This is a genomic window from Enterobacter dykesii (assembly GCF_008364625.2).
Classification (GTDB): Bacteria; Pseudomonadota; Gammaproteobacteria; order Enterobacterales; family Enterobacteriaceae; genus Enterobacter; species Enterobacter dykesii.
In genome coordinates, this window is the sequence record NZ_CP126604.1 from 1,664,197 (window position 1) to 1,721,867 (window position 57,671).

Sequence of the window (57,671 nt, forward strand, 5' to 3'; positions counted from 1 at the left end):
TACAGCCGAGAAGAAACAGCGCCAGCGCCGCGCTTTTGATCAAAATTAACGTCCTGCGGTCGTGGCGATCGCCGAGCGGGAGCAGGAACAGGATCCCCAGGGCATAACCCGCCTGGGTGAGCGTTGGGACCAACCCCATTCCTTCGATGCTCAGGTGAAGGTCTGCGCCCATCAGCGGCAGCAGAGGCTGGGCATAATAGATAGATGCCACGCTGAAACCTGCACCGATCGCCAGCATTAAGATTACCCAGCGGCTCACGGCATGGGCGGCGGTTGTTGTGTTCATAAGATGTTCCTCATTCGTCGTGTGAGGCTATTTTTTATCAGTACGCCTTGCGACGGTAGCGGGCCCGGTGGTAAAACGCTTATACGTTGAACGTATAAATGAAAATGCGATGAAAAGAGTTGAGCGTATAGACAGGGTGGAGTTAATGCGGACGTTTGTTCGCATTGTGGAGGCGGGCTCCCTCTCAGCGGCGGCACGGCAACTGGCCACCACACAGGCCACGGTGAGCAGACGGTTACAGTCGCTGGAGACCATGCTGGGCGTGCGCCTGATATTGCGCACCACCCACACGACGCGGCTGACGGATGACGGCGAGCGCTGCTATCAGCACGCCCGTCGGGTGATCGACAGCTGGCTGGCGTTGGAAGATGAGGTGGGGCAGACGGAAGATGAGCCCGTAGGCGTGCTGCGGGTGCGAGCTCCCCACGCGTTTGGTCAGGACCAGCTTCTGAAACCCGTAACCGAATTTTTGCAACGCTATCCCCAGCTTTCGATTGAGTGGATGCTCAACGATCGGTCGGCAGATTTTCTCGGCGACAATCTTGACTGCGCTATTCGGGTGGGTGTGGAGGTCGATCCGGCGACCGTATCCGTGCTGCTGGCGGAAGTGCCTCGCTCGGTGGTGGCCGCGCCAGCGCTGCTGGCCCGCTTCCCGGCGGTGAATACGCCGGAGGATTTGCAGCAGTTTCCCTGGATAGCCATCAGCTCTTTCTACCAGCGCCACGTGGAGCTTTTTCACGATGCCTCGCCTGCTACCGCGCGGATTGCTATTACGCCACGCCTAAGCACCGACAGCCTGTATGTCGCACGCAATACGGCGCTCACCGGCCTTGGCGTGGCGGTGGTCTCCAGCTGGACGGTACAGGATGATATTCGGGAAGGGCGGCTGGTGCATTTGCTGCCGGAGTGGCAGCCAGCGGCGTTACCGGTGCATCTTGTTTACCCCTGGTCCCGCTATTATCCGGCACGCTTGCGGCGTTTTCTGGAGCTGATGCGGCAGGTCATGCCGGAAGTCACCGGAATGAGAAAGCCCGTGCAGCAGCCATAAAAAAAGCCGACCCGAAGGTCGGCTTTTTACTTTCAGCGTCGTTATTCGACAGACTGCGGACGCGTTGCCGGTGCAGTCGCCTGATGCGTTGCACTATGGCCGCCTGCAGCGCCTTTACCTTCGAAGTTGAATTCCGGGCGTACCCAGTCGCTGTGACGCGGGGCTTCAGGCACGTAATCCGGCGCCGGGGCGCGCGTCATTGGTGCTGTCGCCACGTGGGCTGCGGCTGGTGCAGAAACAACCGGCTCAGGTTTCACCTCAGGCGCTTTCGGTTCTTCAACAACCGGTTCAACCTCAATCTCAACGTCCTGAACGACTTCTTCAGTGGTGGTTTCAACCAGGGTTTCAGCGGTGTCTTCCACTGCGGCTACAGGTTCAGCCACTTCAGCGATTTCCTCAGCCACCACGGCATCTTCTTCAGCAATAAGCTGCGGTGCGGCATCAACCGGCGCGGCAATCACTTCCGGATGAGTGGTTTCGACTTCAACTGCCTGAGGTGCTTCCGTTTCAACAATCTGAGGTTCAACCACGGTTGCCGCTTCAGTCACAACGTCTTCTACCGCTGCCACAGGTGCAATCACCTCTTCGGTTACAGGCTGTTCTTCAACAACCTGCTCCGGGCGAGCAACCGGGTAGCGGATCCAGACTTTGCCGGACGCCATTTCTGGCGAAGCACAGGCAATGGTCAGCGGCATTGGCGACTGAGTCGGGTAACGCTCGTCACGATAGCGACGACGGCGCTGGCCGCTGACGCGCAGATGACGTGGAGAACGGCGTGAACGGCGCGGCATACCGGCGTTATCACGGTTTTCGCCGTTATCATCCTGCTCAACGTTGTTTTCAACGACCGCTGGCAGATCAACTTTCGCCAACTGCGTACCGGTTGTGCTCTCGCTGGTTTCAACTGCGACAACGGCTGACTCTTCTGTTACTTCTGAGGCGAAGCGAACTTTCTGAGAAAGCTGGCGCTGCTTACGACGCGGCATTACCTGAGTGCGCTCTTCCTGCTCGCCGTCCTGCTGTTCAACAGGCTCTTCGCGGTTCAGGTTTTTGACTTCCTGCTGTGCCTGACGCTTCTCGTCGTTACGGCGACGGCTGCGTTCACGGCGCGGCTGCTGGTCGTCACGCTGTTTGCTCTTCTCAGTCTCATCGCCCGCCTGCTGGCGAATTTCACGATCTTCAACATTCGACTGCTGTTTCTCGCGACGGTTGCGACGGTTGTCTTCGCGTTGCTCACGGCCTTCGCTATTCTCAGAGCGGTTGTCACGGTTGTCACGACGCTCGCTACGGTCATTACGGTCATTACGGTCGTTGCGGTCATTACGATCGCGGCGGTTGTTCTGACGCTTGCGGCGGTCTTGCTGCCGCTCTGGCTTGGCTGCTTTAGGCTCTTCTTTCGGCTGCTCTGGCTGAACTTCTTCTTCAGCAAACATCTTCTTCAGCGCGCCAAAGAAGCGGCTCAGCAGACCCGGCTGTGCCGGCTGGGCTTTCGCTACCGCGGCTTCTGGTTTCTGCGCTGCAGGTTTGGCCGCAGGTTTTTCCAGGGCTGCTTCCGGTGGTGCTTCAGGCATGATGAAGGTCGCTAACGCAGGCTGCTCTGGCAGTTTGCGCTCGGCTGGCTCTTCATCGGAAGGCAGGGACATCTCTTCTTCATGCAGCTTCGGCAGCAGGTAGCTGAGGGTGGTCGTCTCTTCGCCCTTACGCACGCGCAGTACGTGATAGTGCGGGGTCTGCATCTGGTCGTTTGGCACGATGATGCAGCGAACGCCGCCCTGACGCGCTTCAATTGCACTTACCGCTGCACGTTTTTCGTTAAGCAGGTAAGAGGCAACGGGAACCGGCACAATGGCGTGAACCTCTTTGGTGTTCTCTTTCAGCGCTTCTTCTTCAATCAGACGCAGAATGGAGAGAGACAGAGATTCGTTATCACGTACGGTACCGGTGCCGGAGCAGCGCGGACAAACGTGATGGCTGGACTCGCCGAGAGACGGGCTCAGACGCTGACGGGACATCTCCAGCAGGCCAAAGCGTGAGATATGGCTAATCTGGATACGCGCTCGGTCCTGACGCACCGCTTCGCGCAGACGGTTTTCAACCGCACGCTGGTGGCGAACAGGGGTCATGTCGATGAAGTCGATAACGATCAGACCACCCAGGTCGCGCAGGCGGAGCTGGCGGGCGATTTCATCAGCGGCTTCGAGGTTCGTGTTATAGGCGGTCTCTTCGATATCGCCACCGCGCGTTGCACGCGCGGAGTTGATGTCGATAGCGGTCAGCGCTTCAGTGGTATCGATAACGATAGAACCGCCGGATGGCAGACGCACTTCACGCTGGAAGGCGGACTCAATCTGGGATTCGATCTGATAGTGGCTGAACAGCGGGATTTCACCGGTGTACAGTTTAATTTTGCTGGTGAAATCCGGACGACCCAGCGCGGCGATGTGCTGGCGCGCCAGCTCAAGCACTTTTGGGTTATCGATCAGAATCTCACCGATGTCCTGACGCAGATAATCACGGAAGGCACGCACGATAACGTTGCTTTCCTGGTGGATCAGGAACGGAGCAGGGCGGCTTTCCGCTGCTTTCTGTATGGCTTCCCAGTGCTTCAGACGGAAGCTCAGGTCCCACTGCAGCGCTTCGGCTGATTTGCCAACGCCTGCGGTACGCACGATAAGCCCCATGCCATCAGGCAGTTCGAGGCTTGCCAGCGCTTCTTTCAGCTCGGTACGGTCATCACCTTCGATACGGCGAGAGATGCCACCCGCACGCGGGTTGTTAGGCATCAGAACCAGATAGCTCCCTGCGAGGCTGATAAAGGTGGTCAGTGCGGCACCTTTGTTGCCGCGCTCTTCTTTATCAATCTGAACGATAACTTCCTGACCTTCACGCAGAACATCTTTGATGTTTGGGCGGCCATGGGCGTTGTAGTTTGCGGGGAAATATTCGCGGGCGATTTCTTTCAGAGGGAGGAAACCATGACGCTCAGCACCGTAATCGACAAATGCAGCTTCAAGGCTTGGTTCAATGCGGGTGATTTTACCTTTGTAAATGTTCGCTTTTTTCTGTTCGTGTCCAGGACTTTCGATATCCAGATCGTACAGGCGCTGCCCATCCACAAGGGCGACACGCAACTCTTCTTGCTGAGTTGCGTTGATTAACATTCTTTTCATCGTAACTTACTCGTTATTCTTACATTGACGACAAAGCTGCGGGCAAGGTGACGCTTTCCGGGGTATGAACCGATGGCCTCGTGTCTGTTCACGTCGCCAACCTCACGGTTGTCGCTCGCTTAAGAGGCGCAGAGTGTCGGTTGCCTGTGTTTCATACGGAAACACAGCGCAATTATCAGGGGAATTGCCTGGGTAGAACTCTCCAGAGAACAATCCTTATACCGGGAAGTACTGCAACCCGCAGCCCGCTAACTGCCTGAAAGATCAATACGTCTTACGCCATTGCTGCGTGGATGATCGGTCAGACAAAATTGGTCATTCCGTCAACATCCTTACTTAACCAGGATTTAACACGGAAAACAGCCTCATTATTCCACTGCTCGCCGGGTTATAGCAAGATGACTTTTACCATTTATCACCCGGTTACTCACAGTTTCTTCACTTCTGAATGGCGATTGGTTTAATAACCACCAAATCGGTTGCGCGAAACGGGGGACAGGCCGGATAAAAGTAAATATAAGCATAGAAAAATGAGTGGCGCTAATGGCTGTCGATATTTAGAATCGCCAACCATGAAAACAGAGACTCCAGCCGTAAAAATGGTTGCCATCGCCGAAGATGACGCGGGGCAACGTATCGATAACTTTTTGCGCACACAGTTGAAAGGTGTGCCAAAGAGCATGATTTACCGCATCCTGCGTAAGGGCGAGGTGCGGGTTAACAAAAAACGCGTGAAGCCTGAGTACAAACTCGAGGCGGGCGATGAAGTGCGTATTCCGCCGGTGCGCGTTGCAGAGCGTGAAGAAGAGACCGTTTCACCGAAGCTACAGAAAGTGGCGGCCCTGAGCGATGTCATCCTTTATGAAGACGACCATATTCTGGTGCTGAATAAACCGTCAGGGACGGCTGTTCATGGCGGTAGCGGTCTGAGCTTCGGCGTGATTGAAGGGTTGCGAGCCCTGCGCCCGGAAGCGCGCTTCCTTGAACTCGTGCACCGTCTTGACCGTGATACCTCTGGCGTACTGCTGGTGGCGAAAAAGCGTTCTGCGCTGCGTTCGCTGCATGAACAGCTGCGTGAGAAAGGGATGCAGAAAGACTATCTGGCGCTGGTGCGTGGTCAATGGCAGTCCCATGTAAAAGTGGTGCAGGCGCCACTGCTCAAGAACATTCTGCAAAGCGGCGAACGTATTGTCCGCGTAAGCCAGGAAGGGAAACCGTCTGAAACGCGCTTTAAAGTTGAAGAGCGCTATGAGTTTGCGACGCTGGTGCGCTGCAGTCCTGTCACCGGTCGTACCCACCAAATCCGCGTCCATACGCAGTTTGCAGGGCACCCAATTGCCTTTGATGACCGCTATGGCGACCGTGAGTTTGATAAGCAGCTGGCTGGGACGGGGCTGTCGCGTCTGTTCCTGCATGCGGCAGCGCTGAAGTTTACCCATCCTAATACGGGTGAAGCCATCCGTATTGAAGCGCCGCTGGATGAGCAGCTGAAACGCTGTCTTAAGGTTCTGCGCGGCTGAGTTTGCTTTCCTCCCTCTCCCTGTGGGAGAGGGCATCAGGCCGCAACGTTTCAGTCACATGGTCAGCGGATTATACTCTTCTCGTCTTAACATCTGACACAAAGCAATCAGCGGTAACCCCACCAGCGTGTTGGGATCGCGACCATCCAGCTTGTCGAACAGCGCAATCCCCAATCCTTCACTCTTAAAGCTTCCCGCACAGTTCAGCGGACGTTCCCGCCGCACATAATCCACGATCTCTTGCTCGCTGAGATGACGGAAGTGTACGTCGAACGGCTCGCACTCCGTTTGCAGATGACCGGAGGCGGAGTTATAGAGCGCCAGGCCGGTATAAAAGGTCACGATCGTGCCTCGCGCACGCAGAAGCTGCTGGCAGGCGTTCTCCTCCGTATGGGGCTTGCCGGTTATTTCCCCGTCCAGCACGCAAACCTGATCGGAGCCTATAATCAAATGTGCGGGGTAACGTGCGGCCAGCGACTGCGCTTTCTCCTTAGCAAGACGCATCACCAGATGACGAGGTGATTCGCCCGGCTGTGGAGTCTCATCAACTTCTGGCGCGGCGCATTCAAACGGGATCCCGAGCTTTTCCAGCAGCATTCGGCGGTAGGGAGATGTGGAAGCAAGGACGAGATTTGGCATATTTTTATCACCAGATATAGCGTATCGATGCCAGCCATTTTAAACTACAGGCCGCAATGTGTGCGAATAATTGGCAAAAGGCAGCTCTGGTTGCCTTTTTCTTTGACTCTATGACGTTACAAAGTTAATATGCGCGCCCTATGCAAAAGGTAAAATTACCCCTGACTCTTGATCCGGTTCGTACGGCTCAAAAACGCCTCGATTACGAAGGTATCTATACTTCCGATCAGGCTGAGCGTATTGCCGAATCCGTAGTCAGTGTGGACAGTGATGTAGAATGCTCCATGTCGTTCGCTATCGACAACCAGCGTCTCGCCGTTTTAACCGGTGATGCAAAGGTGACGGTAACGCTCGAGTGTCAGCGTTGCGGGAAACCGTTTGTACAGCATGTTCACACAACGTATTGTTTCAGTCCGGTTCGTTCTGACGAACAGGCTGAAGCACTCCCGGAAGCGTATGAGCCGATTGAGGTTAACGAATTCGGTGAAATCGATCTTCTGGCTCTGGTTGAAGATGAAATCATCCTCACCTTGCCAGTGGTTCCGGTGCATGATTCTGAACACTGTGAAGTGTCCGAGGCGGACATGGTCTTTGGGGAACTGCCTGATGAAGCGCAAAAACCAAACCCATTTGCCGTATTAGCCAGCTTAAAGCGTAAGTAATTGAGGAGTAAGGTCCATGGCCGTACAACAGAATAAACCAACCCGTTCCAAACGTGGCATGCGTCGTTCCCATGACGCGCTGACTGCAGTTACCAGCCTGTCTGTAGACAAGACTTCTGGTGAGAAACACCTGCGTCACCACATCACCGCTGACGGTTTCTACCGCGGCCGCAAGGTTATCACTAAGTAATCACGCGCAAGCGTGATTAGGCTTAGTGAGGATTTCCCCGTGCAAACGGGGAATTTACCGAACCAGGCTGCGACGATACCTTGACACGTCTAACCCTGGCGTTAGATGTCATGGGGGGAGATTTTGGCCCTTCCGTGACAGTGCCTGCAGCATTGCAGGCACTGAATTCTAATTCGCAACTCACACTTCTTTTAGTCGGCAATCCCGACACAATCACGCCATTACTCGCAAAAGCTGACTTTGAACAACGTTCGCGTCTGCAGATTATTCCTGCGCAGTCAGTTATTGCCAGTGATGCCCGACCCTCGCAGGCCATTCGCAATAGTCGTGGCAGCTCTATGCGGATAGCGCTGGAGCTGGTGAAAGAAGGGCGAGCTCAGGCTTGCGTCAGCGCGGGAAATACCGGCGCGCTGATGGGCCTGTCGAAATTGCTGCTCAAACCTATTGAAGGTATTGAGCGCCCGGCGCTGGTGACGGTATTACCGCATCAGCAGAAGGGCAAGACGGTGGTGCTCGATTTAGGCGCTAACGTCGACTGTGATAGTACTATGCTGGCTCAGTTTGCCGTGATGGGATCGGTGCTGGCAGAAGAAGTTGTCGGGATCAACACTCCCCGTGTTGCGTTACTGAACATTGGTGAAGAAGAGACCAAAGGCCTGGACAGCATTCGCGAAGCGGCTGAATTGCTCAAACAGGTTCCCTCCATCAACTATATTGGTTATCTCGAAGCCAATGAGTTGTTGACGGGTAAAACGGATGTTCTGGTGTGCGATGGCTTCACCGGAAACGTCACGTTGAAGACCATGGAAGGGGTCGTACGCATGTTTCTTTCTCTGCTGAAATCTCAGGGAGAAGGTAAAAAAAGCGCCTGGTGGCTGATTTTATTGAAGCGTTGGTTACAAAAGAGCCTGACGCGGCGATTCAGTCACCTCAACCCCGACCAGTATAATGGCGCCTGTCTGTTAGGATTGCGCGGCATCGTGATTAAGAGTCATGGCGCCGCCAATCAGCGAGCATTTGCTGTCGCGATTGAACAGGCAGTGCAGGCGGTGCAGCGACAAGTCCCTCAGCGGATTGCCGCTCGCCTGGAATCTGTATTAGCTAAAAGTGACTGAGCGTACATGTATACGAAGATTTTAGGTACCGGCAGCTACCTGCCAAAACAAGTGCGAACCAACGCCGATCTGGAAAAAATGGTAGATACGTCTGACGAGTGGATTGTCACGCGCACAGGTATCCGTGAACGTCGTATTGCCGCGCCAGACGAAACCGTGTCGACCATGGGTTACGAAGCCGCACAGCGTGCTATCGAAATGGCCGGCATTGATAAAGAACAGATTGGTTTGATCGTGGTCGCCACGACGTCTGCCACGCATGCTTTCCCAAGCGCGGCGTGCCAGGTGCAGAACATGCTCGGCATTAAAGGCTGTCCGGCGTTTGACGTCGCTGCCGCGTGCGCAGGCTTCACCTATGCGCTGAGCGTCGCCGATCAATACGTGAAATCCGGTGCCGTTAAATATGCGCTGGTGATCGGTGCTGACGTGCTGGCGCGTACCTGCGATCCAACCGATCGTGGAACGATCATTATTTTTGGTGATGGTGCGGGTGCGGTGCTGCTGGGGCAGTCCGAAGAGCCGGGTATCATCTCGACGCATCTGCATGCTGATGGCAGCTACGGCGAACTGTTGACTCTGCCTAACGCCGATCGCGTTAATCCGGACAACTCGATTTACCTGACCATGGCAGGGAACGAGGTGTTCAAGGTGGCGGTAACCGAGCTTGCGCACATCGTTGATGAAACGCTGGAAGCGAATAACCTTGAGCGTTCCGCCCTCGACTGGTTGGTGCCGCATCAGGCGAACCTGCGTATCATCAGCGCGACCGCGAAAAAGCTGGGCATGTCGATGGATAACGTTGTAGTGACGCTGGATCGTCATGGCAACACCTCTGCGGCGTCGGTACCGTGCGCATTTGATGAAGCGGTACGCGATGGACGAATCAAACGGGGCCAGCTGGTCTTGCTTGAAGCCTTCGGTGGCGGGTTCACCTGGGGTTCCGCGCTGGTTCGTTTCTAGTATAAGGAATAAAAAATGACGCAATTTGCTTTTGTGTTCCCGGGCCAGGGCTCTCAAACCGTTGGGATGTTGTCTGAAATGGCAGCAACCTATCCGGTTATTGAAGAGACTTTCCGTGAAGCTTCTGATGCACTGGGTTATGATTTATGGGCGCTGACCCAGCAGGGTCCGGCCGAAGAACTGAACAAAACCTGGCAGACCCAGCCAGCGCTGCTGACCGCGTCCGTTGCGCTGTGGCGCGTCTGGCAGCAGCAGGGCGGTAAAGCTCCAGCGCTGCTCGCGGGTCATAGCCTGGGTGAATACTCTGCGCTGGTGTGTGCTGGCGTGATCGCGTTTGCTGACGCGGTACGTCTGGTTGAACTGCGCGGTAAATTCATGCAGGAAGCGGTGCCTGAAGGCACGGGCGGCATGTCTGCCATCATCGGTCTGGATGACGCTGCAATTGCAAAAGCGTGTGAAGAATCTGCTGAAGGCCAGGTTGTCTCTCCGGTAAACTTCAACTCGCCGGGCCAGGTAGTTATTGCCGGTCATAAAGAAGCGGTTGAACGCGCGGGTGCGGCCTGTAAAGCAGCGGGTGCTAAGCGTGCGCTGCCGCTGCCGGTCAGCGTGCCGTCTCACTGTGCGCTGATGAAGCCTGCTGCTGAGAAACTGGCGGTTGAGCTGGAAAAAATTACGTTTAACGCACCGACGATTTCCGTTGTGAATAACGTCGATGTGAAATGCGAAACCACGCCGGAAGCTATCCGTGACGCACTGGTTCGTCAGCTCTACAGCCCGGTGCAGTGGACCAAAACCGTTGAGTTTATGGCAGCGGAGGGCGTTGAGCATCTGTATGAAGTCGGCCCAGGTAAAGTCCTCACCGGTCTGACAAAACGTATTGTTGACACCCTGACAGCCTCGGCGATTAACGAGCCGGAAGCGATGTCAGCGGCACTCTCGCAATAAAAGAGGAATACCATGAGTTTTGAAGGAAAAATCGCCCTGGTCACTGGCGCAAGCCGTGGTATCGGGCGTGCAATTGCTGAAACACTGGTTGCGCGCGGCGCGAAGGTGATTGGTACAGCAACCAGCGAGAATGGCGCTCAGGCCATCAGCGAGTATCTGGGTGCAAACGGTAAAGGTCTGGTACTGAATGTGACCGAACCTGCATCTATCGAATCTGTTCTGGAAAATATTCGCGCAGAGTTTGGCGAAGTGGATATTCTGGTAAACAATGCCGGGATCACTCGCGATAACCTGTTAATGCGAATGAAAGACGACGAGTGGAACGATATCATCGAAACCAACCTGTCATCTGTATTCCGTCTGTCAAAAGCGGTAATGCGCGCTATGATGAAAAAGCGTCATGGACGTATTATCACTGTCGGTTCTGTGGTTGGTACCATGGGAAATGCTGGTCAGGCTAACTACGCTGCGGCGAAAGCAGGTCTGATTGGTTTCAGTAAGTCGCTGGCGCGTGAAGTCGCGTCCCGCGGTATTACGGTAAACGTTGTTGCTCCGGGCTTTATTGAAACGGACATGACGCGTGCGCTGACTGATGAGCAGCGTGCGGGTACGCTGGCGGCAGTTCCGGCGGGTCGTCTTGGCGACCCTAAAGAAATCGCCAGTGCGGTTGCATTTTTAGCCTCTGACGAAGCGGGTTACATCACTGGTGAGACCCTCCACGTCAACGGCGGGATGTATATGGTTTAACCACGATGAAAAATATTTGCGTTATTAGGGCGAATGGCCTCAAAATAACGTAAAATCGTGGTAAGAACTGCCGGGATTTAGTTGCAAATTTTTCAACATTTTATACACTACGAAAACCATCGCGAAAGCGAGTTTTGATAGGAAATTTAAGAGTATGAGCACTATCGAAGAACGCGTTAAGAAAATTATCGGCGAACAGCTGGGCGTTAAGCAGGAAGAAGTTGTGAACTCCGCTTCCTTCGTTGAAGACCTGGGCGCAGATTCTCTTGACACCGTTGAGCTGGTAATGGCTCTGGAAGAAGAGTTTGATACTGAGATTCCGGACGAAGAAGCTGAGAAGATCACCACCGTTCAGGCTGCCATTGATTACATCAACGGTCACCAGGCGTAAGTGAACATCTCCAGGCGGTCATTCGACCGCCTGAGTTTTATCTTTTTTAGTCCCACGAATCTCTTTTTTTATCCCTCCCTGGAGGACAAACGTGTCTAAGCGTCGTGTAGTTGTGACCGGACTTGGCATGTTGTCTCCTGTCGGCAATACCGTAGAGTCCACCTGGAAAGCTCTCCTTGCCGGTCAGAGCGGCATCAGCCTAATCGACCATTTCGATACTAGCGCCTATGCAACGAAATTTGCTGGCTTAGTAAAGGATTTTAACTGTGAAGAGATCATCTCGCGCAAAGAACAGCGCAAGATGGATGCCTTCATTCAATATGGAATTGTCGCTGGCGTTCAGGCCATGCAGGATTCTGGCCTTGAGATTACGGAAGAGAACGCAACCCGTATCGGCGCCGCTATCGGCTCCGGGATTGGCGGTCTTGGCCTGATCGAGGAAAACCATACATCTCTGATGAATGGCGGCCCGCGTAAAATCAGCCCGTTCTTCGTTCCGTCCACGATTGTTAACATGGTGGCGGGTCACCTGACCATCATGTTCGGCCTGCGTGGGCCAAGCATTTCTATCGCGACCGCCTGTACGTCTGGCGTACATAACATCGGCCAGGCCGCGCGCATTATTGCGTACGGCGATGCAGATGTTATGGTTGCGGGCGGTGCTGAAAAAGCCAGTACCCCACTGGGTGTCGGCGGCTTTGGTGCGGCGCGTGCGCTGTCTACCCGCAATGATAACCCGCAGGCAGCGAGCCGTCCGTGGGATAAAGACCGTGACGGCTTCGTGCTGGGCGACGGGGCGGGCATGATCGTACTGGAAGAGTACGAACACGCGAAAAAACGCGGTGCGAAAATTTATGCTGAAATCGTTGGTTTCGGCATGAGCAGCGATGCTTACCACATGACGTCTCCTCCTGAGAACGGCGCGGGTGCTGCGCTGGCGATGGAAAACGCGATTCGTGATGCGGGTATTACCCCAGCACAAATTGGCTACGTGAACGCGCACGGTACTTCTACACCTGCAGGCGATAAAGCTGAAGCTCAGGCGGTTAAGTCTATCTTCGGCGAATCTGCCAGCCGCGTAATGGTGAGCTCCACCAAGTCCATGACCGGGCACCTGCTGGGTGCGGCGGGTGCGGTAGAGTCAATCTACTCCATCCTTGCGCTGCGCGATCAGGCTGTTCCGCCAACCATCAACCTGGATAATCCGGATGAAGGTTGCGATCTGGACTTCGTTCCTCACGAAGCGCGTCAGGTTAGCGGTATGGAGTACACCCTGTGTAATTCCTTCGGCTTCGGCGGCACCAACGGTTCTCTGATCTTCAAAAAGATCTGATCCTGACGTCCCGATAGCATTTAAAAAGGTCCGCTTGCCGGGCCTTTTTTATTAAGCCTAATCTTCTTGTCGGCTGCATGACATCCTGCCAGACTAAATGCCCACGCATAAGGAGCCACCATGTTTTTAATCAATGGCCTTGAGCAGGACACGCTGCCTGCCAGCGACAGGGCGATACAGTTCGGTGATGGTTGCTTTACGACGGCGCGCATTCTGGACGGCGATGTCTGCCTGCTGGAGGCGCACATTCGACGTCTGCAGCATGGCTGTGAAAAGCTCATGATCCCCTTTACGCACTGGGAAACGTTGCGTCAGGAAATGTGCCAACTGGCTACGGGGAAGGACAGCGGCGTACTCAAAGTGATCATCAGCCGCGGCAGTGGTGGCCGGGGTTACAGCGCCGCATCGTGTATTAACCCTACGCGTATTCTCTCCGTTTCTGCTTATCCCGCGCATTACACTCGCTGGCGAGAAGACGGCGTCACGCTGACGCTGAGCCCGGTACGGCTGGGACGAAACCCGATGCTGGCCGGGCTTAAGCATCTCAACCGCCTCGAGCAGGTGCTCATTCGTACTCATCTTGAACAGACGGACGCCGATGAGGCGCTGGTTCTTGACAGCGAAGGGTTCATTACGGAATGCTGTGCGGCTAATTTACTCTGGCGGCAGGGGGAAGAGGTGTTCACTCCGTCGCTGGAACACGCTGGCGTAAATGGGTTAATGCGCCAGTTTTGTCTGGAACAGCTGGCACGCTCTGGCTTTCGCGTTGTCGAAGTTAGTGCAGGAGAAACCTCGCTACAGACCGCAGATGAAGTCATCATCTGCAATGCGCTGATGCCTGTTGTACCCGTCCGTGCGTATGGCCAACAACGCTGGTCTTCGCGCGAACTGTTTCAGTTTTTAGCCCCGATATGTGAGCAAACCAGATAGTCATGAAAAAAATGTTGCGCTTTGTCCTTATCCTCATCGTTGCGCTGGGCGTCGCTGGCGGAGCTGGCGTATGGAAAGTTCGCCAGCTGGCGAACAGCAAGATCCTGGTTAAAGACGAAACGATCTTTACCCTGAAAGCGGGAACCGGCCGTCAGGCGCTTGGGGAACAGCTCTATGGCGACAAGATTATTAATCGTCCAAGGGTATTCCAGTGGCTATTGCGCGTGGAGCCTGAGCTGTCACATTTCAAAGCCGGCACCTATCGCTTTACGCCGGGAATGACCGTCAGAGAGATGCTGCAGCTGTTGGAAAGCGGCAAAGAAGCCCAGTTCCCCCTGCGGTTTGTGGAAGGGATGCGCCTTAGCGATTACCTCAAACAGCTGCGTGACGCGCCGTATATCAAACATACCTTAAAAGACGATAGCTATCAGACGGTGGCAGAAGCGCTGAAGCTGGAACATCCGGAATGGGTGGAAGGCTGGTTCTGGCCAGACACCTGGATGTACACGGCAGGCACGACCGATGTGGCTATCCTGAAGCGGGCGCATAAAAAAATGGTCGCCGCCGTAGATGCCGCCTGGGAAGGGCGAATGGAAGGATTGCCTTACAGCGATCCGAACCAGTTCGTCACCATGGCCTCGATCGTTGAGAAAGAGACGGCCGTCGCTGCTGAGCGCGATCGGGTGGCGTCGGTATTTATTAACCGTCTGCGCATCGGCATGCGTCTGCAAACCGACCCTACGGTTATCTACGGCATGGGCGAGAGCTACAGTGGCAAGATCTCACGAAAAGATCTGGAGACGCCAACGGCGTATAATACCTACGTGATTAGCGGTTTACCGCCAGGCCCGATTGCCACGCCGAGCGAGGCGTCGCTTAAAGCCGCCGCGCATCCGGCTAAAACACCGTATCTCTATTTTGTGGCTGATGGAAAAGGGGGGCATACCTTTAATACCAACCTTGCCAGCCACAATCGCTCTGTTCAGGACTATCTGAAGGCACTTAAGGAAAAAAATGCGCAGTAAATACATTGTCATTGAGGGACTCGAAGGGGCGGGTAAAACCACTGCCCGCAACGTGGTGGTGGATACGCTCAAAACGCTTGGCGTGGCGGACATGGTATTTACCCGCGAGCCGGGCGGTACGCAGCTGGCTGAAAAGCTGCGCAGCCTGGTGCTGGATATTAAATCCGTCGGCGACGAAGTTATCACTGACAAAGCCGAAGTGCTGATGTTCTACGCGGCGCGCGTTCAGCTGGTTGAGACGGTGATCAAACCCGCCCTGGCCGGGGGCAAGTGGGTGATCGGCGACCGTCACGATCTGTCGACTCAGGCGTATCAGGGGGGAGGACGCGGCATCGACCAGACAATGCTCGCCACGCTGCGTAATGCCGTACTGGGGGATTTTCGCCCCGACCTGACGCTGTATCTGGATGTGACCCCGGAAGTGGGTCTCAAGCGTGCCCGCGCGCGCGGCGAGCTGGACCGCATTGAACAAGAGTCGTTTGATTTCTTTAACCGCACCCGTGCGCGCTATCTTGAACTGGCCGCACAGGACAGCTCAATTTGTACCATCGATGCGACGCAGTCCCTCGACGACGTCACGCGCGACATTCAGCACACCATTACGCAGTGGGTGCAGGAGCAGCAGGCATGAAATGGTATCCATGGTTGCGCCCACACTTTGAACAGCTGATCGGCAGCTATCAGGCGGGTCGGGGGCATCATGCGTTACTGATTCAGGCGTTGCCAGGAATGGGTGATGATGCGTTGATTTATGCCATCACCCGTTTTCTGATGTGTCAGCAGCCGGAAGGGCACAAGAGCTGTGGTAAATGTCGTGGCTGCCAGCTGATGCAGGCGGGCACGCACCCTGACTACTACACCCTTGAGCCTGAGAAGGGCAAAAGCGCGCTCGGTATTGATGCCGTGCGTGAAGTCAGTGAAAAATTGTATGAACATGCGCGACTGGGCGGCGCAAAAGTGGTGTGGCTTAAAGACGCCACGCTGCTCACCGAAGCGGCGGCTAACGCCCTGCTAAAAACCCTGGAAGAGCCGCCGGTTAAAACGTGGTTTTTCCTCTCATGCCGTGACCCGGGACGATTACTGGCGACGTTGCGCAGCCGTTGTCGTCTTCATCACCTTGCAGCACCTCAGGAATCGTGGGCGCTGAGCTGGCTTGAACGAGAGGTGACAACGTCACCTGAAAGCGCGCTGTCCGCCTTGCGCCTGAGCAGCGGCGCGCCCGCGGCGGCGCTGGCATTACTGCAGCCTGACGTCTGGTCAGAGCGAGAAACGCTCTGCCGGGCCGTAGATGCGTCGCTGAACAGTCACGACTGGCTGAGTTTACTGCCTGCGCTTAACAGCGATCGGGCCGTTGATCGTCTGCACTGGCTGGCCTCCCTAATGCTGGATGCGCTCAAAATCCAGCAAGGGGCTACGCTTCTGACCAACCCGGACGCGTTGTCGCTGGTGAATACGCTGGCGAACCGCCTCTCAGGGAAGATTCTTCACGCGATGCTCCATGATATCTGCCAGAGCCGTGAACAGCTTTTAACCGTGACGGGTCTTAATCGCGAGCTTTTACTGACCGACCAGTTACTGCGTATCGAACATTACCTGCAACCCGGCGTCACACCGCCAGTTTCCCATCTCTGAGAGAGACATTATGTTTTTAGTCGACTCACACTGCCATCTTGATGGCCTGGATTATCAATCCCTGCATAAGAACGTGGATGACGTGCTGGCAAAAGCCGCTGCCCGCGATGTGAAATTCTGTCTTGCGGTGGCGACGACGCTGCCGGGCTATCGCTCCATGCGTGAGCTGGTGGGCGTTCGCGATAACGTGGTGTTCTCCTGCGGCGTACATCCGTTGAATCAGGACGAGGCCTACGACGTTGAGGATCTGCGCCGGCTGGCAGCCGAAGAGGGCGTGGTGGCGATGGGCGAGACCGGGCTGGACTATTTTTACACGCCGGAAACCAAACCGCGCCAGCAGGAGTCCTTCCGCAACCATATTCGCATTGGCCGGGAACTGAACAAGCCGGTTATCGTCCACACCCGCGATGCGCGTGCGGATACCCTGGCGATCCTCCGGGAAGAAAACGTGACGGATTGCGGTGGCGTACTACACTGTTTCACAGAAGACAGAGAAACGGCGGGGAAGCTGCTTGATTTGGGGTTTTATATCTCGTTTTCGGGGATCGTGACGTTCCGTAACGCTGAGCAGCTGCGTGATGCTGCACGTTATGTTCCGCTCGATCGCATTCTGGTGGAGACGGATTCTCCGTACCTGGCACCGGTACCGCATCGCGGTAAAGAGAACCAGCCCGCTATGACGAGAGATGTGGCTGAGTACATGGCCGTACTGAAGGGCGTCAGCATCGACGAGCTGGCCCGCGTGACGACGGAAAACTTCTCCACGCTGTTCCATATCGACCCCGCCCGCCTGCAATCTGTTTGATACACCTGTTTTTTTTAGGCTCGTAATTAATAAGTAAAGCGAGTAAAGTTCACCGCCTCATTTGGGGCGGTGAGGGTGTTTTTAGACACATCCGGACATGCTTTTTGTAAATAACTGAAAGTTTTTCGACCGCCTTAAGCTGAAACGTGATAGCCGTCAAACAAACTCAGAGGGAATTATTTTACTCTGTGTAATAAATAAAGGGCGCTTAGATGTCCTGTCCACGGCACGGTACTCCCCCCGGGCCAATGCGTGAAAGCGTAAAAAAAGCACAAATACTCAGGAGCACTCTCAATTATGTTTAAGAATGCATTTGCTAACCTGCAAAAGGTCGGTAAATCGCTGATGCTGCCAGTATCCGTACTGCCTATCGCAGGTATCCTGCTGGGTGTCGGTTCTGCTAACTTCAGCTGGCTGCCAGCCGTAGTGTCCCACGTGATGGCCGAAGCAGGCGGTTCTGTCTTTGCTAACATGCCACTGATCTTCGCGATCGGTGTGGCTCTGGGCTTCACCAATAACGACGGCGTTTCTGCGCTGGCTGCAGTGGTTGCCTACGGCATCATGGTGAAAACCATGGCTGTGGTTGCGCCGCTGGTTCTGCATTTACCGGCAGAAGAGATCGCCGCGAAACACCTGGCGGACACCGGTGTTCTGGGCGGTATCATCTCCGGTGCGATTGCAGCGTATATGTTTAACCGCTTCTATCGCATCAAGCTGCCTGAGTACCTGGGCTTCTTCGCGGGCAAGCGTTTCGTTCCGATCATCTCTGGTCTGGCAGCGATTTTCACTGGCGTGATCCTGTCCTTCATCTGGCCACCAATCGGCTCTGCTATCCAGACCTTCTCTCAGTGGGCTGCTTACCAGAACCCGGTTGTGGCGTTTGGTATCTACGGCTTCATCGAGCGTTGCCTGGTGCCATTTGGTCTGCACCACATCTGGAACGTTCCATTCCAGATGCAGATTGGTGAATTCACCAACGCAGCAGGTCAGGTGTTCCACGGCGATATCCCACGTTACATGGCGGGCGACCCAACTGCAGGTAAACTGTCTGGTGGCTTCCTGTTCAAAATGTACGGTCTGCCAGCAGCGGCGATTGCTATCTGGCACTCTGCTAAGCCAGAGAACCGTGCAAAAGTGGGCGGTATCATGATCTCCGCAGCGCTGACCTCGTTCCTGACCGGTATCACCGAGCCGATCGAGTTCTCCTTCATGTTCGTTGCGCCGATCCTGTACATTATCCACGCGATTCTGGCGGGCCTGGCGTTCCCAATCTGTATCCTGCTGGGTATGCGTGACGGTACGTCCTTCTCTCACGGTCTGATCGACTTCATCGTTCTGTCCGGTAACAGCAGCAAACTGTGGCTGTTCCCAATCGTGGGCGCGTGCTATGCCGTTGTTTACTACACTATCTTCCGCGTGCTGATTAAAGCACTGGACCTGAAAACTCCGGGTCGTGAAGATGCGACAGAAGACAGCAAAGCTGGCGCTACCAGCGAAATGGCTCCGGCACTGGTCGCAGCGTTCGGCGGTAAAGAGAACATCACTAACCTGGACGCGTGCATCACTCGTCTGCGTGTGAGCGTTGCCGACGTGGCGAAAGTAGACCAGCCGGGTCTGAAAAAGCTGGGCGCAGCGGGCGTAGTTGTTGCAGGTTCTGGTGTACAGGCAATTTTCGGTACCAAATCCGATAACCTGAAAACCGAAATGGATGAGTACATCCGCAGCAACTAAGTTGTGACCTGGGGAGACTAAGGCAGCCGAATGGCTGCCTTTTTTATTTGTGTGATGTGTAGTGCCAATACTCAGAAATCGTAGCTCGCGCTTACCGAGACGTTCAGCGGTGCGCCATAAACCACATAAGAGCCGACATAATCGTAATACTCTTTGTCGAACAGGTTGTTGACGTTCGCCTGAACAGCAAAATCGTTGGTGACCTGATAACGGCTGAACAGGTTAACCAGCCCGTAGCTGCCTTGCTCCGCGCGGGAACGTCCTGCCGGGCCGCCTTCCACGTCCGTCCACATTTTGTTCTGCCAGTTTACGCCACCGCCCACGGTCAGTTCCGGCAGCTTTGGCAGTTGATAACGGGTGAACAGCTTCATGGTTGTGCGAGGCTGATCGGAGCTTACGGCGTTGCCATTCTTATCTTCAGCAATGTAGCGGGTCGCGCCGAAGGTCAGCTGCCAGTTATCGGTCAGGGCACCGTTGAGTTCGAACTCAATACCTTTGCTCACTACACCGTCCAGCGATTGATAAATCGACTCACCGCTCGGCATGTAGGTATACGTATTGCTTGCTACGTTATCCTGCTCAATGCGGAAAATCGCCAGCGAGGTGGTAAGACGGGTATTGAACCAGTCTGCTTTCACACCGGCTTCGTAGCTTTTGCCCGTAGTGGGGTCGAGATAGCGTCCGCTGGCGTCCCGCTTGTCCTGGGGCTGGAAAATGGAGGTATAGCTGACGTAGGTCGACCAGTCTTCATTGATGTCGTAGACCAAGCCCGCGTAGGGCGTCACGTCATCTTTGGTGCTTTCCAGACGGGTGTCCGGGGAGCCCGCCGGGTTATAGCGAATGTTGTAGTTGGTATAACGCGCGCCGAGGATCAGATGCAGCGGATCGGCCAGCGAGAAGCGGGCGGAGGTATACGCTGAGGACTGGCGAATGTCGTCCTGGCTGTAGAGTTTCCACGGCGTCCACTGCGGGTCGGCAATGTTACCGTTCCAGTTCTTAAAGTTACCCACATCAACCATGCCGTAAACCGCGTCAGGCATTGAGTTGTCGTAATGGTTACGCTGACGACTGAAGCTGCCGCCGAACATTATTTCGTGCTGACGGCCTAAGAGATCGAAATCGCCGCGCAGGAAAGCGTCTAAGGCATCCTGTTTACGTTCGCCACGGTTCCAGCCGCCGTAGCCTACCATGCCCGCACCAGTCTCTTTATCCGGATAGCCGGACATATACATCAGCTTAGAATCGAAGTTGGTTTCAGCATGCATGCCGTTAATATGCGCTTCCCAGCCATTATCGAAACGCTGCGTCAGGTTAGCGAAGATGCGGGTGCTGTCCTTGTCCGAGTAGGCCCAGTCAGGCGCTACGGTCTGGCTGCGATTGTAATCGGTTTTGCTCCCGTCGCTGTACCAGGTCGGCAGCCCGCCCCAGGTTGGGTCGGCGGTGTTACTTTCCTGATACTCATACCCCACAGAGAGGGTAGTGCTGTCGGTGACGTCCGCATCCATCACGCCATAGAGGAATTTCTTTCGGTAGTGATAGTTATCCATGAAGCTGTCATTGTCCTGATAACCCGTGATCAGACGGCCCCGTACCTTGCCTGACTCCACCAGCGGCGCCTGAAGATCCAGCACGTAGCGCTGTTTATCCCAGCTGCCGTAGCTGGCCGAGACGTTACCTTTGAATTCATTGCTGTCCGCATGTTTGCGCACCATATTGACGTACGCCGCCGGGTTGCCCGTTCCGGACATCAGGCCGGTGGCACCGCGGACCACTTCGATGCGGTCATAAATCGCCGTATCGGCGGCGGTATCACCAAAGTTCCATACCTCGCTGATGGAGGTTGGCAGGTCGTCATAGGCATAGTTGCTGACGAAGAACCCGCGTGAGTAAAACACGGTACGGTCACTGTCTTGCACCTGCGCCGTTACGCCCGTGGTGTTGGTTAATACCTGACCGATTGACTGCAGGTTCTGATCGACCATGCGCTGCTGGCTAATCACGCTGACGGACTGTGGGATATCACGGGGAACCAGCAACAGCTTCGTACCGGTGGTGGTGGTTTTTACGCTGTAATCCCGTTCCTGACTTGCTGAAGGATCCTGCGTTTGCTCAAAACCGCCGTCAACAACGACGGTATCTTCGGCTGTTGATGCAGCGAATGCGGCGGCTGGCGTCAATGCCATAGTAATGCATACTGCCAGCAACGAAGGCGTTGCGACAGGCTTACGTTTCCCATCCCGGGTGTGATGAATGAAAGACATGATTAAACCCTTATGAACGATGAAGAGGGTATGCGTCAGTCCCGCGGACACGGGCTGGCGTCGTTTTCTATGTTAAAAATGCGCATGAAAATGCAAATGCGAAATATACGCATTGCTATTAATGCTGTAAACAGATGTGTCGACCGGAACTGAAATAATGTTTCAGCCCGTTAAAGCCTGCGAGCGGTCACTCTTCAGTCAGCTGATGAACATTCAGGAAAGAAATCGGGGGAGGAGGTTGAAAGGACAGGAGAAACTCGCTCATACTCTTGAATTGTGTCACACACCGATGCCGGGAGTGTGTTTACAGCGGACGCATTGCGCCAGATTAAATAAAAAAGGAAAAGGTCATGGCTGAAGAAACGATTTTCAGTAAAATTATCCGTCGCGAAATTCCGTCGGATATCGTCTATCAGGATGAACTGGTGACGGCTTTCCGGGATATTTCCCCTCAGGCCCCGACGCACATCCTTATCATTCCCAATATTCTGATTCCGACTGTAAACGACGTAAAAACCGAGCATGAAGTGGCGTTAGGTCGTATGCTGACGGTGGCTGCCAAAATCGCTGAACAGGAAGGGATTGCAGAAGACGGTTACCGTCTGATCATGAACTGCAACCGTCATGGTGGGCAGGAAGTTTATCATATTCACATGCATCTGCTGGGTGGACGTCCTCTGGGGCCGATGCTGGCACATAAAGGTCTTTGACATGCTTAAAGGGCGTATTACAGCGCTGGTAATGGCGATGATGATTGTGGGGTGCAGCTCGCGTCCGGCGATCCCCGTGAACGATGAGCAGACGCTGGTCATGGAGTCCTCCGTGCTTGCCGCGGGGATCACGGCGCAACAGCCCGCGTTGACCATCAGTGAAATCAACTCATCTGCCTCCTCTACGCTCTTTAATGAAAGACATGAGCCAGTGACGGTCCACTACCGTTTTTTCTGGTATGACGTAAGAGGTCTTGAAATGCATCCGCTGGAGGCGCCGCGCAGCGTCACCATTCCGGCCAGGTCGTCGGTAACGCTCTATGGCAGCGCCAACTATCTGGGTGCGCATAAGGTGAGACTTTATCTTTATCTCTGAGGGGTGAACCTTGATTAAAAATTTGAGCCGCTATGCGCTCGTGACAGCTTTCGCTCTGTTTCTTGCAGGGTGTGTGACCCGAACTGAACAGCCTGCGCCTGTGGAAGAGGCTAAACCGGGTACTGAACAGCCGACACCGCCAACGCAGCAGCAGCCAACCGTGCCGTCTGTGCCGTCTATCCCGGCGCAGCCAGGCCCGATTGAACATCCGGACCAGACGTCACAGCCCACGCCGCGCGTGCGCCATTACGACTGGAACGGGGCAATGCAGCCGATGGTAGGCAAAATGCTGCAGGCCCAGGGCGTGACGGCGGGCAGCGTGTTGCTGGTCGACAGCGTGAACAACCGTACCAACGGTTCGCTGAACGCGGGTGAAGCCACGGAAACCCTGCGTAATGCTCTGGCTAACAACGGCAAGTTTACGCTGGTCTCGGCTCAGCAGCTCGCCGTCGCCAAACAGCAGCTGGGCCTGTCGCCGCAGGATAGCCTCGGTACCCGCAGCAAGGCGATAGGCATTGCCCGTAACGTTGGCGCACAGTATGTGCTTTATTCTAACGCCACCGGTAACGTGAATACCCCAGCCCTGCAGATGCAGCTGATGCTGGTTCAGACAGGCGAAATTATCTGGTCAGGTAAAGGTGCGGTTACGCAACAATGACGGCACGCGTGAAGAGATTCTGACGCGCTATTTTCCTCAGTACCGCCTTATCGCGCCGCAGGCCCACTCCGGGCTTGGCGGCGCGAGTTGCATTATAGAGCAGGGCGAACGACGTCTGGTCTTGCGGCAAAATCACGACCCCGACGCGCCTGCCTCCCATTTTCGTCGTCAGTTTCGCGCTCTGAAACGTCTTCCGTCAGATCTCGTGCCTGCCCCTCGTTTTTTCAGACAGGGCTGGATGGCCGTCGACTATCTGGAAGGTGACGTTAAAAGCGCGCTGCCGGACACGCCTGTGCTTGCGGCGATGCTGTATCATCTGCACCGGCAGCCACGTCTGGGATGGCGAATTACGTTATTCCCGCTGCTTGAGCATTACTGGCAGCAAGCCCTGCCTGACAGGCGTACTCCAGTGTGGCTGGCACATCTCAAACGGCTGCGTAAAACGGGCGAGCCGCAGCCGATTAGGCTCGCGCCGTTGCATATGGATGTTCATGCCGGGAATATTGTTCATACGCCAGCGGGCATCAGGCTCATCGACTGGGAATATGCCGGAGATGGCGATGTGGCGCTGGAGCTGGCGGCCGTCTGGACGGAGAGTGAAGCCGCGCGGCAGGCGCTTATCAGGGACTACGCCGAGTCGGCACACATTGACGTCGACGCGCTGAGGCGGCAGGTCAAACGCTGGCGACCGTGGGTCATCATGTTAATGGCGGGCTGGTTTGAAATGCGCTATCGGCAGTCCAGAGACAAACAATTTATTGCGCTGGCAGACGATGCCTGGCGTCAGTTACAAACTAAAGGATAAGAGAGGTGGATGTGGGTCCAGTCATGTTGGATGTAGAAGGGTTTGAGCTGGATGCGGAGGAGCGTGAAATTCTGGCGCATCCGCTGGTGGGTGGCCTGATCCTGTTTACCCGCAACTATCACGATCCGGCGCAGCTGCGTGAGCTGGTGCGTCAGATCCGCGCCGCGTCGCGCAATCATCTGGTGGTGGCCGTCGATCAGGAAGGCGGACGCGTGCAGCGTTTCCGCGACGGTTTTACCCGCCTGCCCGCAGCCCAGTCTTTTGCCGCGCTGCTCGGCACGGAAGAGGGTGGAAAACTGGCGCAGGAGGCCGGCTGGCTGATGGCCAGCGAAATGATTGCCATGGATATCGACATCAGCTTTGCCCCGGTGCTGGATGTAGGGCATATCAGCGCTGCCATTGGCGAGCGCTCATATCATGAAGACCCGCGTATTGCGCTGGCAATGGCGACCCGGTTCATCGACGGCATGCACGATGCAGGCATGAAAACCACCGGGAAACACTTCCCGGGGCACGGGGCGGTGACGGCGGACTCCCACAAAGAGACGCCGTGCGATCCGCGTCCGGAAGCGGAGATTCGCGCCAAAGATATGTCGGTTTTCCAGTCGCTTATCACCGATAACAAGCTGGATGCCATTATGCCCGCGCACGTGATTTACAGCGACGTCGACCCGCGTCCGGCCAGCGGCTCTCCGCACTGGCTGAAAACCGTTCTGCGCCAGGAGCTGGGCTTCAACGGCGTGATTTTCTCTGACGATTTGTCGATGGAAGGTGCCGCGATCATGGGCAGCTACGCTGAACGCGGTCAGGCATCATTGGATGCAGGTTGCGATATGATCCTGGTCTGCAATAATCGTAAAGGTGCCGTTAGCGTGCTGGATAACCTGTCGCCGATCAAAGCAGAGCGTGTTACACAATTGTATCATAAAGGTTCATTTAGCCGTCAGGAGCTGATGGATTCGGCGCGCTGGAAGACGGTCAACGCCCGGCTTGAAGACCTGAATGAGCGCTGGCAGGCACATAAAGCCAGCCTGTAAACCCTCCCGGAAGGCGTAGCGTGGTGAGAAGACGATGATCATCTATTTACACGGTTTTGACTCAAACAGTCCTGGTAATCATGAGAAGGTGCTGCAGCTGCAGTTTATCGATCCGGATGTACGGTTGATCAGCTACAGCACGCGCCATCCGAAGCATGATATGCAGCATCTGCTCAAAGAGGTGGACAAGATGTTGCAGCTCAACGTCGACGATCGCCCGTTGATTTGCGGCGTGGGGCTGGGCGGCTACTGGGCGGAGCGGATTGGCTTCCTGTGCGACATTCGCCAGGTGGTGTTCAATCCTAACCTGTTCCCGAACGAGAACATGGAAGGCAAAATTGACCGTCCGGAAGAGTATGTCGATATTGCGACCAAGTGCGTGAGCAATTTCCGTGAGAAAAACCGCGACCGCTGCCTGGCGATCCTTTCCCGTAATGATGAAGCGCTCAACAGCCATCGGGCAGCTGAATTGCTGCACCATTACTATGAGATCGTCTGGGACGAAGAACAGACCCACAAGTTCAAAAACATCTCCCCGCATCTGCAGCGAATCAAAGCGTTTAAAACGCTGGGTTAACCCTATTCCCGCAGGCATCAAAGCCCGGCCGCGAAAGCGTACCGGGCTTTCTTTTTGTCCAGAATTGTCTACTTTTAAGCCATCAAAACTTGATGCATATCAATTTTGGTATGACCAATGCGCCTGACGTGGTATTCTCAATGCACCTGAATGGTTTCAGTGCTGTAACCTGTTGTTAATTAAGGGTTATTTTTATAACTTTTAATTAACAATTGGTTAATAATTTGAGGGGGTCACGTTGACTACGCCATTGAAAAAGATAGTGATTGTCGGCGGTGGTGCTGGCGGGCTGGAGCTGGCTACACAGCTGGGCAAGAAGCTGGGTCGCGGTAAAAAAGCCAAAATTACGCTGGTGGATCGTAACCACAGCCACCTGTGGAAACCGCTGCTGCACGAAGTGGCGACCGGTTCTCTGGATGAGGGCGTGGACGCGCTCAGCTATCTGGCGCACGCGCGCAACCATCATTTCCAGTTCCAACTGGGCTCGGTGGTCGACATCAACCGTGAAAGCAAAACCATCACCCTGGCAGAGCTGCGCGATGAAAAAGGGGAGCTGCTGGTTCCCGAGCGTAAACTGGCGTACGACACGCTGGTCATGGCGCTGGGCAGTACCTCCAACGACTTCAACACGCCGGGCGTGAAAGAGCACTGTATCTTCCTCGATAATCCGCACCAGGCGCGTCGTTTCCATCAGGAAATGCTGAACCTGTTCCTGAAGTACACCAATAACATGGGTGCGAACGGCAAGGTCAATATCGCGATTGTCGGCGGCGGCGCGACGGGCGTTGAGCTGTCTGCGGAGCTGCACAATGCGGTGAAGCAGCTGCACAGCTACGGTTACAAAGGGTTAACTAACGAAGCGCTGAACGTGACGCTGGTTGAAGCCGGTGAACGCATCCTGCCTGCGCTGCCTCCGCGTATTTCCGGTGCGGCGCACAATGAGCTCACCAAACTGGGCGTGCGGGTGCTGACGCAAACCATGGTGACCAGCGCCGACGAAGGCGGCCTGCACACCAAAGACGGCGAGTATATCAAAGCGGATCTGATGGTCTGGGCGGCTGGTATCAAAGCGCCTGACTTTATGAAAGAGATCGGCGGTCTGGAAACGAACCGCATTAACCAGCTGGTCACAGAGCCAACGCTGCAAACCACGCGTGACCCTGAAATCTTTGCTATCGGTGACTGTGCCTCCTGCGCGCGTCCTGAAGGTGGATTCGTGCCGCCGCGCGCGCAGGCCGCTCACCAGATGGCAAGCCTGGTGCTGCACAATATTCTGGCGCAGTACAAAGGCAAGCCAATGAAAGCCTATGTCTACAAAGACCATGGTTCACTGGTGTCACTTTCAAACTTCTCTACCGTCGGCAGCCTGATGGGCAACCTGATGCGCGGCTCAATGATGGTAGAGGGGCGTATTGCCCGCTTCGTGTATATCTCCCTGTACCGCATGCACCAGATTGCGCTGCACGGCTACTTCAAAACCGGACTGATGATGCTGGTGGGCAGAATCAACCGCGTGATCCGTCCGCGTCTGAAGCTGCACTAATCTTTCACTCCCTCCGGGCCCTCCGGAGGGATTTTTTAGCATATCATGCTGCGCATCACAGAATGAGTGCTTAAGAGTTCTCCTAAATACAATATATCTCCTCTCAACGCTCCTTTTTTGATCCTTTATCTGATTGGCGAAGTGCGGCCTCCATTGCAGAATTGTTACCAATAGCAACAAAGGAGGAAGTCCCGTGAATAAATCAATGTTGGCGGGTATAGGGATTGGCGTCGCGGCTGCGTTAGGTGTGGCTGCCGTTGCCAGTCTCAACGTATTAGATCGCGGCCCGCAGTATGCACAGGTGGTTTCTGCTACACCGATTAAAGAAACCGTGAAAACCCCTCGTCAGGAGTGCCGCAACGTCTCCGTGACGCACCGTCGTCCGGTGCAGGATGAAAACCGCATTGCCGGTTCTGTTCTGGGTGCGGTAGCGGGTGGCGTGATTGGTCACCAGTTTGGCGGCGGCCGGGGTAAAGACGTAGCGACCGTGGTCGGCGCGCTGGGTGGCGGCTATGCCGGTAACCAGGTGCAGGGCGCGATGCAGGATAATGATACCTACACCACGACTCAGCAACGCTGCAAAACCGTCTATGACAAGTCGGAAAAAATGCTGGGCTATGACGTGACGTACAAAATTGGCGATCAGCAGGGCAAAATCCGCATGGATAAAGACCCGGGCACGCAAATTCCACTGGATGGAAACGGCCAGCTGGTTCTGAATAACAAAGTGTAAAAAAGAAGTTCTCTGAATTTAGCTCCTCATGCGCTCAGGCTGAGGAGCTTTTTTTGCGTCAGATTTTCAGTAGCTCGGGCCACAGCCGCAGCGTGGTTTCGCTAATATTCTGCAGTTTTTCCAGCGTGGCCCCTTCACGGGCGCTGATTGACATCCCCTGCAAAATACAGCTCAGGTATTGCGCCAGAAGCTGAGGATTGCATTGCGCGGGGATTTCACCGCGCTGCTGGCGCTGAGCCAGAAATGCGCTGAGGGTCTCCTCCTGCATCGCATGCCGCGACTTCACCGTATTGGCAATCTCTTTGGAGGACGCCGCAAGGGTGGCAGAGGTGTTAATCATAAAGCAGCCCGCAGGCGTATCTTTACTGGTGAAGCAGGTCGCGACGGCGGTGAAATAGTCCCGAAGCGCCTGTTCAACGCTTTTCTCTTCGCAGAACAGCTGGGCTTCGTGTTTCGCCGCAAAGCGCGAAATGTATCTGTCCAGAACCGCCCTGAACAGCCCCTCTTTATTGGTAAATTCGGCATACAGCGTCGGCGCTTTGGCTCCGGTGGCTTCTACCAGATCGGAAAGCGAGGTTGCTTCATACCCATGTTGCCAGAAGAGAGTCATGGCCTTATCAAGCGCTGCATCCCTGTCAAACACTTTTGGTCGGCCACGGCTTTTCTTCGCACAACTCGTGACGTCGGTTGTCATTTGCCGTTGGTCCTCTGTTGGTTTGGTGAATGACCATTATAAAAATAAACGCAACCCACCACCAGTGCAGAATGCTTAAAAATAAATTAATCATATATGTATGAAAAATAACAATTTTAAAATTAAGTTAACGCTCGTTATAAAATTATGTTGACGTGTGACCTGTATCACATTTATGATTTACCTATCGATCGTTAACTAAATGATTAACGACCTCCAAATTCATCTGCTAAAGGTAAACATCATGAAAAACGTAAAAACTCTCATCGCTGCCGCTGTCCTGAGTTCACTCTCTTTCGCAAGCTTTGCTGCTGTACAGGTGCAATCCACCCCTGCTGACCAGCACAAAGTCGGGACAATCTCTGCCTCTGCCGGTACTAACCTGGGTTCCCTGGAAGATCAGCTGGCGCAAAAAGCGCAAGAGATGGGTGCAAAATCTTACCGCATCACCTCAGTGACCGGTCCTAACACTCTGCACGGCACTGCGGTCATCTACAAATAAGCCGCGCATAAACCCTCATTTATGCCACTGCAATAAAAAACGCCCTGCTGAGCAGGGCGTTTTTTTATTTCTGATTTACATCGACTGCTGGACGACATCGTGATGCCGGGTGACATCGGTCGGCATACCTGACCGGGCTTCCATCGCACGTTCCATCACCACGCTGTTGGTATTCGCATTCGTTTTGAAGCTTACCATCGCGGCATTTAGATTAATGGGCAGCGTCTGCGGATCGTCGCCAATGTTTTTTGATAACGGCTGATGAATCTCAACCAGCCGCACGCCGCCCGGCTCCTCAGAAACCTTAATCGGCGTATTGATAATATTCACTTTGGTACCCGGCGTAACGACGTTAAACAGCGTTTTGATATCGTCATCGCGCAGACGAATACAGCCGGAGCTGACGCGCATGCCGATGCCAAAGTCCGCATTCGTTCCGTGCAGCAGGTAGACGCCGCCGTATGCCGCGAGGCGTATCGCGTGGTGCCCCATCGGGTTATCCGGACCAGCCGGCACCACGGCAGGAAGATCGATCCCCTGGGCCTTATAGCGGGCGCGAATGTTGGCCGTCGGGGTCCACGTTGGATTCGCACGTTTATCCGAGACGGTGGTGACCATCGTCGGCGTCAGGGTGTCGCCGCCCAGCTGACCAATACCGATAGGGTAGACGGTGACTTCATTTTTACCCGGCGGGTAATAGTACAGACGCAGTTCGGCCAGGTTTATCACCATCCCCTCGCGCGGGGCGTCCGGCAGGATGGTCTGTAACGGGATGGTCAGTACGCTCCCCGCGCGCGGGACATACGGATCGACGCCGGGGTTCGCCTGCAGCAAGGCCAGAAAACCGACGTTATATTTTTTGGCAATCGCTTCCAGTGAACCACCATTATTTTCAACGACATGAAAGCGGTTTTCACCCACCACCTTGCTGCCGGGAGGGGGAAGGGGCCAGGTATTTGCCCGGGCGGGAAGCGCAACCGCGACGGTGGCTGCCAGCGCAAACAGGGTCATCCAGCGAGTAAAACGCGAAGAGGTCATCATCACCATAATCCATATAAATGATAAGGTTATTGTTTTATAAGACGTTAAACATAATTATGGCGAATGGGTATGTCGGGAAGATCGGGTGAAGTGCAAAGAGTTTGTAAATTGTCCCCCCGTAGCGCTGGGCTAACGGGGGGAAGGGAGGTTATGCGATCGCGTTCTCTTCCAGCTGGCGCATAAAGTTACGCACCCAGTCCATACGGGTTTTGCGCTCCGTCAGCTCCTGGGTAAATTTCAGACGGGTTGGACCATCCAGACGGAAATGCTGCGGCTGTTTTTGCAGCAGGCCGATCAGCCACATCGGGTTGACGTGATTCTTCTCGCCGAATTCAATCACGCCGCCTTTTTCATTGCCTTCGAGCTTGCGGATCCCCAGCTTTTGCGCCTGCTGGCGCAGCCTCGCGATATCCAGCAGATTTCGCGCCGCATCGGGCAGCAGGCCAAAGCGGTCGATCAGCTCCACCTTAATCTCTTCCAGCTCATTCTCCTTCTTCGCGCTGGCGATGCGCTTGTAGAACGACAGTCGGGTATTCACGTCCGGAATGAAATCGTCCGGCAGCAGGGAAGGCATACGCAGCTCAACCTCGGTCTGCTGGCTGGTGAGATCTTCCAGCGACGGCTCGCGTCCGGCCTTCAGGGCATCAACCGCGTTTTCCAGCAGCTCCATATAGAGCGAGAAGCCAATGGTCTCCATGGAGCCGCTCTGGTCTTCACCCAGCAGCTCGCCGGCACCGCGGATCTCGAGATCGTGCGTGGCCAGCGCAAAGCCTGCGCCGAGGTCTTCCAGCGAGGCGATGGCTTCCAGACGCTTTTGCGCGTCGGTGGTCATCGCTTTCGGATGCGGCGTCAGCAGCCAGGCGTATGCCTGATGGTGCGAACGCCCGACGCGGCCGCGCAGCTGGTGAAGCTGAGCCAGACCAAAGTGATCCGCACGCTCAATGATGATGGTGTTCGCCGTCGGAATGTCGATCCCGGTTTCAATGATGGTGGTGCACACCAGCACGTTAAAGCGCTGGTGGTGGAAGTCGTTCATCACCCGTTCCAGCTCGCGCTCGCGCATCTGCCCGTGACCGATAGCGATGCGTGCTTCCGGCACCAGCTCCGCCAGCCTGTCCGCCGCTTTCTGGATGTTTTCCACATCATTATAGAGATAGTAGACCTGACCTCCGCGCAGCACTTCACGCAGAATAGCTTCCCGCACCACCAGATTATCGTACTCGCGGACGAAGGTTTTCACCGCCAGACGGCGCGCCGGCGGCGTGGCGATAATCGACAGATCGCGCATGCCGCTCATCGCCATGTTTAGGGTTCGCGGGATCGGCGTCGCGGTCAGGGTCAGGATATCGACGTCGGCGCGCATCGCTTTGATGCGCTCTTTATGACGCACCCCGAAGCGGTGCTCTTCATCGACGATCAGCAGCCCCAAATCTTTCCACTTCACGTCGCTTTGCAGCAGCTTGTGGGTGCCGATCAGAATATCGATTTTGCCCTCGCTGGCCTGTTCGAGGATCTGCGTCTGCTCTTTGGTGCTGCGAAAACGCGACAGCATCTCGATGCGTACCGGCCAGTTGGCGAAGCGGTCGCGGAAGTTGTCGAAGTGCTGCTGAGCGAGCAGGGTGGTCGGCACCAGCACCGCCACCTGCTTGTTGTTTTCCACTGCAAGGAAGGCGGCGCGCATCGCCACTTCGGTTTTGCCGAAGCCGACGTCCCCGCAGACTAAGCGGTCCATTGCCAGCGGCTGGCACATGTCGCTCAGCACGGCGTTGATGGCCTGGGCCTGATCCGGCGTGGTTTCAAACGGGAAGCTGTCGCAGAACAGCTGGTACTGTTCTTTATCGTGCTTAAAGGCGAAGCCCTGTTTGGCCGCGCGCTGGGCGTAGATATCCAGCAGCTCGGCCGCCACGTCGCGCACTTTTTCCGCCGCCTTCTGGCGCGCGCGCGCCCAGGCATCGCCGCCCAGCTTGTGCAGCGGCGCATTCTCTTCGGCACCGCCCGCGTAGCGGCTGATCAGATGCAGGGAGGAGACCGGAACATACAGTTTGGCGTCGTTGGCGTAGGTCAGCATCAGGTATTCACCTTTAATGCCGCCCGCTTCCAGCGTGGTCATCCCCTGATAGCGCCCAACGCCGTGTTCCAGGTGAACAATCGGCTGGCCCGGGTGCAGCTCGGCCAGGTTACGGATCAGCGTGTCCGGGTTGATGGTCCGACGGCTGTCCTGACGGCGGCGCGCGACGCGCTCACCCAGCAGGTCGCTTTCGCAAATCAGCGCCAGGTTGTTGAGCGTGTCGATGAACCCGTGCTCGGCGGCGCCAATCATCAGGTAACGACCGTTTCCGGTCGCTTCGCTCAGACGCAGGATGCGCTTCGGCGCTACCTTAATGCGTCCCAGCAGCTCACCTAACGCTTCGCGGCGGCCTTCACTCTCAACGGAGAACACCACCGGGCCGGTAAAGGACTCGAGGAACTTGCGCAGATTATCCAGCGGGGACTTCTGCTGCGCCTGAACGGCCAGGTCCGGCAGCGTCCGGAAGGCGAGGTTGGTGTTGGCGGCCTTATCGGCAAGCGAATCGGTTTTCAGCTGCATGCGCGGCCAGCGCTTCAGCTCGGCGTTGAGCTCGTCGGTGCGCAGCCACAGCGCTTCCGGTGGCAGCAGCGGACGCATCGGGTCAACGCCGCGATTTTCGAAACGGGCGCGGGTTTCGCTTTCAAAGCGGCTGGCGCTGGCGTCGATATCCCCGGTGTTAACAATCAGCGTATTCGCCGGGAAGTAGCTGAACAGGGCAGGCAGCGGCTCGTTGAAGAACAGCGGCTGCCAGTATTCGATCCCGGCAGGCAGCGTGCCTTTGCTGACCTGCTGATAAATATGTTCCGCGTCGCGCTTCACCTCGAACCTATCGCGCCACTGGCTGCGGAACAGCTCGATAGCGGTTTTGTCCGTGGGGAACTCATGCGCGGGCAGTAAATTGATGGACTCCACTTCCTCCAGCGTGCGCTGCGTGTCGGCGTCGAATACGCGCAGGCTGTCGATTTCATCATCAAAGAAATCCAGACGATACGGCTGGTCGCTGCCCATCGGGTAAAGGTCGAGCAGCGCGCCGCGGGTCGCGTATTCCCCGTGCTCCATCACCTGGTCGACGTGGCGATAGCCGACACCGTCGAGCTGCGCGCGCAGGGCGTCACGGGACAGGCGCTGGCCTTTTTTCATCACCAGCGCGTGACCGTGCAGGTAGCTGTGCGGACAGACGCGCTGCATCAGGGTATTCACCGGCACAATCAGCACGCCGCGCTGCATGGTCGGCAGCTGATAGAGCGTCGACAGGCGCGAGGAGATGATCTCCTGATGCGGAGAGAAGCTGTCATAGGGCAGCGTCTCCCAGTCGGCCAGGCTGAACACCAGGCTATCGGTGAACTGGCGAATTTCGTCGTGCAGGCGCAGGGCGTTTTGCATATCCGGGGCAACCAGAATTACCGGGCCTGGGTGACGCTCGGCGATTTCCGCCACCAGCGTGGCGCACGCCGCGCCCGTGAGTTCACCCAGCTGGCGCTGGTCGCCCGCTTTGACAGGCAAGGAATAACGATAGTGTTCAGGCATGGCTATGTCAGAGTCTCTTATGGATATACCAACAGTATTGGGGCATATCACTGATACGCAATGTCTTTATTATCCTCGATCGTTTTACATAAGCAAATCGTAACCGCACGGCAGGACTAAACGCCCCCAAAACGGGGGCGGAGAGGGCTTAACGCGTTGAAGGTAACAGTGTCTGCGTAGACGGAGGAGAGAAGAAAACGTCCCCAAACAGCGCGGTGGAGATTTTACGCACCCCGAGCCCGGCAAGGGTACAGATCAGCAGGCTGACAAACGGGTAGATCAGAATTAAGGACAGCTCGGCCCAGACTGGCCAGTACGCGGCATTCATCTCGCCGATCAGGAACAGGCTAAAGGCCTCAATTAAGATGCGGTGGGTGGTATAAATTGCAATGGTATTGGAGCCAATCACGTTCAGCAGATTGTTCGGGTGAACGGCATAGCGCTGCTCAAGGCTGTAGAACAGCTTCATGATCAGCACAATCGACAGCAATGAGAGCAGCAGCGGAACGTTAGCAAACCACAGCGCCACTGAGACAGCGGCGAAAGCCCCGGTTGCCAGCCAGATGCGGCGCAGGTTGACGCTTTTCATCCACGCCATCAGCTCTGCGCCATACCACGCCCCGAGGCTGTAGTAGATCATGTTGCGCACCACGCTGTTCATCCCCCACCACGGCAGCGGCAGGAAGTTGATCGCGATGCTCGCCAGCGCCAGCAGTCCCAGAACCGGCAGCTTCCAGCGGCTCAGCAGTTTACACAGCGTGAAGTAGACCACCAGGGCATACAGATACCACAGGCTGGTGCTGGCGGTGATCATCCCCAGTACAAACCCTGAGAGCGAGTCGGCGTAGGCCGCGTTCGACGCGGTGGCAAGCTCACGCCCGGGTGCCAGCCAGGCGTTCAGGTGGGTCAGCGCCTGCCATTGCAGGACGCCCCACAGCGCCAGGACCCAGACAATGCTCCAGATCCGTTTGTCGAGACTGGTTCGCCAGTCAACTTCGTCAATATAACGACGGATCAGATAGCCGGAAATAAAGAAGAAGACCGGCATACGAAACGGTGCGAGATAGAGGTTAAAATAGACCCAGCATTTGGCGAGAAGGCCGGAGAGCGGGTGTTGCAGCCCGATCAGATGCGGATAAAACGTGATAACCGAATGATAGATAACCACCAGGCAGATACACAGCCCTTTTATCTGGTTAATCCATAATGCTTTTTGCTTCATTGTTCGCCACTACCTTATTGCCATAAACGAACGAGCAATTGTTGTAAAACGAAGCCGGGATGTAATGGGTAACAGTCTGTATCCGGCGGTTTTTCGGAAAAGGTGGAGGTTGCGAGGTGAGTATTCAGACAATAGCATCCTGATTTATCTGAATTTTTCGGAAAAATGATTACCAAAGCTTACGGTTTCAGTCATTTACGCTTAACGGATTCGCTTATATACTCGTGGGTCTGCTATCAGCAAACAGACGGATTTCATGTATCAACCTGTCGCACTCTTCATAGGCTTACGTTACATGCGTGGGCGCGCCGCGGACCGCTTCGGTCGCTTTGTCTCCTGGCTTTCGACTATTGGCATTACGCTTGGCGTGATGGCACTGGTGACGGTGCTTTCCGTCATGAATGGCTTCGAACGCGAGCTGCAAAACAACATCCTGGGGCTGATGCCGCAGGCCGTTCTCTCATCATCCAACGGTTCGGTTAACCCGCAACAGCTGCCGGAAAGCGCGGCGAAGTTACAGGGCGTCACGCGCGTCGCGCCGTTGACGACCGGCGACGTGGTGCTGCAAAGCGCCCGCAGCGTGGCGGTCGGCGTGATGCTGGGTATTGACCCGGCGCAAAACGATCCGCTGACGCCGTATCTGGTTAACGTGAAGCAGACCGATCTGGAAGCCGGAAAATACAACGTGATTCTGGGTGAACAGCTTGCCGGACAGCTTGGCGTCAACCGTGGCGATCAGCTGCGCGTGATGGTGCCTTCTGCCAGCCAGTTTACGCCGATGGGGCGCCTGCCAAGCCAGCGCCTGTTTAACGTGATTGGTACCTTTGCCGCCAACAGCGAAGTCGATGGCTATCAGATGCTGGTGAACATTCAGGACGCGTCGCGCCTGATGCGCTACCCGGCAGGAAATATCACCGGCTGGCGCCTGTGGCTCGACGCGCCGCTGAAGGTCGATACCCTCAGCCAGCAAAAACTGCCGGACGGCACTAAATGGCAGGACTGGCGCGAGCGTAAAGGCGAACTGTTCCAGGCTGTGCGGATGGAAAAAAACATGATGGGGCTGCTGCTGAGCCTGATCGTGGCCGTGGCCGCCTTTAACATCATCACCTCGCTGGGCCTGATGGTGATGGAGAAGCAGGGCGAAGTCGCTATTCTGCAAACCCAGGGGCTCACGCCGCGCCAGATCATGGCGGTGTTTATGGTGCAGGGGGCCAGCGCAGGCATCATCGGCGCGCTGCTCGGCGCCGTGCTGGGGGTCTTGCTTGCCAGCCAGCTTAATAACTTAATGCCGATCATCGGCGCGCTGCTCGACGGCGCGGCGCTGCCGGTGGCTATTGAGCCGCTGCAGGTGGTCGGTATTGCGCTGGCCGCGATGGCCATTGCGCTGCTTTCTACGCTTTATCCTTCCTGGCGCGCTGCCGCCACTCAACCCGCTGAGGCTTTACGTTATGAATAAGATCCTGTTGCAATGCGACAACCTGTCCAAACGCTATCAGGAAGGCACTGTGCAAACCGACGTGCTGCACAATGTGAGTTTTAGCGTGGGTGAAGGCGAGATGATGGCGATTGTCGGCAGCTCCGGCTCGGGCAAAAGTACGCTGCTGCATCTGCTGGGCGGACTGGATACGCCAACCGAGGGCGACGTGATCTTCTCCGGCCAGCCGATGAGCAAAATGTCCTCCGCGGCGAAGGCCGAGCTGCGCAACCGCGAGCTGGGCTTTATTTACCAGTTCCACCACCTGCTGCCGGATTTCACGGCGCTGGAAAACGTCGCGATGCCGCTGCTGATTGGTAAAAAGAAACCGGCAGAAATTAACGCCCGCGCCAGCGACATGCTGAAAGCGGTAGGCCTGGGCCATCGCGGTAACCATCGTCCCTCCGAGCTTTCCGGCGGCGAGCGCCAGCGCGTGGCGATTGCCCGTGCGCTGGTCAACAACCCGCGTCTGGTGCTGGCGGATGAGCCTACCGGTAACCTGGATGCTCGCAATGCGGACAGTATTTTCCAGCTTCTGGGCGAGCTGAACGCCTCGCAGGGCACCGCGTTTCTGGTCGTAACCCACGATCTGCAGCTGGCAAAACGCATGGGGCGTCAGCTTGAGATGCGCGACGGCCATCTGAACGCGGAACTGACCCTGATGGGAGCTGAGTAATGGCGTCACCGTTATCGTTACTTATTGGGTTACGCTTTAGCCGCGGCCGCCGTCGCGGCGGCATGGTGTCGCTGATCTCCGTCATCTCGACCATCGGTATTGCGCTGGGCGTGGCGGTGCTGATTGTCGGCTTGAGCGCCATGAACGGCTTTGAGCGCGAGCTGAATAACCGCATTCTGGCGGTTGTGCCGCACGGGGAGATTGAGCCGGTTAACCAGCCGTGGACGAACTGGAGCGATGCGCTCGCCAAAGTCGAAAAGGTGCCGGGCATTGCCGCGGCCGCGCCCTACATCAACTTTACCGGGCTGGTGGAGAGCGGGGTAAACCTGCGCGCCATTCAGGTAAAAGGGGTCAACCCCGCCCAGGAAGCGCGTCTCAGCGCGCTGCCAAACTATGTGCAGAACGGCGCGTGGGCCAACTTTAAGGCCGGCGAGCAGCAGATCATCATGGGTAAAGGCGTGGCCGATGCCCTGAAGGTGAAGCAGGGCGACTGGGTATCGATCATGATCCCCAACGCCAGCGCCGACCACAAACTGCAGCAGCCTAAGCGCGTGCGCCTGCACGTCACCGGTATTCTTCAGCTGAGCGGTCAGCTCGATCACAGCTTTGCGATGGTGCCGATGGAGGATGCGCGCCAGTATCTCGATATGGGCGACAGCGTGACGGGCATTGCTATTAAGGTCAACGACGTCTTTAACGCCAACAAGCTGGTCCGCGACGCGGGCTTGGTGACCAATAACTATGTCCACATCAAAAGCTGGATCGGCACTTACGGGTATATGTACCGTGATATCCAGATGATCCGCGCCATTATGTATCTGGCGATGGTGCTGGTGATTGGTGTAGCGTGCTTTAATATCGTCTCGACGCTGGTGATGGCGGTCAAGGATAAGAGCGGTGATATCGCCGTGCTTCGTACCCTCGGGGCGAAAGACGGCCTTATTCGCGCCATCTTCGTCTGGTACGGTTTGCTGGCGGGGCTGTTCGGCAGCCTGTGCGGCGTGGTGATTGGCGTGGTGGTTTCCCTGCAGCTGACGCCGATTATCAACGGAATTGAAAAGCTTATCGGCCACCAGTTCCTGTCGGGTGATATCTATTTTATTGACTTCCTGCCGTCTGAACTGCACTGGCTGGATGTTTTTTATGTGCTGGTTACAGCACTTTTACTGAGTCTGCTGGCAAGCTGGTATCCGGCGCGTCGCGCAAGCCGAATTGATCCGGCGAGGGTATTAAGTGGCCAGTAATTACGTCATGATCTAGCGGCTTTCGGGCCGCCAGGTTAAAAGAGGAATGCGTTATGTATTACGGATTTGATATTGGCGGCACCAAGATTGCGCTCGGCGTGTTTGATAAAGACCTCAGGCTGCAGTGGGAAACCCGCGTTCCCACGCCGCGCGAAAGTTACGACGAATTTTTAACCGCGATTGCCGCGCTGGTGGCGCAGGCCGATGAACGCTTTGGCGTCAAAGGCAGCGTCGGCATCGGCATTCCGGGGATGCCCGAAACCGACGACGGCACGCTGTATGCCGCCAACGTGCCTGCCGCCAGCGGTAAACCGCTCCGCGCCGATCTCTCTGCTCTCCTTGAACGCGACGTGCGTTTAGACAATGATGCTAACTGCTTTGCGCTCTCCGAAGCCTGGGACGATGAGTTCCGTCAGTATCCGCTGGTAATGGGGCTGATCCTCGGTACCGGCGTCGGCGGGGGGATTGTGATCAGCGGGAAGCCCATCACCGGGCGCAGCTACATCACCGGCGAGTTTGGCCATATCCGTCTGTCGGTGGACGCGCTGGAAGTGGTGGGGCGTGATTTCCCGCTGACCCGCTGCGGCTGCGGCCAGCACGGCTGCATCGAGAACTATCTCTCCGGCCGCGGGTTTGCATGGCTTTACGAACACTTCTATCATCAGAAACTTGAGGCCCCTCAAATCATTACCCTGTGGGAGCAAGGGGATGCGCAGGCGCGTGAGCACGTCGAGCGCTATCTGGATCTGCTGGCGGTGTGTCTGGGAAATATTCTCACCATCGTCGACCCGGATCTGCTTGTGATCGGGGGAGGGCTTTCAAACTTTACCGCGATTACGGAACGGTTGTCCGGGCGTTTGCCCCGACACTTATTGCCGGTTGCCCGCGTGCCGCGTATTGAACGCGCGCGACACGGGGACGCAGGAGGCATGCGCGGAGCCGCATTCCTTCATCTCACCGATTAGTTTACGAGGTTTCTATGCTGTCGCGTCGCCAGGGTCGACTCAGCCGTTTTCGCAAAAACAAACGCCGCTTGCGTGAGCGCTTGCGCCAGCGGATCTTTTTCAGAGACAGAATGATGCCAGAAGCAATGGATAAACCCAGAGTGGTGGTGCTGACCGGGGCGGGGATCTCCGCTGAGTCAGGCATTCGAACCTTTCGCGCGGCGGACGGGCTGTGGGAAGAGCACCGCGTGGAGGATGTCGCCACGCCGGAAGGCTTTGCCCGCGACCCGGATCTCGTCCAGGCGTTTTATAACGCCCGCCGTCGTCAGCTTCAGCAGCCTGACGTTGCGCCGAATGCGGCGCATCTGGCGCTGGCGAAGCTGGAAGAGGCGCTGGGCGATCGTTTTCTGCTGGTAACGCAGAATATCGACAACCTGCACGAACGGGCCGGTAACAAGAACATCATCCACATGCACGGCGAGCTGCTCAAGGTTCGCTGCGCCTGGAGCGGTCAGGTGCTGGACTGGCAAGAAGACGTGCTGCCAGAGGATAAGTGCCACTGCTGCCAGTTCCCGTCGCGCCTGCGTCCGCACGTGGTCTGGTTCGGTGAAATGCCGCTGGGAATGGATGAGATCTACAGCGCGCTGGCGATGGCAGACGTGTTTATCGCCATCGGCACATCCGGTCATGTTTATCCGGCGGCGGGCTTTGTCCACGAAGCGCGACTGCACGGTGCGCATACGGTAGAACTCAATCTTGAGCCAAGCCAGGTGGGCAGCGAGTTTGAAGAGAAACACTACGGTCTGGCAAGCACGGTCGTCCCGGAGTTTGTCGACAAGCTGCTGAAAGGGCTGTAACGGCAATCGCGTGAAAAGGCACCCGTCCAGCGGGTGCCTTTTTATTTATGAATGGAAGAACGCCAGCGTCTTCTCGAGCGATTTAGCCTGCTCATCCAGCGAGAGCGCCGCCGCAGAGATCTGCTGAACCAGCGAGGCGTTCTGCTGGGTTGTACTGTCCATCTGGTTAACGGCGGTGCTGACCTGGCTAATCCCCCGATTCTGCTCGTCCAGCGCCTGTACGATATCGTTGATGACCAGATGCACATGCGACACCGCTTCAATCACCTGTTTCATCATCACGCCGGTTTCATTGACCAGCTCAACGCCTTTGCTCACGCGCCCTGAAGACTCGGCAATCAGCTGAGAGATCTCTTTCGCTGCGTTAGCGCTTCGTTGGGCAAGATTACGTACTTCACCTGCGACCACCGCGAAGCCGCGCCCCTGTTCGCCTGCCCGTGCCGCTTCAACGGCAGCATTCAGCGCCAGGATATTGGTCTGGAAGGCGATGCCGTCGACGATGCTGTTAATCTCGCCGATCTTACGCGCGCTCTCATCAATTTCCCCAATCACCACGACCACGTCGTTCACCAGCGTTTCGCCATGCCCGGCGAGGCTCGCGGCGCGATCGGTCAGCGTGGTGGCCTTGTGGGCGTTGTCGGCGTTATTTTTCACCGTGACCGAAATCTCTTCCATGCTGGCTGCTGTTTCAACAATCGCAGCCGCCTGTTCCTCGGTTCGCGAGGCGAGGTCAAGATTGCCCGCCGAAATTTCGCTGGTGCCGCCGTGCACGGAGTGGCTGGCTTCGCTGATATTGTCGACGATGCGCTTGAGCTGCATCTGCATGGTGTGCAGGGCGTAAAAAATGCTGTGGGTATCTCCGGAACGCACCGGGATAGTTTTGTTCAGATCTCCCCGGGCAACGGCCAGGGCGATCCCGGCGGCCTCTGAAGGTTCCCCCCCAACCGGACGGTCAACCTTGCGGGTAAAGATCTGGGCCATCACCAGGCTGACCGCCACGATGCTTAACACCATCATGATGATGGCTTTCAGTAAAAATGCCCGCGCTTCGGCCATCACTTCGCTGACCGGGGTGATAATGGCGAGTTTCCACGGCGTCTGGCTATTACCGACGGCGATGTCCTGCCAGGTGATGAACACGTCCTCCTTCAGCAGCGGATCGTTTACCCGGGTGACGTCATGACCGGCAATCTGACCGGCGTAAGGCTTGCCTGCCGCGCGTTTGTCCGGGCTGGACACCACGTTATTACCTGCGGAGAGGAGCAGGGCATAGCCTGTGCCGTTCCACGGTTTGATCGCGCCGATCGTCGATTGCAGCGTGGCGAGGGAGAAGTCAGAGGTAACCGAGCCCAGAAACTGACCGTCACGCATGATGGGGGCGGCAATCGAGGTGAGCATCACGTCCACCCCGTTGTAGGGATAGATATAGGGTTCGATGATCACATCTTTATGCCTTTGTTTCGGCAGAAGATAATAATCGCCGCTGCCGGGCGTTTCGATGTCCGTCAGCAGGTGTAATGCCGGTTTGCCGGCGGCGTCGCGGTCGACGTAGCGGGCGTAGCGCCCGGCAGGATCCTCACCGCTTTGACCGGCCCAGACGGCATCTTTATCGTCAAACGCGTTAGGCTCAAAGGCCATCGACATGGAGAGAAACGATGGATGAGCCGAGAGGTAGTGGATGAGCAGCTGGTTCAGGCTCTGACGATCGGTCACGCCCGCCTCGCGCAGCGCCAGGGCGCTGTTGCCCATATCCCTCGCGGCAGTCAGGGCAGAATCCAGCTGTTTGCTGACCTGCAACGCTTGCACCTCGGCAATCTGGCGGATATGTTTTTTGGCCAGCACCTCCTGCTGCGCCATCCACTGCCACATCATAAACCCGATCGTTGCCGTAAAGCCCACCGTTACGGTGAGGAAAATGGACAACAGCATCAACGTCTTGACGCTTATTTTTTGTCTTCGGACCATGGCGTCTTTCATTCTCATTTCCCCTAAAGTCGTGCATGTCGGGCAGGCACAAAGTACTTATCGGATATTTCATCCTCTTTCTGTAGAGCTCCGGGTATATTTAATTTAAATACCTGAATATAAAATCCTGTTAATTAGTGTGGATGCTTTTATTTTGTGCATTCAATCAAAATAGCGCTCGATAAAACTCGTTATCGTGGTGTAGAAAGAGGATGCTAATAAATATAAAGTTGTAGAGGAGGATGGGATATGTACGGATTTATTGCGCGACAACCCATTTTTAACCCTGAGATGAAGACGGTGGCCTACGAGCTGCTCTTCAGAGATGGGATGACAAACCGTTTTCCGGATGTGTCGGCGGAATATGCCACCTCCAGGATGATATCAGATCAGTTTTTATGCGTGCCGTCCCAGCGCATCGCCGGAGCACATACGTCGTTTATTAATTTCCCATCGCGAATGGTCATAGACCGCAGTGGAGAAGCGCTGGATAAAGAGAGCGTGGTCATTGAGATCCTGGAAGATGCTGTACCGGGAGCGGAGCTGTTGCAGGCCGTCAGGGAGATGAGTGCGGATGGTTATCAGTTTGCACTTGATGATTTTACCCTTGCGCCAGAATGGGATGCTTTTTTACCCTATATTTCAATACTGAAATTTGACGTCAGAAATTATACCTTAGCGCAAATTAAACAGTATCTGAAAGATCGTAAACATTTAACCGGGCATATTAAATATCTCGCTGAAAAAATTGAGACTAAAGAGGAATTCAGCCAATACCGGGAAGAGGGATTCTCGCTGTTTCAGGGCTATTTTTTCTGCCGTCCGGAGGTTATTAAATATAAACGGCTATCGCAAAATCAGCTGGCAATTTTTCGGCTGCAAATGGAGGTCGGACGCAATAAACCCGATTTTCGGATCGTCGAGTCGTTGATTAAAACCGATCTCACGCTGTCCTGGAAAATCATGCGCTATATGAAGCATACGGCGTTTAAGCATGTCGGCGCCTGTAATTTCAGCAAGTTAACCCTGAGCGAAGTCCTCAGATACCTTGGAGAAAATCAGCTGAGACGGTTTGTTGCCGTCGTGGTCCTGGCAAGCGCGGGCAATGACACCGTCAGCGAGCTTTACCCGCTGAGCATGATGCGCGGTAAGTTCTGCGAGCTGATAGCCGAGACGATGAACGAACCGATGCTGGCTGAAAATGCCTTTATGTGCGGCCTGTTTTCGCTGCTCGATACCCTCCTTGAACAGCCGATGGCCGAGTTGATGAAGCAAATTGCGGTGCCGCAGAGCGTGAGCAACGCGCTGTGCCATCAGGAGGGGCAGTTAGCCGACATGATTAACCTGTGCCGTTATTATGAACAGCAGCAATGGGACGAGGCGACCCGGGTTCGTCAGGCGCTTGGTCTGTCGGATGAGGACGTGGTTGAGGCGATGAGAAAGGCGACAATTTGGGCAGGGGAGAATGCGGTCAGTTAATCCTCCTCACGCCGTACGGGCGGCGTGAGGAAGAACGCGATACCGTTTATCGGCCCGCTTTTAATTTCTGGTAATACTCTTCGTAGAGACGGCTGGCGTCACCGACGTCATTCTGCCATTCACCTTTGCTGATGGTTTCGGCATCCGGGTAGAGCGATTTATCGTTAGCTACCTCAGGCTTCAGCAGCTTGCGTGCGGCGAGGTTTGGCGTCGGGTAGCCAATCGTCTCGGCAACCTGTTTCGCCACGTCCGGGCGCAGCAGGAAGTTAATCAGCTTATGCGCCCCTTCAACGTTTTTCGCATTGGCAGGAATGGCGAGGCTATCCATCCAGAAGATCCCGCCTTCTTTCGGCCAGACCACTTCAAGCGGCGTACCGGCCTGGCGGGCGACATACGCGGAGCCGTTCCACACCATCCCCAGATTCACTTCGCCTTCCATATACGGGTTTGCCGGGTTATCTGAGTTGAATGCCGCCACGTTAGGCATCAGCTTTTTCAGCTCGTTATACGCCGCTTCAATCTCTTTCGGATCCGTCGTGTTGCCCGAGTAGCCCAGCTTGCGCAGCGCGACCTGGAACACCTCACGCGCGTCGTCGGTTAACAGCAGGCTACCCTTGTATTCTGGTTTCCACAGATCCGCCCAGCTTGTCACCGTTTTCGGATCGACGGCCTCGCTGTTCACGCCAATCGCGGTCGCTCCCCAGATGTACGGAATGGAGTAGTCGTTATTCGGGTCGAACGGCTTGTTGAGCATCTCAGGGTCGAGGTTTGAAAAATTGGTTAGCTTCGTTTTGTCGATCTTCTGAATCATGCCCTCTTTGCGCATTTTGTCGACAAAGTAGGTGGAAGGCACGACCAGATCGTACGCGCCGTCTTTGTAGGTTTTCAGCTTGGCGTACATGGTTTCATTCGACTCGTAGGTCGAGTAGATAACCTTGATGCCCGTCTCCTTCGTGAACTGTTCCAGCAGGCCCGGCGGCACGTATTCGGTCCAGTTGTAGAAGTAGAGCGTTTTACCGTCATCAGCGTGTGCGGCACCCATGCCAAGCACCAGTGCCGCAGCGGCGAGCATTTTTTTCATTTCATTGTCCCCTGAGATTTTGTTTTATCACGAGCAATAACCTGGCTGGCGATCACCAGAACCAGCGAAAACACCAGCAGAATGGTCGCCAGCGCGTTCACCTCCGGTGAGACGCCGACTTTCACCATGGAATAGATCTTCAACGGCAGAATTTCATAGCTCGGACCGGTGACGAAGGAGGACACGACCACGTCATCCATCGACAGGGTGAAGCTAAGTAGCCATCCGGCCGCCACGGCAGGCATCGCCAGCGGCAGGATGATTTTGCGCAGGATGATCATCTCGCTGGCGCCCAGATCTTTCGCCGCCTCCAGCATGCGCACGTCGAACCCTTTCAGGCGCGCGAAAACGGTCACCACCACAAACGGCAGGCAGAAGGTGATGTGCGAGAACAGCAGCGACCAGAAGCCAAGCTGTACCCCCAGCAGCATAAACAGCACCAGCAGCGAAATGGCCATAACGATGTCCGGCGACATCATCACCACAAACAGCATGCCGCTGACGAACGGTTTGCCGCGAAAGCGATAGCGGTAGAGCGCCACGGCGGTGAGCGAGCCAATCAGCGTCGCGAAGGTGGCGGAGAAGATCGCCATCGTCAGCGAGTGCTGCGCGGCCTGCAGGAGGCTATCGTTGTTCACCAGCAGGCTGTACCAGTCGGTGGTAAAGCCCTGCCAGTTAATCCCGAAGCGCGAGCTGTTAAACGAGTTCACGATCAAAATGATAATCGGGATATAAAGGTAAGCGTAAATGGCGGTCATAAAACCGCCGCGAAGCAGTCGACCGATCATTCGAGTTCCACCTTCTTGTTCAGCAAGCGTGAGGCGCGCCAGTAGACCAGCAGCATCAGCCCCATGACCACCGTCAGCGTAATGCTGGTCGCGGATCCGAACGGCCAGTCGCGAATGTTCAGGAACTGGCTTTTGATCACGTTACCGATCAGCAGGTTTTTCGCGCCGCCCATCAGATCCGACACGTAGAACAAGCCCATCGCCGGGAGCATCACCAGCAGACAGCCCGCGATAATGCCGGGCATGGTCAGCGGGATAATAATGCGGATGAAGGTCTGGAGCCTGTTGGCACCCAAATCTTTTGCCGCTTCCAGCAGCGGTTTATCCAGCTTTTCGATGCTGGAGTAGAGCGGCATCACCATAAACGGCAGCAGGATATAGACCAGGCCGACAATCACCGCGCTCGGGGTAAACATGATGCGGATCGGCGTATCAATCACTCCCAGCCACAGCAGAAACTCGTTGAGATAGCCCTTTGTGCTGAGGAAGATCTTCAGGCCATAAATACGGATGAGCGAGTTGGTCCAGAAGGGAACAATCAGTAAAAACAGCAGCAGGGGCCGCACCTTTTGCGGCAGGCCCGCGAGGAACCATGCGAAAGGATAGCCCAGCACCAGACAGGCAAGGGTGGCGATCAGCGCCATATTGAGCGAGTGCAGCAGCACGTCAAAATAGAGCGGATCGAGCAGGCGCGCGTAGTTGTCCAGCGTAAAGACCAGCGAAACGAAATTAGCGTCGTCGCGGGTCAGGAAGCTGGTGGCAACGATCATCAGGTTGGGTAAAAAGACAAACAGCACAAGCCAACCGACGATCGTGGCAATCACCACATTCTGGAATTTACTTGTGTTCTTCATCAGCCAGCACAACCTCCCAGCTTTCTACCCAGTTGATAACCATTTTCTGGTCGAGAGAGTGGTCGAAGTCAGGGTCGTCTTCGTTAAAGAACTCGCTGACCATCACCATTTTGCCGTTCTCCAGTTCGACAACGGACTCCAGCGTCATTCCTTTGTAGTTGCGCTCGCGGATATAGCCGATTAACCCTTCGGCCTCAGCATTGCCGTGAATTTCATCGACGCGCAGATCTTCCGGGCGCAGCAGAACGCTGAGCTTTTGTCCCTTTTCGACGGGGAAAGTCACCGTGATATTGCACTCGCGTCCTTCGACGCTGGCGCGCACGCGCTGGTCGTCCAGACGCTCAATCACCGTGGCGTCGAAGATATTAATCTCCCCGATGAAGCTGGCGACAAACAGATTCTTCGGCTCTTCGTAGATTTCACGCGGCGTGCCGTCCTGCTCGATTTTGCCGTCGCGCATCACCACGATGCGGTCGGACATGGTCAGGGCCTCTTCCTGATCGTGGGTGACGAAGACAAAGGTAATGCCGAGCTTGCGCTGCAGGGCTTTGAGCTCATTCTGCATCTGCTTGCGCAGCTTGTAATCCAGCGCGGAGAGGGATTCATCCAGCAGGAGCAGGCGCGGCTTATTGACGACGGCGCGGGCGATGGCCACGCGCTGCTGCTGGCCGCCGGAAAGCTGATGGGGTTTACGCTGGGCAAACGTCTCAAGCTGCACCATGCGCAGGGCGTCGGTGACGCGCGGTTCGATCTCATTCGCCGGCGTTTTTTGCATCTGCAGGCCAAACGCCACGTTTTCAAACACGGTCATGTGCGGGAACAGGGCGTAGCTCTGAAAGACGGTATTGACGTGGCGATCTTCGGCAGGAACTCGGGTGATGTCCTGGTTTTCAAGATGGATATGGCCGTTATCGACGCTTTCCAGCCCGGCGATAAGGCGCAGTACGGTTGTTTTGCCGCAGCCAGAGGGGCCAAGCAGCGTCAGAAACTCACCGTCATTGATGGTCAGAGTGAAGTCGGAGATAACGTCTTTACCATCAAAACTTTTACGAATTCGTTCCAGTTGCACCAGCGGTGAACGTGAACGGGATTGTGTATTCAATTTTTGCGCTGTCCCATATAGACGCCTCAGGCAGCAGACTGAAGCGGGGTTTGTGTGTAACCACCTTGGTGACTCGTAATGAGGGCGGACATTCTACGGCAATCCCCTGCAATCGCCAATCCTTGTCACTGATTCATAAGCTACATTAACTAACGCATAACGATATAAACGGAAAATATTCTCGTTTGCGGGATAAAAGTGACCTGACGCAATATTTGCGTTTTGATGCTTATTGATAATGTTGTCACAAAAAGTGAGGGTGACTGCATGGATAAATTACTTGAGCGTTTTTTACAGTACGTTTCGCTGGATACCCAATCTAAGCCGGGTGTTCGCCAGGTGCCGAGCACCGAAGGCCAGTGGAAGTTGTTAAACCTGCTTAAAGAGCAGCTTGACGCCATGGGGCTGGTCAACGTCACGTTAAGCGAAAAAGGCACTGTGATGGGAACGCTGCCGGCGAATGTCCAGGGTGACATTCCGGCGATTGGCTTTATCTCTCATGTCGACACCTCTCCGGATTTTAGCGGCAAACATGTGAACCCGCAGATTGTGGAAAATTACCGCGGCGGCGACATTGCGCTGGGCATTGGTGACGAAGTGCTCTCGCCGGTGATGTTCCCGGTACTGCACCAGCTGCTGGGCCAGACGCTGATCACCACCGACGGGAAGACGCTGCTGGGGGCAGATGATAAGGCGGGGATCGCGGAGATCATGACGGCGCTGGCGGTGCTGAAGGGCAAAAATATCCCGCACGGGGATATCCGCGTGGCCTTTACGCCGGATGAAGAGGTCGGCAAGGGCGCGAAGCATTTCGACGTGGAAGCCTTTAACGCGCAGTGGGCCTATACCGTCGACGGCGGTGGCGTCGGTGAACTGGAGTATGAAAACTTCAATGCCGCGTCCGTCACGATTAAAATTGTCGGCAACAACGTTCATCCCGGCTCGGCGAAAGGCGTCATGGTAAACGCGCTGTCGCTGGCGTCCAGAATTCATGCAGAAGTCCCGGCGGAAGAGAGCCCTGAACAGACCGAAGGGTATGAAGGTTTCTATCACCTGACCAGCATCAAAGGCACCGTAGATAGCGCGCAGATGCACTACATCATCCGCGATTTCGACCGCAAAGCCTTTGAGGCGCGCAAGCGCAAGATGATGGAGATCGCGAAGAAGGTCGGTAAAGGGTTACACCCTGATTGCTATATTGAGCTGATCATTGAAGACAGCTATTACAACATGCGCGAGAAGGTGATGGCGCATCCGCATATTCTCGATATCGCCCAGCAGGCGATGCGCGACTGCGATATTGAACCGCAGCTGAAGCCGATTCGCGGCGGCACCGACGGTTCTCAGCTGTCGTTTATGGGGCTGCCGTGCCCGAACCTGTTTACCGGTGGCTATAACTATCATGGTAAGCATGAGTTTGTGACGCTGGAAGGGATGGAAAAAGCGGTGAAGGTGATAGTGCGGATAGCGGAGTTAACCGCTAAACGCTAAGAAAAAGCCCGGTGGCGAAGCGCCGCCGGGCATGAGAGCGACTCAGTCCTCAAAGAACCAGTACCCGCTGTTGACCAGCGCGGCCAGCATCGCGAGGAAGGAAGGATCTTCCAGCGCATCGCCAAAGGTGTCAGCAGTCAGCACCAGATGGCTGGCAATGGCTTCCAGCGCCGGACGGTGCGGAGAGTCCAGCCTCTCGCCGTTGACGAACACCTCCTCACCAATGCGCAGCACGCGCAAACCGCCCAGACGCGTCAGCTTGTCGCCCTGCTGAAGCGCATCATAAATCTCGTCAGCCTGATAAGGTGGCTCCGGCGGCGCAACGTCCAGCTCATGACGAGACTGGCTGATAAACTCCCCAAACCACTGTTTGAAATGTTCCGGCTCGTTGATCAGATCCAGCATCATGCCGCGCAGCTTATCCAGCTCTGCGGGCAGGATATCGGCCGGATGCTCGCGCGCAGGCACACCAGGGTCGCTGTAACGATAGCTGCCCAGCTCGCGCTGCAGAACGTAGTCGGCAAATCCGCTGATCATCTCGCGGCCGCTTGGCGCGCGGAACCCCACGGAGTAGTTGAGTGAGTTTTCCAGGGAGTAGCCTTCGTGAGGGAATCCCGGCGGAATGTAGAGAATATCACCCGGTTCCAGCTCTTCGTCGATAATCCCTTCAAACGGGTCAACCTGAAGCAGATCCGGATGCGGGCAGTGCTGTTTCATTGGCACTTTTTCGCCCACGCGCCAGCGGCGGCGGCCCGTACCCTGAATGATGAACACGTCGTACTGGTCAAGATGTGGACCTACGCCGCCGCCCGGCACGGAGAAGGAGATCATCAGATCGTCCATGCGCCAGTCGGGCAGGGCGCGGAACGGGCGCATTAATGCGGCAGTGGGCTCATGCCAGTGGTTGACCGCCTGCACCAGCAGCGACCAGTTGTTTTCACCGAGGTGATCGTAGCTTTCGAAAGGACCGTGGCTAACCTGCCATTTCCCGTCCTGGTGGCTGACCAGACGGCTGTCGACTTCGTTTTCCATGGCCAGACCTGCCAGCTCGTCAGGCGAGATAGGGTCGACAAAATTGCTGAATCCGCGTTTCAGAACCACCGGGCGTTTTTGCCAGTAACGTTCAATAAACTCGGGCCAGTTAAGCGTTAAGTGATAATCCATATTTTTTTATTCCGCAGGCTCTTACTGACTCGGATTATAACGGAAGCTCAGCCCCCAGGCTGCGAGATCCTCGCATTTTTCACATAACGGGTTAACTATCGTTCAATGTGGGCTGCTGGCGACCCAAAATAACCTCCATTCTGGCGCCGCCCAGCAAGCTCTCACTGGTTTCTATTTTCCCGTCGTACTGGTCGACAATCTCGCGGGCGACGGCCAATCCTACGCCCTGGCCAGGACGTAGCGTATCGGCTCGCTGACCGCGATCGAACACCACGTCACGCTTATTGCTTGGGATCCCCGGGCCATCATCCTCAACGATAATATGCAGTTCGGTTTCCGTCTGACGCGCAGACACTTCCACGAACTCCAGACAGTATTTGCAGGCGTTATCCAGCAAATTACCCATCACTTCCATGAAGTCATTTTTTTCACCCACAAAGCTAATCTCTGGCGAGATATCGAGGCTGATGTTCACCCCTTTACGCTGATACACCTTGTTGAGGGCGGACGTGAGGTTATCCAGAAGCGGGGCTACCGGGTGCAGCTCGCGGCTCAGAAGCGCGCTGCCGGAACGCATGCTGGCGCGGTGCAGGTAATAGCCAATTTGCTGGGAAATACGGCTGATCTGCTCCAGCATCACCGGCTCGGCATCATCGACGCTCAGCTTCGAGCTGCGCATTGAACGCAGGGTACTTTGCATGACGGCCAGGGGAGTTTTCAGGCTGTGGGTCAGGTCGGTAAGGGTGGTACGGTATTTATCGTAGCGTTCGCGTTCACTTTTCAGCAGGCGGTTGAGGTTACGCACCAGGCTGGTGAGCTCACGGGTGGTTTCCGGGTTCAGCTTCTCGCGATGATGTTCTTCCAGCTCACGAACCTCTTTCGCCAGTGATTCAATGGGGCGCAAGCTCCACCACGCCGCCACCCACAGCAGTGGGATCACCAGCAGGAGATTCGCAGCCAGAACGTAGATGAACCAGCTCCAGACCATATAAGAGCGCTTCAGCTCGACCGGAATGGTGTCGATCACCACGATGGTCAGCTGCGGCATGTTCAGCGTCGCTGGATAGAGGTTGATCGCGACGGAGTGCGTCATCTCCGTCTCGGCGTTGTCGGCGCGGATCTCGTTCAGCTTTTGCTGCAGGGAGCGATCTTCATGGATCAGCGAGCTGGTGGTGTTGAGATCGGCTTCAATTTCGTGAAATCCGTTGGTTTTGAGCCATTCCGGACGAATGCTTTTGACCAGCCAGGGAATATCACGCTGCGCCCACAGTAATTTCCCCTTTTCGTTATAAATCAGGGCTAGCGTCGGGCTCTGCTGGTTGAGGTTTTCCGGCATTTCGACGGTAATTTGATTGTTTTCCCACTTCGCCAGGGTATAAAACAGATTGCTTTCGCCACGTAACAGCCGAAAGGTGGTTTTATCAAAGCTGACGCTGTAGCCTACCAGGGCGACCATGCCGTAGGAGAGCGACAGCACCAGCACGACGGCAGCCGTGGCCAGTAAGAAACGAACCCGCAGCGAGAGGGGCAGAATGTGGCGTAAAATCCGTCTCATTTAGCGTAATTCGAACAGATAGCCCTGGCCACGGACGGTGGTAATCACATCCTGCGGATACTGCGCCTGAATTTTCTTACGCAAACGTCCCATCAGCACGTCAATGGTATGGCTCTCGCGCAGTTCAGCATCAGGGTAAAGCTGGAGCATTAAGGAATCTTTGCTCACCACTTTGCCATTGTTGCGGATCAGCGTTTCCATGATGGTGTATTCGAAGGCGGTGAGCTTAATCACTTCATCATTGATCGCTAATTCCCGGCGGGAGAGATCGACCTGGAATGGCGGAATGGAAATAACCTGTGAAGCCAGCCCGCTGTTGCGGCGTAACAGCGCCTGCATGCGCGCCGCCACCTCTTCAATATGAAACGGCTTGGTGACGTAATCGTCGGCACCCGCGCTGAGCACTTCAACCTTATCCTGCCAGCCTTCACGGGCGGTCAGAACCAGAACCGGTAGAGAGACATCGTGGCTGCGCCAGCGACGAATTAACGACAGACCATCTTCGTCAGGCAACCCTAAATCGACAATGGCGATATCCGGCAGATGTTCATTGAGATAATAATCGGCTTCTTTCGCATCTTCAGCATCGTCCACCTGATGTCCCATCTCCTGAAGCTGAACCTTCAGGTGATGGCGTAGCAATGCGTTATCCTCAACAACCAGTACGCGCATCATCTCTTCTCCCTAAATAATTGGTATGAATAGTTTAACGCTGATTATGTTGTTGTGGGGATAAACATTGAGTAAACCGGGAAAAAGCATCCCCCTTTTCGGGCGAAGAGGGGGAGAAGGGCGTTACTTCAGCTCGTCGACCATGGTGATGGCGCGGCCAATGTAGTTCGCCGGGGTCATCGCCTTCAGGCGCGTTTTCTCTTCTTCCGGCAGCGCCAGACCGTCGATAAACTGCTTCATGCCTTCGGCGTCAACGCGTTTCCCGCGGGTCAGCTCTTTCAGCTTCTCGTACGGTTTTTCGATACCGTAACGACGCATCACGGTCTGGATTGGCTCCGCCAGCACTTCCCAGTTGTGATCCAGCTCGTCCAGCAGACGGTCACGGTTCACTTCCAGTTTGCTCACGCCTTTCAGGGTGGACTGGTACGCGATCAGCGCGTAGCCAATGCCCACGCCCAGGTTACGCAGTACGGTGGAGTCGGTCAGGTCGCGCTGCCAGCGGGATACCGGCAGTTTGCTTGCCATATGCTGCAGCACGGCGTTCGCCAGGCCCAGGTTGCCTTCGGAGTTTTCGAAGTCGATTGGGTTTACCTTGTGCGGCATGGTGGAAGAGCCGATTTCACCGGCGATGGTTTTCTGCTTGAAGTGGTTCAGGGCGATGTAGCCCCACACGTCACGATCGAAGTCGATCAGGATGGTGTTAAAGCGCGCGATGCAGTCAAACAGTTCGGCGATATAGTCGTGCGGCTCAATCTGCGTGGTGTACGGGTTCCACTGAATGCCCAGAGAGGTCACGAACTCTTCGCTGAACTGGTGCCAGTCCACTTCCGGATAAGCGGCGATGTGGGCGTTATAGTTACCGACCGCGCCGTTGATTTTGCCAAGAATTTCAACCTGTTCCAGCTGACGGTACTGGCGCTCCATGCGGTACGCGACGTTCGCCATCTCTTTACCCATCGTGGATGGCGTGGCTGGCTGGCCGTGGGTACGGGAGAGCAGCGGAATGTCGCGGTATTCCACGGACAGCGCTTTTACCGCGTCGATGATTTTACGCCAGTAAGGCAGCACCACCTCTTTGCGCGCGGTGGAGAGCATCAGCGCATGAGACAGGTTGTTGATGTCTTCAGAGGTACAGGCGAAGTGAATGAATTCAGACACGGCGTGCAGGGCAGGAACGCTTTCCACTTTCTCTTTCAGGAAGTACTCAACCGCTTTCACGTCGTGGTTGGTGGTGCGTTCGATGGTTTTAATGCGCGCGGCGTCTTGTTCGCTAAACTCGGCAACGATTTTATCAAGGTAATCGTTTGCCTTTTCGTCAAAAGCAGGAACTTCCTTGATTGCTGCCTGGGCGGCCAGCTTTTGCAGCCAGCGTACTTCAACCTGAACACGGAACTTCAGCAAACCATATTCGCTGAAGATCCCGCGCAGCGCGCTGACTTTATCGCCGTAGCGTCCATCGACAGGGGATACGGCGGTCAGTGAGGATAATTCCATAATTCGCAACTCCGGGAGGTTAACAATGAGCAAGAATTTGTTTTGCCTGAGTGGTCAGGCGATTACGAGAAAACATTAACTGCAGGCGGCCACCGCCCACCTGGTGCCACAGTACGGCTGCGCGGATCCCTGCCAGCAGGGACGCGCGCACTTTTGCCTGTACCTGCGGACTTTGCAGCACGGCAGGGGAGCCGGTGACCTGAATACGCGGCCCGAGCGGGCTGATGACGTCAACATAAATGCCGGCCATGGCGCTCAGCAGCGTTTCCGACTGCAGGTCAAAATGATCGAGCTGACGCTGTAATCCGGCAATACGATCGCCCAGGGTATTGAGCGCGCCTTTTGCGGCGCTCAGCTTACGCTCCAGCACCATCAGGCTCAACGTGTAGCGGGTCAGCTCCGCGTTTAATCCCTGACGGCTGCTGGCGTTAAGCACGCCGAGCAGGGTTTCAAGACCGAGACGAAGATTGGTTTCACTGCCGCCGAACACGCCCAGGGTCGAGCCGGGGTTGAGATCGATAACGCTGTTCAATGAAACGTGCAGGGCATCTGCGTCGCAATGACCCTGATGCGCCAGCTGTTGCACCAGACGGGCTGACTGGCAAATCCCCGCCAGCGCCAGGGTGATGTCATAGTAGTTCTTCGCCACACGGTCTCCTTTATGTGTGAATCGTATTAAACAGCAGGCAGCGGCAGGCGCTGTTCAATGATCCCGCCGCCCAGACAGATTTCGCCGCTGTAGAAGACAGCAGACTGACCCGGGGTGACGGCGGCCACCGGCTCGTCGAAACGCACGTCAATGCGATCGTCATCAAGCGCGGTAATGGTGCAAGGAATATCGGTCTGACGGTAGCGCGTTTTCACCGTGCAGCGCAGCGTGCCTTTCAGCGGCTCACGATCGACCCAGTGCAGCTGCTGCGCGATAAGGCCAACGGACATCAGACGCGGATGATCGTGGCCCTGGGCAACAACCAGAATATTGTTTTCGACGTCTTTGTCGACAACATACCATGGATCTTCGCTACCTTCTTTGGTCCCGCCAATACCCAGGCCTTTGCGCTGGCCGAGCGTGTGGTACATCAGCCCCTGATGCTGGCCAATCTCTTCCCCGTCGACGGTGACAATTTTACCCGGCTGAGCAGGCAGGTAACGTCCCAGGAAATCGCGGAATTTGCGCTCGCCGATGAAGCAGATGCCGGTAGAGTCTTTTTTCTTCGCGGTGATGAGGTCCAGCTCTTCGGCGATTTTACGCACCTGCGGCTTTTCCAGCTCGCCGACCGGGAACAGGCTCTGGGCGATTTGCTCATGGCTCAGCGTATAGAGGAAGTAGCTTTGATCTTTGTTGCCGTCCAGACCGCGCAGCAGCTGGCTTTTGCCATTCACGTCTGCACGGCGCACGTAGTGACCGGTCGCGATGTAGTCAGCGCCCAGATCTTCCGCAGCGAATTCCAGGAAGGCCTTAAATTTGATCTCTTTGTTGCACAGAATATCCGGGTTCGGCGTGCGGCCCGCTTTGTACTCTTCCAGGAACAGTTCAAAAACGTTGTCCCAGTATTCTGCGGCAAAGTTAACGGTGTGCAGTTCAATGCCGAGCTTGTCGCACACGGCCTGCGCATCGGCGAGATCCGCTGCGGCGGTGCAGTATTCCTCGCCATCATCTTCCTCCCAGTTCTTCATGAACAGGCCCTCCACCTTATAGCCCTGTTGCTGCAACAGGTAGGCGGAAACGGAGGAATCGACACCGCCGGACATGCCGACGATCACTTTTTTCTGGCTGTTATCTGACATGGAATACTCACGACATTGAACTTCAAGGCGGCGTATTCTATCACGCCCCCCCACCATTGACACCCTCTGTAAACGGCCAGTTAAATGCGCCGATGACATCCAGCGGCAGGCGTGCGCCTGACTGCCAGCAGCGAATGCTTTCCGCAACCAGCGGCGAGCGCAGGTTTGGCGCGTTCAGGATCTCGTCGGCGGTCACCCACAGACAGCGGTCGATATCGTCATCCTGCGGCTCAGTGGCGCACGTTTCGCTAAGCTCAACGGCAAATAAAAAGCGCAGGAACGGGGTGTGATCGGGTGCGATCCACTGATGCATGCGGATGAAGTACTGAGGCTCAGCGTGAATGCCGGTCTCTTCCCACAGCTCGCGTTTGGCTGCCTGCAGCAAGGTTTCATTGGCTTCAAGGTGTCCGGCAGGCTGGTTCCACAGCGCTTTGCCGTTAATGCTCTCTTCGACGACAAGGAATTTACCCCGGGCGTGGACCACGCAGGCAACCGTGACATGAGGTTTAAACATAGTGACTCCTTAAGGGGTAACGTCGCGCCATTCGCCGTTTGCCAGCGTTTCCAGGGTGTAGCTGCCCATGGCGTAGCGAATCAGACGCAGGGTAGGGAAGCCAACGTGCGCGGTCATGCGCCGAACCTGGCGGTTGCGGCCTTCATAAAGGGTTATTTTTAGCCAGCTTGTTGGGATGGATTTGCGTTCGCGAATCGGCGGGTTGCGCGGCCAAAGCCACTCCGGTTCATTCACGCGCTCAATACCTGCGGGCAGGGTTGGGCCGTCGTTCAACGTCACGCCGCTGCGTAGCGCTGCCAGCGTCGCGTCATCCGGCTCGCCTTCCACCTGGACGAAGTAAATTTTACCGGTGCGTTTGCCCGGCTGCGTGAGCTTCGCCTGCAACGCGCCGTCGTTGGTTAAGACCAGAAGGCCTTCGCTATCGCGGTCCAGGCGCCCGGCTGCGTAGACCCCCTGAACAGGGATGTAGTCCTTCAGCGTGCTGCGCCCGGCTTCATCGGTAAACTGCGGCAAAACATCGTAGGGTTTATTGAACAAAATAACCCGCTTCGGCTGGGTTTCTTGCGGTCTTCTGGCGGCTTGTCGCGAGCTGAATCGCTCAACCCGGTGTTTTGTAAAAGAAGTTTTCTTCATGGTATTTTCAGGCGTTATCAATTGCCGCATTATAGCCTAATAACGAAGACCTTTCATGGCGCAGGACAATCAGGTACTATCGAAGGGCTCATTACAATTTATTAACATAAGATCAGTAACAACCAGAAGCGCTCGAAGGAGAGGTTAATGGAAAGCAAAGTAGTTGTTCCGGCGGAAGGTAAAAAGATCACCCTGCAAAACGGCAAGATTAACGTTCCTCACAATCCGATTATCCCGTTCATCGAAGGTGACGGAATCGGTGTAGACGTTACCCCGGCAATGCTGAAAGTGGTTGATGCCGCTGTTGAGAAAGCCTACAAAGGCGAGCGTAAAATTTCCTGGATGGAAATTTACACCGGTGAGAAATCTACTCAAGTTTATGGCCAGGACGTCTGGCTGCCAGCAGAAACGCTGGACCTGATCCGCGACTACCGCGTTGCTATTAAAGGCCCACTGACGACGCCAGTTGGCGGCGGTATCCGTTCCCTGAACGTGGCACTGCGTCAGGAGCTGGACCTGTACGTGTGTCTGCGTCCGGTTCGTTACTATCAGGGCACCCCAAGCCCGGTTAAGCACCCTGAACTGACCGATATGGTTATCTTCCGCGAAAACTCAGAAGACATCTACGCGGGTATCGAATGGAAAGCGGACTCTGCTGACGCAGAGAAAGTGATCAAATTCCTGCGCGAAGAGATGGGCGTGAAGAAAATTCGCTTCCCTGAGCATTGCGGTATCGGCATCAAGCCATGCTCTGAAGACGGTACTAAACGTCTGGTGCGTGCGGCCATCGAATACGCGATCACCAACGACCGTGACTCTGTGACCCTGGTTCACAAAGGCAACATCATGAAGTTCACCGAAGGCGCGTTCAAAGACTGGGGCTACCAGTTGGCGAAAGAAGAGTTCGGTGGTGAGCTGATCGACGGTGGCCCATGGCAGAAGATTAAGAACCCGAACACCGGCAAAGAAATCATCATTAAAGATGTGATCGCCGATGCGTTCCTGCAGCAGAT

54 protein-coding genes (2 of these 54 only partly in view) are annotated in these 57,671 nt (G+C 55.7%); 33 read left to right on the top strand and 21 right to left on the bottom strand.

Translation table 11 applies throughout. The features are described 5' to 3' along the window. A protein-coding gene (locus F0320_RS07865; RefSeq protein WP_126328232.1) for an MFS transporter crosses the window boundary here: on the bottom strand, positions 1–286 show its beginning. Its footprint begins 929 nt before the window's first position; only the first 286 of its 1,215 coding nucleotides appear in the window; the start codon lies at positions 284–286; its stop codon lies off the left edge, out of view. A gap of 145 nt (positions 287–431) precedes the next feature. Between F0320_RS07865 and F0320_RS07870 the strand changes: the two genes are divergently transcribed. Then, positions 432–1,334, top strand: coding sequence for a LysR family transcriptional regulator (locus F0320_RS07870; protein ID WP_052119531.1), 903 nt, complete (start codon positions 432–434; stop codon positions 1,332–1,334). Between the two features lie 41 nt (positions 1,335–1,375). Here F0320_RS07870 and rne read toward each other — a convergent pair whose 3' ends face one another. Next, positions 1,376–4,504, bottom strand: a complete 3,129-nt coding sequence (gene rne / locus F0320_RS07875) for a ribonuclease E (RefSeq protein WP_047650865.1) — start codon at positions 4,502–4,504, stop codon at positions 1,376–1,378. Between the two features lie 572 nt (positions 4,505–5,076). Between rne and rluC the strand changes: the two genes are divergently transcribed. Next, positions 5,077–6,024 (top strand): 23S rRNA pseudouridine(955/2504/2580) synthase RluC, encoded by a 948-nt coding sequence (gene rluC, locus F0320_RS07880; RefSeq protein WP_112781868.1) that lies wholly within the window; start codon positions 5,077–5,079, stop codon positions 6,022–6,024. A 54-nt stretch (positions 6,025–6,078) separates the two neighbouring features. Here the strand turns inward: rluC and F0320_RS07885 are convergent, their stop codons facing one another. Next, positions 6,079–6,663, bottom strand: coding sequence for a Maf family protein (locus tag F0320_RS07885; protein WP_047650867.1), 585 nt, complete (start codon positions 6,661–6,663; stop codon positions 6,079–6,081). A 140-nt stretch (positions 6,664–6,803) separates the two neighbouring features. Between F0320_RS07885 and yceD the strand changes: the two genes are divergently transcribed. The 14 genes from yceD to ptsG all read left to right on the top strand — a co-directional run bounded on the left by yceD (position 6,804) and on the right by ptsG (position 19,129). Continuing rightward, positions 6,804–7,325, top strand: a complete 522-nt coding sequence (gene yceD / locus F0320_RS07890) for a 23S rRNA accumulation protein YceD (RefSeq protein ID WP_014883375.1) — start codon at positions 6,804–6,806, stop codon at positions 7,323–7,325. 16 nt (positions 7,326–7,341) lie between these two features. Continuing rightward, positions 7,342–7,515, top strand: coding sequence for a 50S ribosomal protein L32 (rpmF, locus tag F0320_RS07895; protein ID WP_003857964.1), 174 nt, complete (start codon positions 7,342–7,344; stop codon positions 7,513–7,515). 80 nt (positions 7,516–7,595) lie between these two features. Further along, positions 7,596–8,630 (top strand): phosphate acyltransferase PlsX, encoded by a 1,035-nt coding sequence (gene plsX, locus F0320_RS07900; RefSeq protein ID WP_059290957.1) that lies wholly within the window; start codon positions 7,596–7,598, stop codon positions 8,628–8,630. Between the two features lie 6 nt (positions 8,631–8,636). Continuing rightward, positions 8,637–9,590: a beta-ketoacyl-ACP synthase III gene (locus F0320_RS07905; RefSeq protein ID WP_008500797.1), complete on the top strand. Its 954-nt coding sequence runs from the start codon at positions 8,637–8,639 to the stop codon at positions 9,588–9,590. Between the two features lie 15 nt (positions 9,591–9,605). Beyond that, positions 9,606–10,535: an ACP S-malonyltransferase gene (fabD, locus tag F0320_RS07910; protein WP_045326966.1), complete on the top strand. Its 930-nt coding sequence runs from the start codon at positions 9,606–9,608 to the stop codon at positions 10,533–10,535. Positions 10,536–10,547: 12 nt separating this feature from the next. Further along, positions 10,548–11,282 carry a 3-oxoacyl-ACP reductase FabG gene (gene fabG / locus F0320_RS07915; protein WP_008500795.1) on the top strand — a complete coding sequence of 245 codons (735 nt, stop codon included), beginning with the start codon at positions 10,548–10,550 and terminating at the stop codon, positions 11,280–11,282. Positions 11,283–11,436: 154 nt separating this feature from the next. Continuing rightward, the gene (gene acpP, locus F0320_RS07920) at positions 11,437–11,673 is read left to right on the top strand and encodes an acyl carrier protein (RefSeq protein ID WP_003857954.1); all 237 of its coding nucleotides are present in this window, start codon (positions 11,437–11,439) and stop codon (positions 11,671–11,673) included. A gap of 91 nt (positions 11,674–11,764) precedes the next feature. Beyond that, positions 11,765–13,006 carry a beta-ketoacyl-ACP synthase II gene (gene fabF, locus F0320_RS07925; protein ID WP_126328235.1) on the top strand — a complete coding sequence of 414 codons (1,242 nt, stop codon included), beginning with the start codon at positions 11,765–11,767 and terminating at the stop codon, positions 13,004–13,006. A gap of 120 nt (positions 13,007–13,126) precedes the next feature. Next, positions 13,127–13,936 carry an aminodeoxychorismate lyase gene (gene pabC, locus F0320_RS07930; protein ID WP_126328236.1) on the top strand — a complete coding sequence of 270 codons (810 nt, stop codon included), beginning with the start codon at positions 13,127–13,129 and terminating at the stop codon, positions 13,934–13,936. A gap of 2 nt (positions 13,937–13,938) precedes the next feature. Beyond that, positions 13,939–14,961 carry a cell division protein YceG gene (yceG, locus tag F0320_RS07935; RefSeq protein WP_047650871.1) on the top strand — a complete coding sequence of 341 codons (1,023 nt, stop codon included), beginning with the start codon at positions 13,939–13,941 and terminating at the stop codon, positions 14,959–14,961. Further along, complete coding sequence (tmk, locus tag F0320_RS07940; RefSeq protein WP_126328237.1) at positions 14,951–15,592, top strand: dTMP kinase; 642 nt, start codon at positions 14,951–14,953, stop codon at positions 15,590–15,592. The genes yceG and tmk overlap by 11 nt, the downstream gene beginning before the upstream one ends. After that, positions 15,589–16,593, top strand: coding sequence for a DNA polymerase III subunit delta' (gene holB, locus F0320_RS07945; RefSeq protein WP_126328238.1), 1,005 nt, complete (start codon positions 15,589–15,591; stop codon positions 16,591–16,593). The genes tmk and holB overlap by 4 nt, the downstream gene beginning before the upstream one ends. A 10-nt stretch (positions 16,594–16,603) precedes the next feature. Beyond that, a complete protein-coding gene (locus F0320_RS07950) occupies positions 16,604–17,398 on the top strand; it encodes a metal-dependent hydrolase (RefSeq protein ID WP_029739870.1) in 795 nt (264 codons plus the stop codon). Positions 17,399–17,695: 297 nt separating this feature from the next. Further along, entirely contained in the window at positions 17,696–19,129 is a 1,434-nt protein-coding gene (gene ptsG, locus F0320_RS07955; protein WP_047650876.1) for a PTS glucose transporter subunit IIBC, read from the top strand. A 71-nt stretch (positions 19,130–19,200) separates the two neighbouring features. Here ptsG and fhuE read toward each other — a convergent pair whose 3' ends face one another. Continuing rightward, on the bottom strand, positions 19,201–21,390 hold the full coding sequence (gene fhuE, locus F0320_RS07960; protein WP_126328239.1) for a ferric-rhodotorulic acid/ferric-coprogen receptor FhuE: 2,190 nt from the start codon (positions 21,388–21,390) through the stop codon (positions 19,201–19,203). Positions 21,391–21,740: 350 nt separating this feature from the next. Between fhuE and hinT the strand changes: the two genes are divergently transcribed. The 8 genes from hinT (at position 21,741) to F0320_RS08000 (ending at position 27,829) form a co-directional block, all read left to right on the top strand. Beyond that, the gene (gene hinT / locus F0320_RS07965) at positions 21,741–22,100 is read left to right on the top strand and encodes a purine nucleoside phosphoramidase (RefSeq protein WP_006809243.1); all 360 of its coding nucleotides are present in this window, start codon (positions 21,741–21,743) and stop codon (positions 22,098–22,100) included. 1 nt (position 22,101) lies between these two features. Beyond that, positions 22,102–22,476, top strand: coding sequence for a YcfL family protein (locus tag F0320_RS07970; RefSeq protein ID WP_126328240.1), 375 nt, complete (start codon positions 22,102–22,104; stop codon positions 22,474–22,476). 13 nt (positions 22,477–22,489) lie between these two features. Continuing rightward, positions 22,490–23,134: a penicillin-binding protein activator LpoB gene (gene lpoB, locus F0320_RS07975; RefSeq protein ID WP_103791505.1), complete on the top strand. Its 645-nt coding sequence runs from the start codon at positions 22,490–22,492 to the stop codon at positions 23,132–23,134. After that, on the top strand, positions 23,115–23,939 hold the full coding sequence (gene thiK / locus F0320_RS07980; protein ID WP_126328241.1) for a thiamine kinase: 825 nt from the start codon (positions 23,115–23,117) through the stop codon (positions 23,937–23,939). Before lpoB ends, thiK begins: the two co-directional genes overlap by 20 nt. Before the next feature lie 11 nt (positions 23,940–23,950). Continuing rightward, entirely contained in the window at positions 23,951–24,976 is a 1,026-nt protein-coding gene (nagZ, locus tag F0320_RS07985) for a beta-N-acetylhexosaminidase (RefSeq protein WP_126328786.1), read from the top strand. 34 nt (positions 24,977–25,010) lie between these two features. Next, on the top strand, positions 25,011–25,553 hold the full coding sequence (gene ycfP / locus F0320_RS07990; RefSeq protein WP_047650880.1) for an alpha/beta hydrolase YcfP: 543 nt from the start codon (positions 25,011–25,013) through the stop codon (positions 25,551–25,553). Positions 25,554–25,791: 238 nt separating this feature from the next. Continuing rightward, the gene (locus F0320_RS07995; protein ID WP_047650881.1) at positions 25,792–27,096 is read left to right on the top strand and encodes an NAD(P)/FAD-dependent oxidoreductase; all 1,305 of its coding nucleotides are present in this window, start codon (positions 25,792–25,794) and stop codon (positions 27,094–27,096) included. Positions 27,097–27,289: 193 nt separating this feature from the next. Then, positions 27,290–27,829 carry a glycine zipper 2TM domain-containing protein gene (locus tag F0320_RS08000; RefSeq protein WP_008500779.1) on the top strand — a complete coding sequence of 180 codons (540 nt, stop codon included), beginning with the start codon at positions 27,290–27,292 and terminating at the stop codon, positions 27,827–27,829. A gap of 58 nt (positions 27,830–27,887) precedes the next feature. Here F0320_RS08000 and comR read toward each other — a convergent pair whose 3' ends face one another. Then, positions 27,888–28,523 carry a TetR family copper-responsive transcriptional repressor ComR gene (gene comR / locus F0320_RS08005; RefSeq protein ID WP_028015740.1) on the bottom strand — a complete coding sequence of 212 codons (636 nt, stop codon included), beginning with the start codon at positions 28,521–28,523 and terminating at the stop codon, positions 27,888–27,890. Positions 28,524–28,767: 244 nt separating this feature from the next. Between comR and bhsA the strand changes: the two genes are divergently transcribed. Beyond that, positions 28,768–29,025 (top strand): multiple stress resistance protein BhsA, encoded by a 258-nt coding sequence (gene bhsA / locus F0320_RS08010; protein WP_023616599.1) that lies wholly within the window; start codon positions 28,768–28,770, stop codon positions 29,023–29,025. Positions 29,026–29,100: 75 nt separating this feature from the next. On the opposite strand, the gene ldtC is transcribed toward bhsA, so the two are convergent. From ldtC to F0320_RS08025, 3 genes are all read right to left on the bottom strand, one after another. Next, the gene (gene ldtC, locus F0320_RS08015; protein WP_063144617.1) at positions 29,101–30,066 is read right to left on the bottom strand and encodes a L,D-transpeptidase LdtC; all 966 of its coding nucleotides are present in this window, start codon (positions 30,064–30,066) and stop codon (positions 29,101–29,103) included. 148 nt (positions 30,067–30,214) lie between these two features. Continuing rightward, entirely contained in the window at positions 30,215–33,661 is a 3,447-nt protein-coding gene (gene mfd / locus F0320_RS08020) for a transcription-repair coupling factor (protein ID WP_149323876.1), read from the bottom strand. Between the two features lie 148 nt (positions 33,662–33,809). After that, on the bottom strand, positions 33,810–34,883 hold the full coding sequence (locus F0320_RS08025) for an acyltransferase family protein (RefSeq protein WP_126328243.1): 1,074 nt from the start codon (positions 34,881–34,883) through the stop codon (positions 33,810–33,812). Positions 34,884–35,139: 256 nt separating this feature from the next. Here F0320_RS08025 and lolC point away from each other — a divergent pair, with 256 nt between their 5' ends. From lolC to cobB, 5 genes are read left to right on the top strand one after another with little or no spacing between them, the layout of a single operon-like run. After that, positions 35,140–36,339 (top strand): lipoprotein-releasing ABC transporter permease subunit LolC, encoded by a 1,200-nt coding sequence (gene lolC / locus F0320_RS08030; protein ID WP_126328244.1) that lies wholly within the window; start codon positions 35,140–35,142, stop codon positions 36,337–36,339. Next, positions 36,332–37,033 (top strand): lipoprotein-releasing ABC transporter ATP-binding protein LolD, encoded by a 702-nt coding sequence (gene lolD / locus F0320_RS08035; RefSeq protein ID WP_010429765.1) that lies wholly within the window; start codon positions 36,332–36,334, stop codon positions 37,031–37,033. The genes lolC and lolD overlap by 8 nt, the downstream gene beginning before the upstream one ends. Beyond that, positions 37,033–38,277 (top strand): lipoprotein-releasing ABC transporter permease subunit LolE, encoded by a 1,245-nt coding sequence (lolE, locus tag F0320_RS08040; RefSeq protein ID WP_047651844.1) that lies wholly within the window; start codon positions 37,033–37,035, stop codon positions 38,275–38,277. Before lolD ends, lolE begins: the two co-directional genes overlap by 1 nt. Before the next feature lie 53 nt (positions 38,278–38,330). Then, entirely contained in the window at positions 38,331–39,242 is a 912-nt protein-coding gene (nagK, locus tag F0320_RS08045; RefSeq protein ID WP_126328245.1) for an N-acetylglucosamine kinase, read from the top strand. A gap of 14 nt (positions 39,243–39,256) precedes the next feature. Beyond that, positions 39,257–40,078, top strand: a complete 822-nt coding sequence (cobB, locus tag F0320_RS08050) for a Sir2 family NAD+-dependent deacetylase (protein ID WP_126328246.1) — start codon at positions 39,257–39,259, stop codon at positions 40,076–40,078. Between the two features lie 45 nt (positions 40,079–40,123). On the opposite strand, the gene F0320_RS08055 is transcribed toward cobB, so the two are convergent. Next, a complete protein-coding gene (locus F0320_RS08055; protein WP_126328247.1) occupies positions 40,124–42,055 on the bottom strand; it encodes a methyl-accepting chemotaxis protein in 1,932 nt (643 codons plus the stop codon). Positions 42,056–42,292: 237 nt separating this feature from the next. Between F0320_RS08055 and F0320_RS08060 the strand changes: the two genes are divergently transcribed. Continuing rightward, positions 42,293–43,522 carry an EAL and HDOD domain-containing protein gene (locus F0320_RS08060; protein WP_126328248.1) on the top strand — a complete coding sequence of 410 codons (1,230 nt, stop codon included), beginning with the start codon at positions 42,293–42,295 and terminating at the stop codon, positions 43,520–43,522. Between the two features lie 46 nt (positions 43,523–43,568). Here the strand turns inward: F0320_RS08060 and potD are convergent, their stop codons facing one another. From potD to potA, 4 genes are read right to left on the bottom strand one after another with little or no spacing between them, the layout of a single operon-like run. Then, entirely contained in the window at positions 43,569–44,603 is a 1,035-nt protein-coding gene (gene potD, locus F0320_RS08065) for a spermidine/putrescine ABC transporter substrate-binding protein PotD (protein WP_126328249.1), read from the bottom strand. Next, positions 44,600–45,391: a spermidine/putrescine ABC transporter permease PotC gene (gene potC / locus F0320_RS08070; RefSeq protein WP_126328250.1), complete on the bottom strand. Its 792-nt coding sequence runs from the start codon at positions 45,389–45,391 to the stop codon at positions 44,600–44,602. Before potC ends, potD begins: the two co-directional genes overlap by 4 nt. Continuing rightward, a complete protein-coding gene (gene potB / locus F0320_RS08075; RefSeq protein WP_126328251.1) occupies positions 45,388–46,245 on the bottom strand; it encodes a spermidine/putrescine ABC transporter permease PotB in 858 nt (285 codons plus the stop codon). The genes potC and potB overlap by 4 nt, the downstream gene beginning before the upstream one ends. After that, complete coding sequence (gene potA / locus F0320_RS08080; RefSeq protein ID WP_185807237.1) at positions 46,229–47,377, bottom strand: spermidine/putrescine ABC transporter ATP-binding protein PotA; 1,149 nt, start codon at positions 47,375–47,377, stop codon at positions 46,229–46,231. The genes potB and potA overlap by 17 nt, the downstream gene beginning before the upstream one ends. A 237-nt stretch (positions 47,378–47,614) precedes the next feature. On the opposite strand from potA, the gene pepT reads away from it, so the two are divergent. Further along, positions 47,615–48,838: a peptidase T gene (gene pepT, locus F0320_RS08085; protein ID WP_023311179.1), complete on the top strand. Its 1,224-nt coding sequence runs from the start codon at positions 47,615–47,617 to the stop codon at positions 48,836–48,838. Between the two features lie 42 nt (positions 48,839–48,880). Here pepT and F0320_RS08090 read toward each other — a convergent pair whose 3' ends face one another. From F0320_RS08090 to rluE, 8 genes are all read right to left on the bottom strand, one after another. Then, positions 48,881–50,002, bottom strand: a complete 1,122-nt coding sequence (locus F0320_RS08090) for a cupin domain-containing protein (protein WP_047651856.1) — start codon at positions 50,000–50,002, stop codon at positions 48,881–48,883. A 91-nt stretch (positions 50,003–50,093) separates the two neighbouring features. Next, entirely contained in the window at positions 50,094–51,557 is a 1,464-nt protein-coding gene (gene phoQ / locus F0320_RS08095; RefSeq protein WP_047651857.1) for a two-component system sensor histidine kinase PhoQ, read from the bottom strand. Beyond that, positions 51,558–52,229: a two-component system response regulator PhoP gene (phoP, locus tag F0320_RS08100; protein WP_028019015.1), complete on the bottom strand. Its 672-nt coding sequence runs from the start codon at positions 52,227–52,229 to the stop codon at positions 51,558–51,560. 123 nt (positions 52,230–52,352) lie between these two features. Then, on the bottom strand, positions 52,353–53,723 hold the full coding sequence (gene purB, locus F0320_RS08105) for an adenylosuccinate lyase (RefSeq protein WP_008500757.1): 1,371 nt from the start codon (positions 53,721–53,723) through the stop codon (positions 52,353–52,355). A 19-nt stretch (positions 53,724–53,742) separates the two neighbouring features. Then, positions 53,743–54,372: a high frequency lysogenization protein HflD gene (gene hflD / locus F0320_RS08110; protein ID WP_013097081.1), complete on the bottom strand. Its 630-nt coding sequence runs from the start codon at positions 54,370–54,372 to the stop codon at positions 53,743–53,745. A gap of 26 nt (positions 54,373–54,398) precedes the next feature. Further along, complete coding sequence (mnmA, locus tag F0320_RS08115) at positions 54,399–55,511, bottom strand: tRNA 2-thiouridine(34) synthase MnmA (RefSeq protein WP_032657963.1); 1,113 nt, start codon at positions 55,509–55,511, stop codon at positions 54,399–54,401. 40 nt (positions 55,512–55,551) lie between these two features. Beyond that, the gene (locus tag F0320_RS08120) at positions 55,552–56,025 is read right to left on the bottom strand and encodes an NUDIX hydrolase (RefSeq protein ID WP_047651859.1); all 474 of its coding nucleotides are present in this window, start codon (positions 56,023–56,025) and stop codon (positions 55,552–55,554) included. Between the two features lie 9 nt (positions 56,026–56,034). Further along, positions 56,035–56,688, bottom strand: a complete 654-nt coding sequence (gene rluE / locus F0320_RS08125; protein WP_023311239.1) for a 23S rRNA pseudouridine(2457) synthase RluE — start codon at positions 56,686–56,688, stop codon at positions 56,035–56,037. Between the two features lie 117 nt (positions 56,689–56,805). Here rluE and icd point away from each other — a divergent pair, with 117 nt between their 5' ends. Then, positions 56,806–57,671, top strand: the 5' portion of a protein-coding gene (gene icd, locus F0320_RS08130) for an NADP-dependent isocitrate dehydrogenase (protein ID WP_032657958.1). 385 nt of this gene lie beyond the right edge of the window; only the first 866 of its 1,251 coding nucleotides appear in the window; the start codon lies at positions 56,806–56,808; its stop codon lies off the right edge, out of view.

Bases quoted from the DNA above. Each gene is read 5' to 3' on its own strand.
- F0320_RS07870 (WP_052119531.1), top strand. From the start codon at position 432: ATGCGGACGTTTGTTCGCATTGTGGAGGCGGGCTCCCTCTCAGCGGCG.
- rne (WP_047650865.1), bottom strand. From the start codon at position 4,504: ATGAAAAGAATGTTAATCAACGCAACTCAGCAAGAAGAGTTGCGTGTC.
- rluC (WP_112781868.1), top strand. From the start codon at position 5,077: ATGAAAACAGAGACTCCAGCCGTAAAAATGGTTGCCATCGCCGAAGAT.
- F0320_RS07885 (WP_047650867.1), bottom strand. From the start codon at position 6,663: ATGCCAAATCTCGTCCTTGCTTCCACATCTCCCTACCGCCGAATGCTG.
- yceD (WP_014883375.1), top strand. From the start codon at position 6,804: ATGCAAAAGGTAAAATTACCCCTGACTCTTGATCCGGTTCGTACGGCT.
- rpmF (WP_003857964.1), top strand. From the start codon at position 7,342: ATGGCCGTACAACAGAATAAACCAACCCGTTCCAAACGTGGCATGCGT.
- F0320_RS07905 (WP_008500797.1), top strand. From the start codon at position 8,637: ATGTATACGAAGATTTTAGGTACCGGCAGCTACCTGCCAAAACAAGTG.
- fabD (WP_045326966.1), top strand. From the start codon at position 9,606: ATGACGCAATTTGCTTTTGTGTTCCCGGGCCAGGGCTCTCAAACCGTT.
- fabG (WP_008500795.1), top strand. From the start codon at position 10,548: ATGAGTTTTGAAGGAAAAATCGCCCTGGTCACTGGCGCAAGCCGTGGT.
- acpP (WP_003857954.1), top strand. From the start codon at position 11,437: ATGAGCACTATCGAAGAACGCGTTAAGAAAATTATCGGCGAACAGCTG.
- pabC (WP_126328236.1), top strand. From the start codon at position 13,127: ATGTTTTTAATCAATGGCCTTGAGCAGGACACGCTGCCTGCCAGCGAC.
- yceG (WP_047650871.1), top strand. From the start codon at position 13,939: ATGAAAAAAATGTTGCGCTTTGTCCTTATCCTCATCGTTGCGCTGGGC.
- tmk (WP_126328237.1), top strand. From the start codon at position 14,951: ATGCGCAGTAAATACATTGTCATTGAGGGACTCGAAGGGGCGGGTAAA.
- holB (WP_126328238.1), top strand. From the start codon at position 15,589: ATGAAATGGTATCCATGGTTGCGCCCACACTTTGAACAGCTGATCGGC.
- F0320_RS07950 (WP_029739870.1), top strand. From the start codon at position 16,604: ATGTTTTTAGTCGACTCACACTGCCATCTTGATGGCCTGGATTATCAA.
- ptsG (WP_047650876.1), top strand. From the start codon at position 17,696: ATGTTTAAGAATGCATTTGCTAACCTGCAAAAGGTCGGTAAATCGCTG.
- fhuE (WP_126328239.1), bottom strand. From the start codon at position 21,390: ATGTCTTTCATTCATCACACCCGGGATGGGAAACGTAAGCCTGTCGCA.
- hinT (WP_006809243.1), top strand. From the start codon at position 21,741: ATGGCTGAAGAAACGATTTTCAGTAAAATTATCCGTCGCGAAATTCCG.
- F0320_RS07970 (WP_126328240.1), top strand. From the start codon at position 22,102: ATGCTTAAAGGGCGTATTACAGCGCTGGTAATGGCGATGATGATTGTG.
- ycfP (WP_047650880.1), top strand. From the start codon at position 25,011: ATGATCATCTATTTACACGGTTTTGACTCAAACAGTCCTGGTAATCAT.
- comR (WP_028015740.1), bottom strand. From the start codon at position 28,523: ATGACAACCGACGTCACGAGTTGTGCGAAGAAAAGCCGTGGCCGACCA.
- bhsA (WP_023616599.1), top strand. From the start codon at position 28,768: ATGAAAAACGTAAAAACTCTCATCGCTGCCGCTGTCCTGAGTTCACTC.
- ldtC (WP_063144617.1), bottom strand. From the start codon at position 30,066: ATGATGACCTCTTCGCGTTTTACTCGCTGGATGACCCTGTTTGCGCTG.
- mfd (WP_149323876.1), bottom strand. From the start codon at position 33,661: ATGCCTGAACACTATCGTTATTCCTTGCCTGTCAAAGCGGGCGACCAG.
- F0320_RS08025 (WP_126328243.1), bottom strand. From the start codon at position 34,883: ATGAAGCAAAAAGCATTATGGATTAACCAGATAAAAGGGCTGTGTATC.
- lolC (WP_126328244.1), top strand. From the start codon at position 35,140: ATGTATCAACCTGTCGCACTCTTCATAGGCTTACGTTACATGCGTGGG.
- lolD (WP_010429765.1), top strand. From the start codon at position 36,332: ATGAATAAGATCCTGTTGCAATGCGACAACCTGTCCAAACGCTATCAG.
- lolE (WP_047651844.1), top strand. From the start codon at position 37,033: ATGGCGTCACCGTTATCGTTACTTATTGGGTTACGCTTTAGCCGCGGC.
- nagK (WP_126328245.1), top strand. From the start codon at position 38,331: ATGTATTACGGATTTGATATTGGCGGCACCAAGATTGCGCTCGGCGTG.
- cobB (WP_126328246.1), top strand. From the start codon at position 39,257: ATGCTGTCGCGTCGCCAGGGTCGACTCAGCCGTTTTCGCAAAAACAAA.
- F0320_RS08055 (WP_126328247.1), bottom strand. From the start codon at position 42,055: ATGAAAGACGCCATGGTCCGAAGACAAAAAATAAGCGTCAAGACGTTG.
- F0320_RS08060 (WP_126328248.1), top strand. From the start codon at position 42,293: ATGTACGGATTTATTGCGCGACAACCCATTTTTAACCCTGAGATGAAG.
- potD (WP_126328249.1), bottom strand. From the start codon at position 44,603: ATGAAAAAAATGCTCGCCGCTGCGGCACTGGTGCTTGGCATGGGTGCC.
- potC (WP_126328250.1), bottom strand. From the start codon at position 45,391: ATGATCGGTCGACTGCTTCGCGGCGGTTTTATGACCGCCATTTACGCT.
- potB (WP_126328251.1), bottom strand. From the start codon at position 46,245: ATGAAGAACACAAGTAAATTCCAGAATGTGGTGATTGCCACGATCGTC.
- pepT (WP_023311179.1), top strand. From the start codon at position 47,615: ATGGATAAATTACTTGAGCGTTTTTTACAGTACGTTTCGCTGGATACC.
- F0320_RS08090 (WP_047651856.1), bottom strand. From the start codon at position 50,002: ATGGATTATCACTTAACGCTTAACTGGCCCGAGTTTATTGAACGTTAC.
- phoQ (WP_047651857.1), bottom strand. From the start codon at position 51,557: ATGAGACGGATTTTACGCCACATTCTGCCCCTCTCGCTGCGGGTTCGT.
- phoP (WP_028019015.1), bottom strand. From the start codon at position 52,229: ATGCGCGTACTGGTTGTTGAGGATAACGCATTGCTACGCCATCACCTG.
- purB (WP_008500757.1), bottom strand. From the start codon at position 53,723: ATGGAATTATCCTCACTGACCGCCGTATCCCCTGTCGATGGACGCTAC.
- mnmA (WP_032657963.1), bottom strand. From the start codon at position 55,511: ATGTCAGATAACAGCCAGAAAAAAGTGATCGTCGGCATGTCCGGCGGT.
- F0320_RS08120 (WP_047651859.1), bottom strand. From the start codon at position 56,025: ATGTTTAAACCTCATGTCACGGTTGCCTGCGTGGTCCACGCCCGGGGT.
- rluE (WP_023311239.1), bottom strand. From the start codon at position 56,688: ATGCGGCAATTGATAACGCCTGAAAATACCATGAAGAAAACTTCTTTT.